Origin of the sequence: Bradyrhizobium viridifuturi (assembly GCF_001238275.1) — a bacterium.
Taxonomy (GTDB): Bacteria; Pseudomonadota; Alphaproteobacteria; order Rhizobiales; family Xanthobacteraceae; genus Bradyrhizobium; species Bradyrhizobium viridifuturi.
The window spans coordinates 113873-171296 of the sequence record NZ_LGTB01000009.1 but is presented as its reverse complement, the minus strand read 5'-3'; the positions used below and the strand labels follow the sequence as shown (position 1 = coordinate 171296).

Here is a 57424-nt window from a genome sequence, read left to right as displayed (position 1 = left end):
GACAATTTCATCCGGATTTCACAGGTCGTCCGCACCATGCAGATCGCGCTGTTCCAGCCCGACATCCCCCAGAATACAGGGACGATTCTGCGCCTCTGCGCCTGCCTGGACGTGGCAGCCCATATCATCGAACCGGCGGGATTCGACAGCTCGGACCGGAATTTCCGCCGGGCGGGTATGGACTATCTCGACCATGTGCGGTTGAAGCGTCACGACTCATGGTCGAAATTCGAGGAATGGCGGGCCGAGGCAGGATGCCGGCTGGTGCTGTTCACGACCAAGGCGGCGAAATCCTACCTTGATTTCGCGTATGCGGCCTCCGATGTGCTGCTGTTCGGGCGCGAAACGGCAGGGGTGACCGATGCGGTGGTCGCGGCCGCGGATGCGCGGCTGGTGATTCCGATCAGGCCGACCATGCGTTCGCTCAATGTGGCGGTCACGGCGGCCATGGCCGTCGGTGAGGCGCTGCGGCAGACGGGTTCAGGATTTGCCGGCTCAGAAATTGCCGGTCCGGCAACTTAAGGGATTTTTGGTGAGCTACGCGGTCAAGGAGATCTTTCTCACCCTGCAGGGCGAAGGCGCCCATGCGGGCCGCGCCTCCGTGTTCTGCCGCTTCGCCGGCTGCAACCTCTGGAGCGGCCGCGAGCAGGACCGCGCCGGGGCGGTCTGCCGGTTCTGTGACACCGATTTCGTCGGCACCGACGGCACGCTCGGCGGCCGCTATGCCGACGCGGCCGAGCTCGCCGGCACCATTGCCGCGCAATGGACCGGGGGCGAGGCCGACCGCTACGTGGTGCTGACCGGCGGCGAGCCGCTGCTGCAGGTCGACACCGCCCTGATCGAGGCCCTGCACGGCCACGGCTTTGCGATCGCGATCGAGACCAACGGCACCATCGCCCCGCCCGACGGGCTCGACTGGATCTGCGTGAGCCCCAAGGCCGCATCCGAACTCGTGGTGCGCAGCGGACACGAGCTCAAGCTGGTCTATCCGCAGCCGGAGAATGCGCCGGAGGACTTTGCGGGGCTTGCCTTCGAGCGCTTCTCGCTGCAGCCGATGGACGGCCCCGACGTGATCGAGAACACCGAGCGGGCGATCGCCTATTGCCTGAAGCACCCGCAATGGCGCCTCAGCGTGCAGACGCACAAGACGCTCGGGATTAGATGAACCAACCGGAGCGTTTTCAAGCGAAGTGGGTACCGGTTCGCATTAAGAAAACGCGACCAAACTAGAGACAGAACTGGATTGTTGAGCGAGATGTGGGAATTGACGAAAGCGTTTCGGTTCGAGGCTGCGCATGCGCTGTCCGGAACGACCTTTGGTGCCGCCAGCGAGGAGATCCACGGCCACTCGTTTCGAGCCGAGGTGACCGTGCGCGGCACGCCGGACCCGAAAACCGGAATGGTGGTCGATCTCGGCCTGCTCGAACGCGCCATGGCCGAGGTGCAGAAGACGCTCGACCACAAGTTCCTCAACAAGATCGAGGCGATCGGTGTCCCGACGCTGGAAAATCTCTCGCGCTTCATCTGGGAGCGGTTGCAGCACGCGGGCAAGCTGACCCGCGTCAGCGTCCATCGCGACAGCTGCAACGAGAGCTGCACCTATTTCGGCCCGCAAGGTTAGTCATGCTGCCAACAGACCCCGCCATCATCGAAGACCGCAAGGCGCGTGCGCGCGGCTGGTTCGAGACCCTGCGCAACGACATCTGCGCGGCCTTCGAGAAGCTCGAGGACGACGCCTCCCCAACGCTCTATCCCGGCGATGCGGGCCGGTTCGTGCGCACCCCCTGGGATCGCACCGACCATACTGGCAAGCCGGGCGGCGGCGGCGTGATGTCGATCATGAAGGGCCGGCTGTTCGAGAAGGTCGGCGTGCACTGCTCGACCGTGCATGGCGAGTTCGCCCCCGAATTCCGCGCACAGATTCCCGGCGCCGCGGATGATCCGAGGTTCTGGGCCTCGGGTATTTCGCTGATCGCCCATCTGCGCAATCCGAACGTGCCCGCCGTGCACATGAACACCCGCTTCGTCGTCACCACCAAGGCCTGGTTCGGCGGCGGCGCCGATCTGACGCCGGTGCTGAACCGGCGGCGCACCCAGGAGGACCCCGACACGGTCGCCTTCCATGCCGCGATGAAGGCGGCCTGCACCGGACCGAACGGCGTGGCCGACTACGACAAGTACAAGAAATGGTGCGACGACTATTTCTATCTGCCGCACCGCAAGGAAGCCCGTGGCGTCGGCGGCATCTTCTACGACTGGCATGACAGCGGCGACTGGGAGGCCGATCTCGCCTTCACCCAGGACGTCGGGCGCAGCTTCCTGAAGATCTATCCCGAGCTGGTGCGGCGCAATTTCGCGGCCGACTGGAGCGCGGAGGATCGCGATGAGCAGCTGATCCGCCGCGGCCGCTATGTCGAGTTCAACCTGCTCTATGACCGCGGCACCATCTTCGGCCTGAAGACCGGCGGCAATGTGGATTCGATCCTGTCATCGCTGCCGCCGGAGGTGAAATGGCCGTGACCAAGCTGCCGCGCGCGATGCTGATCGACATGGACGACACCATCCTGTCGGCCTATGGACGTCCCGAGATCGCGTGGAATGCGATCACCACTGAATTCGCCGCGGAGCTGGCGCCCCTGCCCCCGGACATGGTCGCAACCGCGTTGTTGGCCTCTGCACGGCAATTCTGGTCGACTGCCGAGCCGATCTGGCGGATCAAGCTCGGCGAGGCGCGCCGGCTCACCGTGAAGGGCGGCTTCGCTCAGCTGGCCGCGGCGGGCCACCGCGCGCTGCCCGACGACCTCGCCGACCGCATCGCCGATCGCTTCACCGCCTATCGCGAGGAGGAGATGTTCATCTTCCCCGGCGCGCATGAAGCGATCGATGCGTTCAAGGCGCTCGGCATCAAGCTCGCGCTGGTAACCAACGGCGCCGCCGACATGCAGCGCGCCAAGGTCGAACGCTTCGCGCTTGGCCATCGCTTCGATCACATCCAGATCGAGGGCGAGCACGGTTTCGGCAAGCCGGAGGAGCGCGCCTACCTGCACGCAATGCAGGCACTCGGCGTCACCGCAGCCGACACCTGGATGATCGGCGACAATCTCGAGTGGGAAGTCGTGGCGCCGCAGCGGCTCGGCATCTATGCGATCTGGATGGACGTGCACGGAGTCGGATTGCCGCCGGAGTCGACGATCAAGCCGGACCGCATCATCCGCTCGCTGACCGAACTGGTTCCGGCCACACGCAAATAGCTGTTTTCCACGTCTATTCCATCGAGGCCGCCGCGATCCGTGATTTGACTGTCATCACCGGTCGCTAGCTTGCCGTCCGCGTCATCCAGCGCGGAGGGAAGATCATGGAACTGAAACCAGGCGATGTCGTCATGCTGAAATCCGGCGGCCATCCGATCACGGTCGTCGAAGTCGAGGAAGACAAGGTCGAGTGTCTGTGGATGGGCACGGACGGCGATCTGTTTCGCGAAACCCTGCCGCTCGTCGCCCTCGAATCCACCGAGCTCGATCCTGAGGACGATGAAGAGGAAGACGACGAAGACGAGGACGACGACGAGGAAGAAGAAGACGACGAGGACAACGACGGCGACCGCAAGAAGAAGCGCAAGGCCGCGTGAGTCTTTCAGGCGATGCTGCCCGGCAGGTGCCGGCAGCATCGCTTCCGCTTCCCGTCAGAATGCTCGCAGCGCGCTCGTGATCATCACCACGCCGCCGGTGATCACGGCAGCATCGAGGATTGCGGCGTGGATGTGCACCGGCATCCGTTCCACGAAAGCCTTGGCGAGGAATGCGCCGGGAATGGCGACCAGGCCGATCAGGAGTGCAAGCGCAAGCACCTGTGCGGTGATAACCCCGGTCAGACCGAACACCGAGATCTTGACCGCGGCGCTCGTGAGCGAGATCACCGCATCGGTCGCGACCACGGCGGCACCCTCGAGGCCCGCCGCCATCAGCAGCGACAGCAGGATGACGCCGGAGCCCGCGGTGCCGCCGACCACGACGCCATAGCCGACCGCACCGGCCGCAAGGCCGCGCTCGCCGATCCTGACGCTGTGCTTGCGCAGCAGCCGCCGCAGCGGCACGCTCAGGATCAGCATGCTCCCGATCACCAGCGCAGCACCCGCACTGGTCAGCCGCGTGTAGCCGTAGGCGCCGAGCGCCGTGCTGAATAGCGCCGCCGCGATCACGATGATCGCCTTGCGGCGATCGGCGAATCTGACAAAGGCGATGAAGCGGCTGCTGTTGGTGAAGATCGACGAGATCGCGATGATCGGCACGACCGGCTCGGCACCGACCATCGGCACCAGCACCAGCGGCATCAAGGCGCCGGTGCCGTAGCCGGCGAGGCCTCCGATCACGGAAGCAAACAGGGCGACGGCTGCGACGAGCAGAATTTGAAGGAGCGAGATGTCTGCGAAGCCGGAGAGGAAATTCAAAGCCGATGGTCGCGGGTGAAACGGGAAACGGTCTGGTCGGCGATGCCAGACAGCACCTGCGGATCGAGCGGGAAATCCGCGGCTAGCCAAGCATCCTCGGCCAAGGTCAGTACATGCCCCAATGCCGGTCCCTCGGCAATCCCGCGCGCGATGAAATCCGACGCCCTCAAGGGAAAGTGAGGCGCGCGCCAGCGTTGCGGTAACGTGGCGAGTGCGCGCCACTGATCGACATCGCGGTCCGCGCCGGTGCGCGCCCAAGCCAATAGCAGGCGGTCACGATACGGCTCCTCGTCGAGCCGGTAGAGCCTGCGCTTGGCATGCGCCTCGTCCATGCCGGGCAGGCGCCACCAGCGATGGCCCATCGAATCCAGCGCCTTGGCCTCGGCGTTGGAGAGCCGCAGCCGGCTTGCGATACGCCGCGCGTCCTCGGTCACGGCGACTGTCAGCGCGGCGAGCCGGCGCATCGCGCTCGGCGTGAGCCCCATCAGCCTCTCGATCTCGATCATCGCCGCGAGCGGCCCGGTATAGGCAACGCCGCCGAACACCAACTGCAGCAACCCGGCATCTGCCATCGCGACCACCGCACCGGCGGCGCCGTTCGCGACCACGAGCTTGAGCGTCTCTATCCGGATGCGCTCGGCCGACAGGCCGGGCAATCCGCTGCAGCCGCCGATGCAGGCGAGATAGCCGGCACGATCGACCTCGCCTGCGCCATAGGCGGCGTGGAAGCGGAAGAAACGCAGGATGCGCAAATAGTCCTCGGCGATCCGCTGCGCGGGATCGCCGATGAAGCGCACCCGCCGCGCCTCGATGTCGGCGAGGCCGCCGACGTGATCATGCACGACGCCAGCGGTATCGACCGACAGGCCGTTGATGGTGAAGTCGCGCCGCTCGGCGTCGCGCACCCAGTCGCGCCCGAACGCCACCTTGGCCTTGCGGCCGAAGGTCTCGGTGTCCTCGCGCAGCGTCGTCACTTCGAAAGGGTGGCCGTCGATGACCAGCGTCACCGTGCCGTGCTCGATGCCGGTCGGCACGCTCTTGATGCCCGCCCGCTTGGCGCGGCGGATCACCTCCTCCGGCAGTGCGGTGGTGGCGATGTCGACGTCGGCGAGCGGGATCTGCATCAGCGCGTTGCGTACGGCGCCGCCGATCACCCGCGCCTCCTCGCCGTCGGCATTGAGCAGGCCGAGCACCCGCGCCGCCGGCCCCGAAGCGAGCCATGGCGCGTCGGACAGCAAGCGCACCTCGCTCATTTCTCAGCCCCCGGCACCAGCCTGCCATTCTCGATGTGAGCGGGAACATAGGTCGAGTTCGGCGGCGCGCCGGTCAATTCGGCGAGCAGCACGAAGCTCACGATGACCATCACCAGCGCCGCCAGCGTCAGCTTCATGATCATGTCGAGCGGCCAGGACGCCGGCAGCGTCACGCCGGACCGCGTCGTGATGAGGAAGATGGCATAAACCGCGAAAGGGATCAGGAAGATTCCGATCTCGGTCAACACCGTGCGGATCATGACAGATAGATCCGCTCATACAGCACGCGCAGGATACCCGCGGTCGCGCCCCAGATGTAACGCTCGGCGAACGGCATCGCATAATAGGAGCGGTCCATGCCGCGGAATTCCTTGGTGTGAATCTGATGATTCTCGGGGTTCATCAGGAAAGCGAGCGGCACTTCGAACGCATCGACGACTTCGGCCTCGTTGATCTCAAGGGCAAATCCCGGCTTCACCTTGGCGACCGTCGGCAGGATACGGAAGCCGAACGCGGTGCCATAGAGGTCGAGATAGCCGACAGGGTCGATGAATTCCCGCTTCAAGCCGACTTCTTCGCAGGCTTCGCGCAGCGCGGCATCGAGCGGCGAGGCATCGGTGGCGTCGATCTTGCCGCCGGGAAACGAGATCTGGCCGGCGTGGCTCGAGAGGTTGGGCGAACGCTGCGTCAGGAGCACGGTCGGCTCGGGATGATCGACCACCGGGATCAGCACCGCCGCCGGCCGCACCGGTTGCTCCTGCGCGACGATCTCGAGCATCCGGTCGTTGCCGGAATCTCCTGTGCGCGGAATGATATGCGGATCGACCAGGCCCGGCGGCACTTCGAAACTGAGCCGCGTGCGGGCCCGCGCGAAGAATTCCGTCGAGTTGATCGTCGCCGGCTTCACCTTCAGCAACGGCTCGTTCAAAGTGCGCCCCTCACCTGACTGGCATCGGCCATCGCGAAAAATTCGCCGCCGGACTCGATGCCGAACATCTCCTGACCATCGACCATCCGCTCCTCGCCCATGTCAACCAGATCGTAGTAGAGCGCGCGGGTGACCTTCGCCCACAGGTCGGCGCGGACATGCAGATAGGGCGTCAACCCGCCATCCTCGGCGGCCTCGAATCTGAGGCCGTGGCCCTTCTCGCAATCGACCCAATCATCGACGTTGGTCCGGAACCTGAGCAAACGGCCGCGCGCGTCTTCCTCGGTCTGCATTTCCACGGCGAGGAACGGCGCGTCGTCGACGCGGATGCCGACCTTCTCCACCGGTGTCACGAGAAAGTGCTTGCCGTCCTCGCGTTTCAGGATCGTGGAGAACAGCCGCACCAGCGCAGGCCGTCCGATCGGCGTTCCCATGTAGAACCAGGTGCCGTCAGGCGCGATTCGCATATCGAGATCGCCGCAGAACGGCGGATTCCACAGATGGACCGGCGGCAGGCCCTTGCGCCCGGCTGGACCCGACGTCGCAGCTCGGTTGGCAGCATTGGTGAGGCCTTCGAGGCCCTTGCCTCCGATGCCCGTAGTTTCACTGCCGGAATCGCTCTGCCCTTGCTTCGCCATTGTTTGCCTTAAAGTTTCCGACCTTCAATCTGGCACGTTTGGTGCACGTATTCTGAGATGTGGTCGGGATGTCATTCTCGCCACATCGTGATGCCGTTCATACCCTGAAATACCGATAAGGTGGGGATAGTTTAATTCAACGAATACATGGCCTTCGCATAGGTTTAGCATGCGGGCCATGCGATGACGACCAAGAGATGACGACAGATGCCGGCGCGGCAATGCGCGCATCGCCGAGAAGGAGCGGATCGGATGGCTGGTGCAGATAGCGTCGAAAAACTGGAGGATGTGATCGTCCGTTCGGCCGAGCAGGTCGCGGGCCAGATCAAGGCCGCCAAGGAAGCGGTGTCCACGGTCATCTTCGGCCAGGACCAGGTGATCGAAAACACGCTGGTGACGATCCTGTCCGGCGGCCACGCGCTCCTGATCGGCGTGCCCGGCCTCGCCAAGACCAAGCTGGTCGAGACGCTCGGCGTCACGCTTGGGCTCGATGCCAAGCGCATCCAGTTCACGCCCGACCTGATGCCGTCGGACATCCTCGGCGCCGAGGTGCTCGACGAGAGCTCCACCGGCAAGCGTTCATTCCGCTTCATCTCGGGCCCGGTGTTCGCGCAGCTCTTGATGGCCGACGAGATCAACCGCGCCAGCCCGCGCACACAGTCGGCATTGCTGCAAGCCATGCAGGAGCAGCACATCACCATTGCCGGTGCGCGGCATGATCTGCCGAAGCCGTTCCACGTGCTCGCGACGCAGAATCCGCTCGAGCAGGAAGGCACCTATCCGCTGCCCGAAGCGCAGCTCGACCGCTTCCTGATGGAAATCGACGTCGACTATCCCGATCGCGACGCCGAACGGCGCATCCTGTTCGAAACCACCGGCGCCGAAGAGGCAACCGCCAAACCGTCGATGGATGCGGAGACGCTGCTCACGGCACAACGACTGGTGCGGCGCCTGCCGGTCGGCGATTCCGTGGTCGAAGCGATCCTGACGCTGGTGCGCGCCGCGCGCCCCGGCACCGAGGGTGGCGAGGCCGGCAAGCTGATCGCGTGGGGACCCGGTCCCCGCGCCAGTCAGGCCTTGATGCTGGCGGTTCGCGCCCGCGCGCTGCTCGACGGCAGGCTCGCGCCGTCGATCGACGACGTGCTCGATCTCGCCGAGCCCGTGCTCAAGCACCGCATGGCGCTGACCTTCTCGGCGCGCGCCGAGGGCCGCACCATTCCGGATGTGATCAAGCAATTGAAGACGCGGATCGGTTGATGGCGGCTGACAACAGGCACCAGAACGAGGAGATCCTGGCGGTCCGACGTGCAGATGGCGAAAGCCGATCGCTCGCCGCGTCGCTGCCGCGCCTGGTGCTTGAGGCCCGCCGTGTTGCGGCCAACGTCATCCATGGCCTGCACGGCCGCCGCCGCGCCGGCTCGGGCGAGAATTTCTGGCAGTACCGCCGCTTCGTCTCCGGCGAGCCGTCGCAGCGCGTCGATTGGCGCCGCTCGGCACGCGACGACCATCTCTATGTACGCGAGCAGGAATGGGAAGCCGCGCACACCGTGTGGATCTGGGCCGACCGGTCGCCCTCGATGGCGTTTGCCTCTCGCGATGCGCGCGACAGCAAGCTGGAGCGCGGACTGATCGTCGCCTTCGCACTTGCCGAGTTGCTCGTGGCCGGCGGAGAACGCGTCGGCATTCCCGGCCTGATGACCCCGACCGCAAGCCTCAACGTGATCGACAAGATGGCGGAAGCGATCTTGCACGACGAGACGACGCGCGCGAGCCTGCCGCCGTCCTTCGTACCGTCGTCGCTGGCCGAAGTCGTCGTGCTGTCGGATTTCTGGTCGCCGATAGCTGAGATCACGACGATGCTTGCCGGGCTTTCCTCCTCCGGCGCGCACGGCACGATGCTCCAAATCGTCGATCCCGCCGAAGAGACCTTCCCCTATTCCGGCCGTATCGAATTCGTCGAGCCCGAGGCCGGCAGCGTCATCACCGCGGGCCGGGCCGAGAGCTGGGCGAGCGACTATGTCGCGCGCGTCGCGCTGCATCGCGAGCAGATCCGCGCCGAGACCGGCCGGCTCGACTGGCTGTTCTCGACCCACACCACCAGCCGCTCCGCGGCCGAGCTGCTGCTGTTCCTGCACGCCGGCATGATGGTGAATAAGGGCGGCGGCCGGTCAACCGTCAAGGCGGGACGCAGCGCATGATCGCAGGCCTCCCCCTCTCCTTCGCCGAACCGCTGCTGCTGCTGGGGCTGGTCAGCCTGCCGGTGCTGTGGTGGCTGCTGCGCGTGATGCCGCCGCGGCCGCGCCGGGTCGAATTCCCGCCGACGCGGCTATTGTTCGACATCGCGCCCAAGGAGGAGACGCCGTCGCGGACGCCATGGTGGCTGACGCTGCTCAGGCTCGCCGCCGCCGCGCTCGTCATCCTCGCCGCCGCCGGGCCGATCTGGAATCCGCAAACCGGCGTTGCCGCGGGCAAGCAGCCGCTGGTGATCCTGCTCGACGACGGCTGGAGCGCGGCTTCGAGCTGGGATGCGCGGATCAAGGCCGCCGACGAGCTGGTCACCAATGCCGACAGCGACCGCCGCGGCGTCGCGCTGGTGCCGCTGTCCGAGCCGACGCGCGACATCACGCTGATGCCGGCCGGCGCCGCGCGCGTCGCGCTGCGCCAGCTTGCGCCGAAGCCCTACTCGATCGATCGCGTTGAAACCCTTGCGACGCTGGAACGCTTCCTCAAGTCCACCGGCGACTGCGACATCGCCTGGCTGTCCGACGGCGTCGACACCGGCCGCGGCAGCGAATTCACCGAAGGCCTCGGCAAGGTGATCGAGAATCGCAATCTGACGATCTATGCCGGCGGCACGCAATCGGCGCAGGCGCTGGTCGCGGCCGAGAACGCCGCCGCCAAGATGACCGTGAAGGTGCTGCGCACCGAGAGCGGCATCGCGGCCGGCACGGTGCGCGCGGTCGACGCCAAGGGCTCGCCGATCGGCGAGGCCCGCTACAGTTTCGGCCCGCAGGACCGCGAGACCGAAGCCGCCTTCGACCTTCCGGTCGAATTGCGCAACGACATCGCGCGGCTCGAGATCGCCGGCGAACATTCGGCCGGCGCCGTGCAGCTGCTCGACCGGCGCTGGCGCCGCCGCGCCATCGGCGTGGTCTCTGGCGCGAGCAACGACACCGCCCAGCCGCTGCTGGCCTCGACCTTCTATCTCTCCCGCGCGCTGTCGCCCTTCGCGGATGTCAGGCTCGGCGATCGCGGTGCACCGCAGCAGGTGATCGGGCAATTCCTCGATCAGCGGCTGCCGATGATCGTGATGGCTGATGTCGGCACGCTGTCGCCGGAGATCCGCGACCGGCTCAACGCCTGGATCGAGCAAGGCGGCGTGCTGGTGCGCTTTGCCGGCCCGCGCCTGGCGCAGGCCGATGACGACCTCGTTCCCGTCAAGCTGCGCCGCGGCGGACGCACGCTCGGCGGCAGCCTGACCTGGGAGAAGCCGCAACACATGGCCTCATTCGCTGCCGATGGTCCGTTCGCGGGCCTCACCGTGCCGAAGGACATCACCGTGAACCGCCAGGTGCTGGCCGAGCCCGACGCCGTGCTCGCGACCAAGAGTTGGGCCTCGCTGGAGGACGGCACGCCGCTCGTCACCGGCGAGCATCGCGGAAAGGGCGTGGTCAGCCTGTTCCATGTCGCGCCGACATGCGCTGGTCGGACCTGCCGATGTCAGGCACCTTCGTCGAGATGCTGCGCCGGCTGATCGATATGTCCGGCTACACCTCGAAGCCCGGCCCTGGCGTCGCCAGCGATCCCAATGCCGAGACGGTTGCGCCGCTGCGCACGCTCGATGGCTTCGGCGCCTTCGGCCCGCCGCCCTCGACCGCCAAGCCGATGTCGGCGGACTATCGCGACCGCGGCACCGCGGACCATCCGCCCGGCTTCTACGGCACCGCCGAGAGCCCGATCGCAGTCAACACGCTGGCCTCTGCCGACCGCATCGCGCCGCTGGACATCTCCGGCCTGCGTGCCAAGCATGCGACCTACACCAACGCCGAGCCGCGGGACCTGCGCGGCATCATGCTGTCGACGGCGCTGGCACTATTCCTGCTCGACGCCATCGTGGTGGCGATGCTCGGCGGCGGCCTCGCCGCGCTGATCCGACGGCGCGCCGCGCCCGCGGTGCTTGCGCTGGCGTTCGCCCTTGCGACGACGATGGTGCCCTCGCCGAGCCGTGCGCAGAACAGCAGCAGCGACGACTTCGCCATCAAGGCGGTGTCGCAGACGCGGCTCGCTTATGTGGTGACCGGCAATGCCGACGTCGATTCCATCGTCAAGGCCGGGATGTCCGGACTGACGCTGTTCCTCGGCCAGCGCACGGCGCTGGAGGCCGGCGATCCCGTCGGCATCGATCCCGCGCGCGACGAGCTGGCGTTCTTTCCGCTGATCTATTGGCCGATCGTGCCGGGCGCGCCGAAGCCGCCGCAGGACGCCATCAACAAAATCGACGCCTACATGAAGCAGGGCGGCACCGTGCTGTTCGACACCCGCGACGCCATCGAGGCGCCGCCGGGCGACAATGGCGCGTCGCAGACACCGGGCATGCAGACGCTGCGCGAATTGCTGTCGACCCTCGACGTGCCTGAGCTCGAGCCGGTGCCGCGCGAACACGTGCTGACCAAGACGTTCTATCTGCTGCGCGACTTCCCCGGCCGCTTCAACTCGGGCCAGACCTGGGTCGAGGCGCTGCCGCGCGAGGACGATGAAGAAGCAGCGCAGCGCCCGGCGCGCGGCGGCGACGGCGTCTCGCCGATCATCATCACCTCGAACGATCTCGCCGGTGCCTGGGCGATCCGGCCCGACGGTCAGCCGATGTTGCCGCTGACGCCGGGCGAGCCGCGCCAGCGCGAATTCGCTTTCCGCGCCGGCGTCAACATCGTGATGTACACGCTGACGGGCAACTACAAGGCCGACCAGGTGCACGCACCTGCCCTGATCGAGCGGCTGGGACAATGATATGAACTACGGTATCGCGTTCACACCGCTGGTTCCTTCGCTCGTGCTGTGGATCGCGCTCGGCGCGATCGTCGTCATCGCGGCATTGCTGCTGCTGTCGCGCGCACGCGGCGCCGCGGTGCGTGTCGCCGCGCTGGCGCTGATCCTGCTCGCGCTTGCCAATCCCTCCTTTACCCGCGAGGACCGCGAGCCGTTGACTTCGGTCGCGGCCGTCGTGATCGACAAGAGCCCGAGCCAGAATTTCGGCACGCGCAACCAGGAGACCGACAAGGCGCGCCAGGCGCTGGTCGACAGCCTGAAGCAGATCAAGGGCCTCGAGGTCCGCGTCGTCGAGGCCGGCCAGGCCGACGGCGAAACCGACGGCACAAAACTGTTCGGCGCGCTGACGTCGGCGCTCTCGGACGTGCCGGTCGAGCGCGTCGCCGGCGCGTTCATGATCACCGACGGCCGGGTGCACGATATTCCCGCCAACACCCAGGCGCTCGGCTTCCAGGCGCCGGTGCACGCCTTGATCACCGGCCGCAAGGACGAGCGCGACCGCCGCATCGCAATCACGGCGGCGCCGCGCTTCGGCATCGTCGGCCAGACCCAGACCATCACCTACCGGCTCGACGATCAGGGCGTCACCGGCGAGCGCGCCAAGGTCACGGTCCGGCGCGACGGCGAGGTGATCAACGAGCGTACGCTGACCTCAGGTCAGACCTCCAGTGTCGATATCGACATCAAGCATGCCGGTCCGAACATCGTCGAGATCGAGGCCTCGCCGCTCGAGAACGAGCTGACACCGGTCAACAACCGCGCCGTGGTCGCGATCGACGGCGTGCGCGACAAGCTGCGCGTGCTGCTGGTGTCCGGCGAGCCGCATGCCGGCGAGCGCACCTGGCGCAACCTCCTGAAGTCCGACCCCAGCGTCGATCTCGTGCACTTCACGATTCTAAGGCCGCCGGAGAAGCAGGACGGCACGCCGATCAACGAGCTGTCGTTGATCGCGTTTCCGACCCGTGAGCTGTTCCAGCAGAAGATCAACGAATTCCAGCTGATCATCTTCGACCGCTACGCCCGCCAGGGCGTGCTGCCGATCGCCTATTTCGACAACATCGCGCGCTATGTCCGTTCCGGCGGCGCGGTGCTGGTGTCGGCCGGTCCCGACTACGCCTCGACCACCAGCATCTGGCGCACGCCGCTGGATTCGGTGCTGCCGGCCGAGCCGGTCGGCGTCACCGAGAAGCCGTTCTATGCGCATTTGAGCGATGCCGGAAAACGCCACCCGGTGACGCGCGGGCTGGAAGGTTCGAATGCCGAGCCGCCGCATTGGAGCCGATTCTTCCGCACCGTCGACACCCGCAACGCGATCAACTCGCCGGTCATGACCGGCGCCGACGGCAAACCGCTGCTGCTGCTGTCGCGGTTCGGCGAAGGCCGCGTCGCGCTGCTGCTGTCCGACCAGATCTGGCTGTGGGCGCGCGGCTATGAGGGCGGCGGCCCGCACCTCGATCTGCTGCGGCGGGTGTCGCACTGGCTGATGAAGCAGCCCGACCTCGACGAAGAGGCGCTGCGCATGCAGGTGCAGGGCAAGGACCTCATGGTGGTGCGACAGACCATGGCCGACACCGTCGCGCCGGTCACCGTGACGTCACCGAGCGGCGCCACGCATGAACTGACCTTAACCGCCGGCGATCCCGGCGAGTGGCGCGCGACCCTGCCCGCGAACGAGCTCGGCCTGTGGCAGGCCACCGACGGCACGCTGAAGGCACTGATCAATGTCGGCCCGACCAACCCGAGGGAATTCTCGGAAGTCACCTCGACCACCGACATGCTGAAGCCGCTGGCGCAGGCGACCGGCGGCGACGCACGGCGCATCGTCGACGGGTCGAGCCTCGACATGCCGCGCATCGTGCCGGTGCGCGCATCCTCGATCTTCCGCGGCGACAACTGGCTCGGCGTCAAGATGCGCGACGCCAGCGTGGTCAAGGGCGTCGGCGTGCTGCCGATGTTCGCGGGCTTGGTCGGCCTGCTGCTGCTGCTCGGCGGATTTGCCGCAACCTGGCTGCGCGAGGGACGTTGAGCCCGGCCGGGCTCGCGTCGGCGTTGCGTCAAACACACACACCGGCAACACACCGACACAGTGTGTCCGAAGGTTGGTTGACATCTCGGCTGCCCTCCGATGTTATAATGTAACATCGGACGGCCGGGGAATGAGCGCGGTGCCGATGGGTGGGACTCAATCGGCATGAACTGGTTCCGAAGACGCATCAAGACTGGCTCGCGGCTGGCGCTGTTCGCGCTCGCCGTCCAGTTCGTGCTGTCGTTCGGGCACTTCCATCCCATTGCGGCCGCGCAAGCCGCACCCGCCGTCCAGACCGGCCTGTCGCTGCTCGATCTTGCCTATATCGGGACCTCGGCAACGCCTGATCTCGCGGTCCAGGTGACCGGGACCGAGCCGCCGGCCCGGCACGACAACGACCGGCACCATCCCGCCGATAATTGCGCGATCTGCACTGTCATCTCGCTCGCGAGCAGCGTGCTGTTCACGGCGCCGCCGGTGCTGTTGCTGCCGGAAGCCGTCGAGCTTCTGTTCCGCACCACCAATGCCGAATTCGTCCATCTGAAGTCGCGCCTGCGGCCTTCCGCTCCCGCGCACCTCCTGTGTCCTGACATCGACTGATTGCTGCACGCCCCGAGCGGACGGCCGCGTCACAGTTGCGGCCTCCCGCCGGGCAAATCGGGATCGATCCGTCGTTTCGACGGGGCTGGATCAGCACTTCCAGCACTTGGACCAGGACAATGACACTTCAGAAGATACGAGCACTCCACATCGGAGGCGCGAGCTGGCTGCTGCTCGGCGCAATGCATGGCAGCGCGCTGGCCGACGACACGCCGACGCAACTCCCTGACATCACCGTGACGGCGCCAAGCCCGATCCAGCGGCACCGCACCGTGCCAACGCGCACGCCGACCCGCGCTGTCCGGGCTGCACCAGGCCGCAACAGCGAACGCGCCGCGGCGGTGCAACCGGCGCCCGCCGCGGCGGCGCCGGCGCCGCAGCAGGGCGTGCTCCCCGTCGTCACCGACCAGTTCGCGACCGTCACCGTGGTGCCGAACGAGGAACTGCGGCGCTCCGGCGGCGCGACGCTCGGTGATCTCCTGTTCTCGAAGCCCGGCATCACCGGTTCGAGCTTCGCGCCCGGCGCATCGAGCCGGCCGATCATCCGCGGCCTCGACGTCAACCGCGTCGCATCGTCGAGAACGGTCTCGGCGGCGGCGGCGTCTCCGATCTCGGCGAGGATCACTTCGTGCCGATCGATCCGTTCTCGACCAACCAGATCGAGGTGGTGCGGGGGCCTGCGGCGCTGCGCTACGGCTCGACCTCGATCGGCGGCGTGGTGAGCGCCTCCAACAACCGGATTCCCGACGCGATGCCGACCTGCGCGGCGGCGCCGTTCCAGAGCTATGGGCTACCGGTGAAGGCGCCGCTGGCCGACGCCGGCGGCCCGGGTTGCCTCAATGTCGAGACCCGCACGTCGGTGAGCTCGGTCAATCGTGGCGTCGAAGGCGGCATGCTGCTCGACGCCGGTGGCAACAATGTCGTCGTGCATGCCGACGTCTATGGCCGCACCACGAGCGACTACAGCATTCCGAGCTATCCGTATCTGTTCGACCAGACCCGGCCGGTGAACGGCCGCCAGCCGAACTCCGCAACGCAGTCGGACGGCGCCTCGGTCGGCGCGTCGTATTTTTTCCAGGGCGGCTATGTCGGCGCGTCGATCACCCAGAACGACTCGCTCTACCACATCCCAGGCATTGACGGCTCCGACCACAAGACCCGGATCGATGCGCACCAGACCAAGATCGCGGTCAAGGGCGAGTACCGGCCCGATGCTGCCGCGATCGACGCGGTGCGATTCTGGGTCGCGCGACCGACTATCGCCACAACGAGCTCGGCCTTGCCGACCCAACCGATCTGTTCAGCGACGGCGTGCGCCAGACCTTCACCAGCAAGGAGCAAGAGGCCCGCGTCGAGGTGCAGATGATGCCGTTCAACGCGCGCTTCGCCACCGTGACGACTGCGTTCGGCCTGCAGGGCGGGCACCAGGAGTTGACCGCGCCGAGCCCGGACGATCCGGGCGCGCTATTCAACGGCCTGTGGAGCCCGAACAACAACAACCGCGTCGCGGGTTACGTCTTCAACGAGTTCAAGTTCACGGACCAGACCAAGGCGCAAATCGCCGGCCGCATCGAGCATGTGGAGCTGCATGGATCGACGCCGGATTTCCCGGCGGACTTCCTGCCCGATGGCGCGCCGCAGAGCTCGGTGTCGCGCAATCCGTCCTACACGCCGGTCAGCGGCAGCGTCGGATTGATCCAGAACCTGCCCGGCGACCTCGTCGGCAGCATCACCGCGCAATATGTCGAGCGCGCGCCGAAGCCCGCCGAGCTGTTCTCGCGCGGCGCGCATGACGCCACCGCGACCTTCGATATCGGCAATCCGAACCTGACCATCGAGACCGCGAAATCGGTCGAGATCGGCCTGCGCAAGGCGACCGGACCGTTCCGTTTCGAGGCCACCGCCTACTACACCCGTTTCAGCAATTTCATCTATCGCCGCCTGACCGGGGTGATGTGCGGTGAGGATTTCGATTCCTGCGGCAATGGCGATCCTACCAACGAAGGCCGCCAGGCGGTTTATTCGCAGCGCGATGCGATCTTCCGCGGCGCCGAATTCCAGAGCCAGCTCGATATCGGCGCGCTCAATGGCGGCATCTGGGGCATCGAGAACCAGTTCGATGTGGTGCGCGCCACCTTCACCGACGGCAGCAACGTGCCGCGGATTCCGCCGGTGCGACTCGGTGGCGGCGTCTACTGGCGCGACAGCAACTGGTTCACCCGCGTCAACCTGGTGCACGCATTCGCACAGAACGACATCGCCGTGATCGGCGAGACCCCGACCGCAGGCTATAATCTGCTGAACGCGGAGATCACCTACAACACCAAGCTCAATCAATCGTGGATCGGCGCGCGCGAGATGACGCTCGGTCTGGTCGGCAACAATCTGCTCAACCAGAACATCCGCAACTCCGTCTCCTACACCAAGGACGAGGTGCTGATGCCGGGCCTCGGCGTGCGGGCTTTTGCCAATCTGAAGTTCTGAGACAAGCGTATCCCTCTGCCGTCACCGGCAGAGGGATCGTGCTCTTATGCCAGCGCCGTTCAATGCCCGACGACGACTTCGCTGATCTGAATCACCGGCTGCAGGTCGGTGTAGTTCGGAATGTCGCCCAAGATCTCCGGGGCGTGCTTGCCCATGGCGGCGCCAAAGGCTTCGACCGAGTCGCAGAAAATGTGGCACATCCCGACATAGGTGGCGGGCGTTCCCGGTGCGCCACCGGCGAGACCCTTGTCGACCGTGTAATATTTGCAGGCGTCGCCGAGCCTCGCCTTCACCAGCGGCATGTGCTTGTCGCGATAATAATCGTGATCAAAGCGTGCGCCTGGATTGTTCGGATACATCACACTGACCTTGATCATGGCGCGCACTCTCCCTGTTGATATGACATGCGCCGGTCTTGTCCCGGCGCTTGCCTCAACTGTGCGTCAGATTGCCGGAGGGCGCAACCATTCCGGCAATGGCTCGCGCGGATGTCAGATCGCCTTGCTCCAGTCCGGCTGGATCGGCCCCGACACGCCCTCGAACGCGCCGTCGACCAGTTCCATGACAAGCAGGCGACTGTAGTCGACCGGGCCGGGCATCGTCATCCGCCCTTTCGGGACCGGCTTGAAGCGACCCGTGCGTAGTACGGTTCGTCACCGACCAGCACGATCAGCCGATGGCCCTTGGCGCGGGCGTCATTGATCGCACGCTCGAGCAGCGCGCGGCCGACGCCGCGGCTGCGGAACGGCGGCTCGACCGTCAACGGCCCGAGCATCAGCGCCGGCGTATCGCCAATGCAGATCGGCAGCTGGCGCACCGAGCCGACCAGCAAGGTGCCGATCCGCGCGGTGAAGGAGACATCGAGCAGATGATCGACATGCTCGCGCAGCCGGTAGGCGCTGAGCACGAAGCGGCCAGGCCCGAAGGTACGCTCATGCAGGCGCTCGATCGCCTGGGCGTCTTTCGGGGTCTCGGGCAGGATGGTCAGGGACAGTTCGGTCATTGTGGGGCGCGGGATAGCATCTGGCGCGGGCGCGGTCCATCACCGCCATGTCGCCGGCGGCGGCCGGCCCTCGAGCACCTCCGCAATCCGCAGCCGCGTGCCGGGGGTGGTGTCCTCCGGCAGTGCGGTCGGATCGAAGAAGCCGCAGGCCACGATCTCGCGATTCGGCTCCGGCAGCCGGTCCTGCCGGTAGTTCCGGACGACATAGACCGCGACATGATCGCGCGGCGAGACGTGGCTGTTGTGAAAGACGCCGTGCAGCACCGGCTCTCCGGTGAGCTCGATCCGCCCTTCCTCCTCCAGCTCCCGCCGCAGCGACTCGATAAAACTTTCGCCAACCTCGACCCCTCCGCCGGGCAGATACCAGCCATGGACGTAGCTGTGCTTGACCAGGAACACCTTGTTGTCGGCGTCGAGCACGACGGCGCGGACCCCGAGCGTCATGCTGCGGACCAGCCGCCAGTAGAAATGAAACACCCACCTGATCTGCGGCTCGTAGCGCTTGCGTAAATCGAGCAGGACCGTCACTGAACCCTCGACATCATGCTGTTTGATCCGTGCATTGATCCTTGCTTTGATCCTTGCGCGCCTGCACAGCTCTTGCCAATACAGGGCAGGACGTTCGGGATAGCACGACATGACCGGCTGCCGGCCACTTTTCACCGACAATCCGAAGGGAATCGCGTGATGGCGGCGTTCCGCCTCGCACATCTGTCGGATCCGCATCTGCCGCCGCTGCCGGCCGCGCGGCTGCGCGATCTCGCCGGCAAGCGCGCCTTTGGCTACCTGAACTGGACGCGCAACCGTCACAAATATCACCGCCGCGACGTGCTCGATGCGCTGGTGTCGGACATGCAGGCGCAGCAACCGGACCATGTCGCTGTCACCGGCGACCTCGTCAACCTAGCGCTGGATGCCGAATTCAATCCGGCCCGGCAATGGCTGGAGGGCGTCGGCGGCGCTGCCGACGTCACCGTGGTCCCCGGCAATCACGACGCCTATGTGCGTGCGACCCGGCATCGCTTCGTCAGCCACTTCGGCGACTATCTGCGCGGCGACGCCGATGGCGCCGCGACGCATTTTCCGTTCGTGCGCCGCCGCGGCCCGGTGGCGCTGATCGGCGTCTCCTCGGCGGTGCCGACGCCGCCGCTGATGGCGACCGGCTGGCTCGGCCATGCCCAGCTCGACGCGCTGGAGACGATCCTCGCGCAGCTATCGCAGGAGGATGCCTTCCGCGTCCTCCTGGTGCATCACCCGCTACACTCCGACGGGCGCGCCAAGCGGCTGACCGATTCGCATCATCTCTTGGCGCTGCTCAAGCGGCACGGCGTCGAGCTGGTGCTGCACGGCCACGACCACATCCATTCGACGATGTGGTTCGACGGCCCCGAGCGCAAGATTCCGGCAATCGGCGTGCCGTCGGCATCGGCGCTCGCGCGCAAGCACTATCCGGCGGCGGCCTACAATCTGTTCTCGATCGAGCGCGACGGCAACGCCTGGCGCTGCGAGCAGATCGTGCGCGGCCTCGGCAACCACGAGGGTATTCGCGAGCTCAAGCAAGTGCGGTTGTCCTGAAGCGCGAGTTGAATCGTTCTCTCTCTGGCGTCTTGTTTGAGCATGATCTTTTCGGAAAACCGCTCCGCACTTTTCCGGATCATGCTCTAATCCCCGCCTCCGCCGCCGCCACAACCACCGCCGCAGCCGCCTCCGCTGTCGCCGCCACCTCCACCGTCGCCACCACCTCCGTCACCGCCGCCATGGCTGCCCCCGTCGCCGCCATGGCTTCCGTCGCTGCCGGCATCGCCAAAACCCGCCGACGATCCGTCGATCGAGGAGTCGGCGAAATCGCCGCCGCAATAGGGACTGCTGCCGGCAATGCCGCTGCGCCGCAGCGCCTCGCAGTCGGTGTGATAGATGAAGCCGTTCGCGATGTTCAGCTTGGCGTCGAGCGCAAACAGCAAAGGCAGCCGCGTCGGCCTGACCGGATCGATGTTCTCGTATTTGCAGCAGTACCACCAGACCCGCCGCAGCCCCTCATTGCTCCGGCGCTGCTCCTTCACCAGCACGACGGCGGGCCTGTGATGCAGGAAGCCGCCGAAGGCGCGGCGGCAGAACGCATCATATTCGCGGGTGTAGAGAATGAATTCGTGCCAGAGGTCGTCGGCCGCCTGCGACGGCATCGAGACGAAGCGCTTGCCGCTCATCAGATAGGCGAGGAAGAACTGCCGCAGGCGCGCGAGACCAGCGCGCTGTCCTTGCGGGTGAATCCGGGGTGATGCTTCTCGAGCCGGGCCAATAGCCCCGCCGGCCATTTGAAGGTGCGGATATATTCGGCGCGCCGCAGCGTCTGCCATTTGCCGAACAGCACGGCGCTGCCGATCACGGCGCCTGCCGCCAGCACGCCGAAGAATGCCGAGGCGGGTGTTATGACCAAATTGCCCCCCGCTGGTCGGCGACTAGAAGTTTTGCACGCTCGCCAGCATCGCGAGGCCGAACAGCGCGAGCGCTCCCAGGATGAAGCCAAGCACGAACATGCCGAACCCGCCGCGGCGTTTCGGCGGCGCCACCGGTGCGGGCGGCGGCGCCGGCGGCTCGGCAACCGGAAGCGGCGTTGCCACCATCGCATGCTCGCGCTCGATCATGCGGCGTGCGACGTAATCGGTGACGGCATCGACGATCACGGCCACGTCGTGTGATTCGGCGAGCACGATGCGGCCGAACCGCGTGTCCTGCACGAAACGGTAGATCCGCTTGTCACGGCCCATCAGCACATGCGCGACCACGTCGATCCAGAGCCGCGGCGTCTCGCCCTGGCTGATGCCGCGGTCGAACAGATCGACCTTCTCCGGCACCTGCGCGAACAGCGGATCGAGCGCGTCGTTGAGGATCTCAAGCCGCGCCACTTCGGCATCGCGCAGTTCGACGACGACGCCGGTGCGATCGGCCGCCTCGATCCGCGCCCGCCGCAGCGCCTCTCGCAGTGTCGGCCGCATCTCGCGCGCCTCGCTGCCGGTGTTCTGCGGATCGGACATGCCTTGCGGTCTCGTGGTGACGGGTTTGCTTACCGATTAACCTATCAGCAACCATGACGTCCGCAAAGGACGTTGGTTCCCAAGCACTTAGGCTGCCACTTATCCCCAGATCAAAAACCCCATGCGGTGTCCCAAAAGCGGTCGCCCCACCCGGATGAACCGGATGGGGCCGCCGTCCTTGGACGTTTCTTAGCTCTGATAACTCTGGCGCTCAGGCCGAAACCCGCGACGGCTCCTCGACGATCGAGAAGCGCACGCCGGCCTTGTGGCGGCTCTCTTCCGAGACTTCCTTCCAGCACTCTTCGCTTCCTTGCGGGTCTTGAATGGACCGCGGACCTGGGCGGAGCCTTCGACGAGCTTGTGGAAGTTCATCGACCCGAACTCGCCGCCGATCACCCAGAAATTGCTGCCTTTGCTCATCGTCAGTCTCCTCTAAAAATCGGGCCGCCTTTGCCCGGCCGCCTGAAACCTGATCCTCGCGACCTGCCCGCCGGAGCGACATTCTTGACAGGGCATCGCGAAGTGCGTGTCAGGAGCTAAACGCGAAAAGGCGAAGTTCGTATAGATGCCTTGTTTTTTATTGGTGATGTCATGTAACATCTGAACTTGTAATAAATGTCGATTTGTAAATTTTGTCACAAAATAGGTCAGGAAAGCTGCCATGCCCGGCGAGTCAGGAAAGAAGCTGTTCGTCGGGCCGCGGTTCCGGCGGATCCGTCAGCAATTGGGGCTATCGCAGACCCAGATCGCCGAAGGGCTCGGCATCTCGCCCTCCTACATCAACCTGATCGAGCGCAACCAGCGGCCAGTGACGGCGCAGATCCTGCTTCGTCTCGCCGAAACCTACGATCTCGATCTGCGCGACCTCGCCACCGCCGACGAGGACCGCTTCTTCGCGGAACTCAACGAGATCTTCTCCGATCCGCTGTTCCGCCAGATCGACCTGCCGAAGCAGGAGCTGCGCGACCTCGCCGAGCTCTGCCCCGGCGTGACCCATGCGTTGCAGCGACTCTACGCCGCCTACACCGAGGCGCGCCGCGGCGAGACGCTGGTGGCGGCGCAGATGGCCGACCGCGAGGGCTCGCAGTTCGACGCCAATCCGATCGAGCGGGTGCGCGACCTGATCGAGGCTAACCGCAATTATTTTCCGGAGCTCGAGACCGCCGCCGAAAATCTGCGCGACGAGCTCAACGTACCGACCGAAGGGCTGTTCACCGCTCTCGCCGCCCGCTTGCGCGAAAAACATTCCATCGTCGCCCGCGTGATGCCGGTCGACGTGATGCGCGAGACGCTGCGCCGTTTCGACCGCCATCGCCGGCAGATCCTGATCTCCGAACTGGTCGACAGCTCTGGCCGCAGCTTCCAGCTCGCGCTGCAGATCGGCTTTGTCGAATGCGGCGCTGCGATCGACGCGATCGTCAGCCGCGCCGGCCCGCTCGACGACACCGCACGCAGACTCTATCGCATCACGCTCGCCAATTATTTCGCCGCGGCGGCGATGATGCCCTACCAAGCGTTTCATTCCGCGGCCGAAGCCCTGAGCTACGACGTTCACGTGCTGGCGCAGCGCTTCAACGCCGGCTTCGAGCAGGTCTGCCACCGCCTCACCACGCTGCAACGACCGAACGCGCGCGGCGTGCCGTTCTTCCTGCTGCGGGTCGATAATGCCGGCAATGTGTCGAAGCGGTTTTCCTCCGGCACCTTCCCGTTCTCCAAGTTCGGCGGCACCTGCCCGCTCTGGAACGTGCATTCGACCTTCGACATGCCCGATCGCCTGCTCAGCCAGGTGATCGAGCTACCCGACGGCACGCGCTATTTCTCGATCGCGCAGACGGTGCGCCGGCCGGTTGCGCCCTACCCGCAGCCGCAGCCGCGCTTCGCGATCGGGCTCGGCTGCGAGATCCGTCACGCGGCCAAGCTGGTCTATGCGACCGGCATGGATCTGGAAAAGGCCGAGGGCACCCCGATCGGCGTCAACTGCCGGCTTTGCGAACGCGAGAATTGCAGCCAGCGCGCCGAGCCGCCGATCACGCGCACCTTGATCCTGGATGAGACGACGCGGCGGGTGTCGTCGTTCGCATTCTCGAATGCGCGGGAGCTGTAACTTCACCCTCTCCTGGAGGGGAGGGTTGTGAGTCAATCCACTGCGGCAAAGGCCTTGCACCAGCCGTCCTTGCTGATGACGCCCTCGACCACCTTGCAGCCGTCGGGCGCGACGAACAGCGTGCACAGTCCGCAGGAGAGACCGAGCGATACCGATGCATGGATTCTGGACGGGTCTCACCACCCGAATATCAACCCGTTGACGGTATCCGGGCCGCCGGTTTAGGCCAGACTCGGGTGACGCGGCCACGCCAAAGGCATGTCAGCGAGGGAGCGGACGTCAAGCGACGGCACAACCGGCCGGGGCTAATGCGAGCCAGTATGCGCGCGCGACATCCGCCCGGGCTAACGCCCATCCGTGACGCGCCCCGGATCAGCGGCGCGCAACGGCCCCCGCCTCCGCGCGGGGCGCTGCGAAGCGCCGCCGCGCGAGAGTGACATCGGCCATCAGGTCGATCTGCGCCGCGTTTTGTCGTTTGTCGCCGTCAGCTACCCGGAGGCGAGTAGGCTGCCTTGAGCTTGGTTGCGTGCTGACGCACCACCCTGATCTCATCCTGCGTGAACAACCGGACCAGCTTCACATTCTGCATGGCGCCGGCCGCCACCACTACGCCGCTGATGGCAGGTGCGAAGCTCGGATCCGGTACGTCGAAGATCACCATCACACCGGGGCCGTCGGTCGCCGTGCTGTACATCGAAATCAACTTGCCGCCGGCTGACTCGATCAGCTTTTTCGCGGCCTCATATCGATTGGTCGCCGGGTTCTCCATGATGTTGTTGATCGAACGCGGCGTGTATTCACCCGAGAAGCAGAAATGCATGGCAATCGCTCCATTTGGCTGGGAATGAAAACAGCATTCACCCGGGCGTCGCCCGGGCAGGAGAAGATTTCGTACTGAAATGAATAAGAAAAGGCCTGCCGATGGCCATCAGCGCTGCCGCTCATTCTCCGGAATTCGGCGTAACCGGTGGCAGCTCGCCGCGCAATCTACATCAAACGTCGCGCAAATGAAATCGCATTCCTGCGCGACGCACACGACGCATGATCGACGCGGCACGGAGGGGCAGCGTGCCTGACGCACAAGCCAACGTCTTGCAAACAGAGGCAATCTGTCTCAGTGTCCCCGCGCCTGCCATCAAGAACAACCGAAAGAACACGCATGAAGCTTCGTCCGCTCGGCCGCTCCGGTCTCACCGTCCCTCCCCTCTGCTTCGGCTGCAACGTGTTCGGCTGGACGGTGGACGAGGCGTCGTCGTTTCGCCTGCTCGACACCGTGCTGGATCATGGACTGACGTTCCTGGACACGGCGGACGTCTATTCGCGCTGGGTGCCGGGCCATCACGGCGGCGAGTCGGAGACGATCATCGGCAAGTGGATGAAGACGCGCGGCACCCGCGACCGCATCATCCTCGCCACCAAGGTCGGCATGGACATGGGTAACGGCAATGTCGGGCTGAAGCCGGATTACATCGCGCGCGCGGTCGAGGACTCGCTGCGGCGGCTGCAGACCGAGACCATCGATCTCTACCAGTCGCACAAGGACGACGAGACCACGCCGCAGGAAGAGACGCTCGCGGCCTATGACAAATTGATCAAGGCCGGCAAGATCAGGACAATCGGCGCCTCGAATTTTTCGGCCGAGCGGCTCAAGAGCGCGCTCGATATTTCCAAGGCGAACGGACTGCCCCGCTACGAGAGCATGCAGCCCGAATACAGCCTCGCGGAGCGTTCCAGCTATGAAGGTGCGCTGCAGCGTGTCTGCGAGGAGAACGACGTCGGCGTGATCACGTTCTTCTCCCTCGCCGCGGGCTTCCTGACCGGCAAATATCGTTCGGAGAGCGACTTCGCCAAGAGCCCGCGCGGGTCGCGCAGCATTCCCAAATACATGAACCCGCGCGGCATGCGCATCCTCGCCTGTCTCGACGAGGTCGCCGCGGAGCAGCGCGCCGAGCCGGCCGCTATCGCGCTCGCCTGGCTGATGGCAAAGCCCTCCATCACCGCGCCGATTGCTAGCGCCACCAAGCCGGAGCAGGTCGCCACGCTCGTCGCGGCGACGAAGCTCGAGCTGAGCAAGGACCAGGTCGCGCGGCTGGATGCCGCGAGCGCGTAGCGGGGCGGCCTGCCCTTCACCTCGCCCCGCTTGCCGTTCAATCTGCTCTTATGTTGCTCTAACCCCACGGCCCGCGCTGGCCCGACGATCCGCCCCACGGGCTGCGCGGCGGATAGGTCGCGCCGGTGTTACGCGGCGCGGCCTGGGTGCCGAGCTCGGCGGCGAGCTGCTGGAGCGCTGCGATCCGGTTGGCGGTCGAGGGGTGGGTGGCGAACAGATTGTCGACGCCGTGGCCCGACAGCGGATTGATGATGAACATATGCGCGGTGGCGGGATTGCGCTCGGCCTCCATGTTCGGCACCTGATGCGCCGAATTCTCGATCTTGGCGAGCGCGGACGCCAGCCACATCGGCTGGCCGACGATGCGCGCACCATAATTGTCGGCGGCGTATTCGCGGGTGCGGCTGATCGCCATCTGCACCAGCATGGCGCCGAGCGGCGCCAAGATCATCATCGCGATCGAGCCGATGATGCCGGGGCCATTGTTGTTGCGGTTGCCGCCGAAGAACATGCCGAATTGCGCCAACATCGAGATCGCACCGGCGATCGTCGCCGTGATCGTCATGGTCAGCGTGTCGTGATGCTTGATATGCGCGAGCTCGTGCGCGATCACGCCGGCGAGCTCCTCGCGGCTGAGCTGCTGCATCAGGCCTGTGGTGACGGCGACCGCCGCGTTCTCCGGATTGCGGCCGGTCGCGAACGCATTGGGCTGCGCCTCGTCCATCACGAACACACGCGGCATCGGCAAGCTCGCGCGCTGCGCGAGCTCGGCAACGAGATTGTAAAGGTCCGGCGCCGAACGCGCATCGACCTGGTGGGCGCCGTACATCGACAGCACCATGCGATCGGAGTTCCAGTAGGTGAACAGGTTTGTCGCAGCCGCGACGAGCAGCGCGATCACGGCGCCGGTGCCGCCGCCGATCAGATAGCCGACGCCCATGAACAGCGCAGTGAGGCCGGCAAGCAGGAGCGCGGTGCGAAAATAGTTCATCGTGGTTCCCTGGCGGCAGGCAGAAATGCTGCCACAATCAACGCCGTTGAGGTAGGGATTTTGCGGTGCGCGTCGCAAGAGAAACCGGTGCGTCCCAGCGACGCGGCGCGGATTAACGATTGGTCATGTGCGCCGATCCGTTGGCTCCGCCGGGGCTACGCGACCGGCATCGCGCCTACTCCGCCGGCTCCTGCGCGAGCCGCACCTCCTTCTCGCGCAGCGCAACGCGCAGCATGCGGGCGAGCTGGGCCCGGCTGTAGGGCTTTCCGAGGAACAGGATGCCCTGCTCGAGCTTGCCGTCCTGGTCGATGGCATCATCGGTGTAGCCCGATGTGAACAGCACGCGCAGGCCGGGGCGTCTCCGCTTCGCCTCGGTGGCGAGGTCGCGCCCGTTCATCGCGCCGGGCATGATGACGTCGGTGAACAGGAGATCGACCGGCGCGCCGCTGTCGAGCACCGCGAGCGCTTCGTCGCCATTGTTGGCCGACAGCGTGGTGTAGCCCAGGCTCTCGATCTGGGTCAGCACGTAGGAGCGCACAAGCTTGTCGTCCTCGACGACCAGCACGATCTCCTGCGCACCGCGCGCCTCCGGCTGCCGCCGCTCGGGCGGCGCCGCAGCCGGCGAGACTGTCGCCGCACGCGGCAGGAACAGCATGACCCTGGTGCCGCGGCCGAGCTCGCTGTCGAGCACGATGTGGCCGTTGGACTGCTTGACGAAGCCGTAGACCATGCTGAGCCCGAGGCCTGTGCCCTTGCCGACGTCCTTGGTGGTGAAGAACGGCTCGAACACTTTTGCCAGATCGGCTTCGGCGATGCCCTGGCCGTTGTCGGTCAACGCGACCGCGACATAGTCACCGGCGGCGAGCCCGTCATGGCCGTGCACGTCAGACGGCTTGAACTCGGCGGTGCGGGTCTCGATCCGCAGCCGGCCGCCCTTCGGCATCGCGTCGCGTGCGTTCAGCGCGAGATTAATGATCGCGGTGACGAGCTGGTTGGCATCGACCAGCGCGCGCGGCAGGTCGGGCATCGGGCGAAAATCGATGTCGACATGGTCGCCGATAGTCGGCCGCAGCAGCTCGATGGTATCGACCATCAGCGCGTTGACGTCGACGTCGCTCGGCTGCAGCGGTTGCTTGCGCGCGAACGCCAGCAGATGCCGCGTCAGCGAGGCGCCGCGATCGGCGGCGTCGCGGATCAGGCCGGTGATCTCGGTGAGCTGGCGATTGTGGGTCACCGCCTCGGCGAGAATGTCGATGGTGCCGGTAATGACGGTGAGAATGTTGTTGAAGTCGTGCGCGATGCCGCCGGTGAGCTGGCCGACCGCTTCCATCTTCTGCGCCTGGCGGATCTTGCTCTCATTCGCCTCGGCTTCGCGGAACCGCTCGAGCAGGAATTCCGAGCGCTGGCGCTGTCGTCCCTCCTCGGCGAGCGCGACATGCGCCTCGCGCAGCTGTTGCTCGCTCGGGATCGCCAATATCTTCGGGATCAGCGGCCACAGCAGCACCGCGGTGATGATCGAGGCGATCGCGGTGAGTGCCTTGAGCAGGCCCTCGAGGCCGTAGATCGGCACCCACAGCGTGTAGATCGAGAACACATGGGTGAGGCCGCAGGCGAGGATGAAGGCGGCGAACGGCCAGGCCATCCAGCCGAACTGGAAGTCGCGCCGCTTGGAGACGAGGATTGCGAGCGCAAACGGAATCGAGAAATACGAAGCGGCAATGATGGCGTCTGAAATCACGTGGAGCCAGATCAGCTCCGGTTCCCACAACAGGCAAATGCCGTGTGGCGAAAACGTCGACGAATCCAACAGACGCTCGAGAAAACTCCACATGGGTCCCTCCGGGCGTGATCGATCCGCCGACTCCCCTGCCCGCGAATCACTTGGCCCGATCATAGCGGCGGCGACTCAGCCTGCCGAAGCTCAATTGGTCTAAGGCCAGCACCCCCGTTGTTGCCCGGTGTCGCCCTGGTGTATGCAGTTTGGGCCATTTTCTCCTTTCTCAGCCGGTGACATCGATGCCAGCATCTCCCCTCCGCGCCCCGATCATGATCGCAGCGATCGCGGGAGCGCTGGCGCTCACCTCGCCTGGTCAGGCGCAGCAGCTGCTGCCGAGCCCTGCGGGACCGGCCCCGGCGAGGGCTCGCCCGGCCGCAGTGGCCTCGCCGCGGGCTGCGTCCTGCCACAACGGGCAGAACTTCGATCGCTTCCTCGCCGAGCTGAAGCAGAAGGCAGTCGCCGCCGGCGTCTCGCAGCGCACGATCGCGGAGGCCGCACCCTATCTGGTCTACGACCAGGGCATCGTGAACCGCGACCGCGGCCAGCGCGTGTTCGGCCAGATCTTCACCCAGTTCGCCGGCCGCATGGCCGCCAACTACCGCATGCAGCAGGGCCAGCAGTACATCCGGACCTATGCGGCCGCGTTCGCCCGCGCCGAGAAGGAGTACGGCGTGCCGCCGGCTGTGATCGCCGCGTTCTGGGGGCTGGAGAGCGACTTCGGCGCCCAGATGGGCAATCTGCCGACGCTGAAATCGCTGGTGTCGCTGGCCTATGACTGCCGCCGCTCGGAGATGTTCCAGGGCGAGACCATCGCGGCGCTGAAGATCATCGAGCGCGGCGATCTTTCGCCCGAAGAGATGATCGGCTCGTGGGCCGGCGAGCTCGGCCAGACGCAATTTTTGCCGACGCACTATTTCAACTATGCCGTCGACTATGACGGCGATGGCCATCGCAACCTGCTCGCGAGCGGTCCCGACGTGATCGGCTCGACCGCGAACTACATCGCCAACGGATTGAAGTGGCGCCGCGGCGAGCCGTGGCTGCAGGAGGTGCGCGTGCCGCAGGCCACGAATTTTCCGTGGGACCAGGCCGACCTCACCATCAAGCTGCCGCGTTCGAAATGGGCGGCGCTCGGCGTCGCCCTGACCGACGGCAAGGCGCTGCCGAATGACGAGATGCCGGCCTCGCTGCTGTTGCCGATGGGCCGGATGGGTCCGGCGTTTCTCGCCTATCCGAATTTCGCCGCCTATACCGAGTGGAACAATTCGCTGATCTATTCCACCACCGCCGGCTATCTCGCCGGCCGCATTGCGGGCGCGCCGCCGATGCAGCGACCGCACGCGCCGGTCGCGCAACTGCCGTTTGGCGAGATCAAGGAGCTGCAGGGGCTGTTGGCGCGCGCCGGCTATGATGTCGGCAAGATCGACGGCGTGCTCGGCCAGGCGAGCCGCAGCGCGGTGAAGGCGATGCAGATGAAGTACGGCCTGCCCGCGGATTCCTGGCCGACCGCGGAGCTGCTGGCGCGGATGCGCGGCGGCGGCCGGACCCAGCCGGCCGCGGATGCCGCGGTGCCGGGGACACGGTAAGACAACATCGCAACTGCCTTTGCTGCCCCTCGCGCGCAGGTCAGACGTTCAACTGAGCCGATAGGCGAGGCCTCATGGCATCGGCGGTGGCCGGTCCTGGTCCAATGCAAGCAGCAACGACGCGACGCGATTGGCTGAAGCTGCCCACTCCGCGAGCTTGGCATAGTTGTCCGTAAACCAGTTGAAGGCCGTCTGCACCACGACGAACGCCGCCGACGCCTGGACCACCTCGCCGAGCGTCATCGTGTCGGCAAGGTACTTTGGAAGACACAGCAAGAGACCGATGACCGGCGTTATCAGGAGGCCGGTGTAGGTCACCAGCGTCATTCGCATCAGCTGCCAGCAATAGATGCGCCAGACTCCGATAACAGCCTTCAAGGCTGCGCCAATGACATGCCGCCCATCCTTGTTGGCAGCAAGCGATACCTTGCCTTCTCCGCTCTCGCGCAGATGCGTCCCGGTCGCTCTTAGTTCGGCCTCCGTTCGCTTGTTTTCCTCGATGATGCGCGTCAATCGACCGGCCGTCAGCCAAATGGCCGTCGCAAGCAATGCAGAATACGCGATCACCGCAATGACGAGGTAGCCGGGGAGCAGCAGCGCGAACTCGCCGGCATGAACTGTCAGGCTCCCGCCCACAGACCAGAGCACACCAACGAAAGTTGCGATCGTCAGCAGCGACTGCAGCAGGCCGACCACGAGGTCGATCGGCAGATCGGTTGCAACCTTGGCATCTTCTGCGATGCGATACTCGGGGGCCTCGCTATCACCGGGCATGAAACGCAGCCTCTTGTAGCGGTCATCCCCGAGCCAGTAGTCGTAGAGCCGGCCGCTCAACCAGGCGCGCCACGAGCGCTGCAGGGTCATGCGCGCCCACACCGAGCAGACGTCCAGCCCGATGCTGGCCCCGGCAAGCGGCACGAACCGCAACGCCTGATAGATCAGCTCCGATTGATTCTTCTGCTCCACCGCATTGAAGAAGTCGCGATTCCAGAAATTCAATCCGTATTGGGTCAGAAGTTGCAGGACGACGTTCGCGATGAGCAGGATGACCAGAAACCAGGCGAACCAGGCTGATGGCCCTCGCCAATATCCGGAGGCGCTCTGCCAAAAGCGAGGCAGGAGCTGCCTTTCTTCCGTAGCGAAACGGCTCCTTGTCAGCATCGGGGTCTAAGATCGTCAACCGGTGTTGGCGTTGATCAAGCTGGTGTCCCGCGCGCTCCGAACGCCGCGCGAGTATTATCGGTCGGCATTCGGACCATTATCGCGGACCGGTGATTCCTGACGTGTTAGCCAACCGTGCGTCATGCCTCACGGACATGGATTCAATCTGCCGCCTTCGGCTCGATATCCTATTGATCCGCATCAATAGTGTGCACCGCGGTCCCGCTTTGCGGTGCCGTCGACCGCACGGTGATCTCCCACGAGGTTCAGGAGATACCGGACGGGCCTCCCGAGGGGATCTCGGGACGACGCCTTCGAAGAAGGCAAGCAGAACATTTGTCTGCTGTTGCGGCGCTTCTCAGTTGTATTTTCCACGAGCCACCCCATCTGCAGCAGCGCCGTTCGGTAACATCCGGATTTTCATCATCACAGGGAGCATCCCCATGTCCTTTCACGACGCCGTCGTCCCCGCGTATTTGCAGATCCTCAACAGCCTCACCGGCGAGCTGACCAAGGCCGAGGCGCATTGCGAAGCGAAGAAGATCGCGCCCGAGGTGCTGCTGGGATCGCGGCTCTATCCCGACATGCTGCCGCTGACGAAGCAGATACAGCTGGTCTGCGACCATGCTGCACGCGGCTGCGCGCGGCTGACCCACAGCGATGTGCCGTCGACGCCCGACACCGAGAAGAGCTTCGGCGAACTGAAGCAGCGGCTGGCCAAGACGATCGACTATGTGAAGTCGTTCAAACCGGAGCAGTTCGATGGTGCGGACGCCAGGGACGTCACCTTCCCGATCGGCGCCGAGCGCACCATGACCCTGAAGGGCCAGCAATTCCTCAGCGCGTTCTCGTTCCCGAACTTCTATTTCCACGCCGTCACCGCGCACGGCATCCTGCGCCACAACGGCGTCGAGGTCGGCAAGCGCGATTTCCTCGGCGTCAGCTGACGCGATATTCCCCGCTGCGGGATTTTAGCCTCACGCTCCCAGCCGTGCTACTGCTCCCTGACAACAACAAGACGTCAGGGAGCACGCCAATGTCGACCACAACCCACGCACCGAAAGCCATCGATCCCTCGGCCTCGCTACATGCGGAAGCGCTGGGGCTGGCAAAAACCACGGCCGCCTCGCCGGCCGACGCATTATCGTGGTCGGTGCCGGACAGCGCACAACGGTCGATGAAGCGCCGCCGATCGGCAACGGCCGCGCCATGAGTGTGCTGTTCGCGCGCGAGGGCGCTTCCGTAGCCTGCCTCGACGTCAACAAGGAAGCGGCCGACGACACAGTCGCGCAGATCACAAGAGAAGGCGGCAAGGCGTTCACCGATGTGGTCGACGTCTCCGACGTCGCAGCGATCGCGCCCGCGGTCGAACGCTGTACGCAAAAGCTCGGCGGGCTCGACGGGCTGGCGCTGAATGTCGGCATCTCCTCCGGCCTGTCGCTGCCCAAGATGACGGCGGAAGCCTGGGACCGCGACTACGCCGTCAATGTGCGCAGCCACATGCTGTTCGCGCAGAAAGCGCTGGAGCTGATGGCGCCGGGCGGCGCGATCATCCTGATCTCGTCGATGGCGAGCCAGCGCGCCGGCGGCCGCAATCCCGCCTATGAATCCTCCAAGGCGGCGCAGATCGCGCTGGGCCGGGCGATCGCGCGGGCCGGCGAGGACAAGGGCATTCGCTGCAACGTGATCGCGCCCGGCTTCATGGATACGCCGATGGGCCGCGACGCCAGCCGAAGGCGATCGGACCGCGCCGTGACAGTGCCATTCGGCCGCCAGGGCACCGGCTGGGAGGTCGCCTATTCTGCGCTGTTCCTGATTTCGAATGAATCCTCCTATGTGAACGCGCATACTCTGTTCCTCGATGCGGGTCACATGGGCGGAATCGTGCGCGGCTGATCTGCGGACGGGCCATTGCGCTCGTCGCCGCAATGCACAACTCTCCCCCATCGATCATTGTCTGGAACATTTCACATGAGCCAATCGACCAAACTCCTCGAGCCCTACAAGCTGGGCGCGCTGACATTGCCGAACCGCCTCGTCATGGCGCCGCTGACGCGCAACCGCGCGGTGCCGCCCGGCATGGTGCCGAGCCCGCTCGCAGTGGACTATTACGGCCAGCGCGCTTCGGCCGGTCTTCTGATCACCGAGGCGAGCCAGGTCTCGCAGCAGGGCCAGGGCTATCAGGACACGCCCGGCATCTATTCGAAAGAGCAGGTCGAAGCCTGGCGCAAGGTCACCGATCGCGTGCATGAGCGCGGTGGCCGGATCTTCATCCAGATCTGGCATGTCGGCCGCATCTCGCACACCTCGCTGCAGCCGAACGGCGGCGCGCCGGTGGCGCCGAGCGCGATCCGCGCCAAGACCAAGACCTTCGTCAACGGCACCTTCGCCGACGTGTCCGAACCGCGCGCACTCGAGCTGTCGGAGATCCCCGGCATCATCGAGGACTTCAAGCGCGGCACCGCCAATGCGCTGGCGGCCGGCTTCGACGGTGTCGAGATCCACGGCGCCAACGGCTATCTGCTCGACCAGTTCGCGCGGGACAGCACCAACAAGCGCACCGACGCCTATGGCGGCTCGATCGAGAAACGCGCCCAGCTGATGCTGGAGGTCTCCAAGGCGGTCGCCAAGGAGGCCGGCGCCGACCGCACCGGCATCCGCATCTCGCCGGTGACGCCGGCCAACGACGTCTCGGACTCCAATCCGCAGCGGCTGTTCGACCACATCGTCGATCAGCTCAACGCGCTGAAGCTGACCTATATCCATGTCATCGAGGGCGCGACCGGCGGCCCGCGCGACAATTTGCCGTTCGACTACGCCTCGCTGCGCAAGCGCTTCAAGCAGGCCTATATCGCCAACAACGGCTACGACTTTGCGCTGGCGGAGAAGGTGCTGGAGGCCGGTGCGGCCGACCTGATCGCGTTCGGCAAGCCCTTCATCTCCAACCCCGATCTGGTCGAGCGGCTGAAGGCCGGCGCCCCGCTCAACGCGTGGGACAAGGCGACCTTCTACGGCGGCGGCGCCAGGGGTTACACGGATTACCCGACGCTGAAGGCGACCGAAGCGGCGGAGTAACTACACCAAAACGAGTCATGCCCCGCGAAGGCGGGGCATCCAGTATTCCAGAGATGCCGGCGGTTGATTGAGACGCCGCGGCATACTGGATCGCCCGGTCAGGCCGGGCGATGACAACGGAGAAAACAGAAAGGCCGGGATCGCCCCGGCCTTTTTCATTGCGCGCTATCTGATTTCCATGCATCGACGGCCTCGCGGCACGACAAGCGCTGGCCTCGACCTCCTGCACCGCATAGCATGGTGCGTATCGAGAGCATAACGTGGTCATATGCGGGAATGAGCAAGGACAACGCCGAGGATATCGTCCGACGCGCGACCGCAGCGTTCAACAGCGGCCGGCACGACGAGGCGATCGCGCTTTGCGAGCGCGGCCTTGCACGCCAAGCCGGCGAGCCGATGCTGAGCCATCTGCTGGCCGCCGTGCTGTTTGCCAAGGGTGAGATCGCGCCGGCTCGCAGCCATGTCGAGACCAGCCTGGCGCAGCGCCCGGACAATGCCGCGGCGCGGCTGCTCGCCGCCCGCCTCGCCCGCGCCGATGGAGAATTCGACGTCGCGCTGACGCATCTCGACCGCGCCATCGCGCTGAAGCCACAGCGCGATGTCTTCGTCGAGAAGGCCCGCACGCTGGATCTGGCCGGCCGCAAGGCGCAGGCGCGCGAGGCCTGGGAAGCGATCCTCAAAGCCATTCCCGAGCATCAGGAAGCCAATGCGCGGCTCGGGCGGCTGGCCTGGGAGGATGGCGAGCTCGCCAGAGCCGCAGGCCTGCTTGCACGCGCCACCGCGGGCGCAGCACCGGCCTCGGTGTGGTTCGATCTCGGCGTCACAAAGCAGGATCTGCGCGACCACGACGGCGCGGCACAGGCCTATCGCAAGGCGCTCGAGATCAAGCCGGACTACGCCGAAGCCGCCCTCAATCTCGGGATCGCGCTGCAGGAGAGTGGAGACACCGACGGCGCAATGCAGGCCTTCGCGCGCGCCTATGCCTTGCGTTCGCAACTGTTCGGATCGATCGCGATGGCGCTGACCTCGGCTCCGCACGGCCGGCTGTGGCTCGATGAGAAGGCGCTGCGTAAGGCGTTAAGTAACTAGCCGCCCGCGCTTGGCGCGGAAATGCTTGCGGTAGACGTTGGGCGCGGCCAGCACCTCGCCGACCACTTTCGCATAGGCTTCGCGGTGTGCATCGTCGAAGGCTTCGAACACCAGTTCGGGGGCCTCTCGCGGCACGGCGAAGCATTGCGCGACCGGCGTCCCCTTCGGCAACACGCCGGCAAAATCGGGCGCGGTCCAGACCGCCGGGAAATTGATCCCGCCGTCGTGAAACCGGTCGGCGTCAACGAGGCCCGAGATCAGCCGGAACGGCAGGTCGTCGCGATTGATCGGATGCGTCGCGAACAGCGACCAGCCCGGTTCGAGCTCGATGGTCCAGAAGCTGTTGAATTTCAGCGCGGCCTGCCCGTTGGCGAACGGCGCGCCGGCGAATTGCGCAGGTGGATGGAAGCTGAGCGGCGCGCGCGGGTGACCCTGCGTTGCCGGCTCCGGAATGTCCCAGTCCCATGCGAACGTGCCGTGCTCGACCCTGACATCGCAAGGCAGCGGGATCATCACCCCGTAGGCCATCGCATCGACGAAGGGCGGGCATTGCTTGACCGTGCGGATGTCGCGGTCGTGGATGTCGGAATGCGCCTTCGCCGGCATCGCGCGCAGCCAATTGGGCAACGCAATGCGGGCCGGGAACGGCCGCGGCAGATGTTCGGCAAGCCGCGGATCGCAGCGAAAAATCATGCGCATGATGACCTCATCGCGTCATTTGAGCACAATCCCGAAAGGGGCTCCACTCTTCCGGATATAAGCGTCGATCAAGTAAAAAAGGCCGGGATTGCTCCCGGCCTTTCGCAGTCTGCGGATGGCGTGGGCTGGTACGCCTTGCCGCCTTACTTCGCTTCGGCGCGCTTGGGCGGGCTCGCCGGCCACGACTTGATCAGGGTGTCGTAGTCGATCGTCTCGCCCTTCGGCTTCTCGTTCGCGAGCTTGCGCTGCGGAGCGATGGTGCCGTCCTTCTCGGCCTTCTTGTACCAGTACTCGGCGGTTTCCTTCTTGTTCAGCTTCGGTCCGCAGGCACCCTGCACACCGGACTTCTCAAGACGCTCCATCACCGAATCCTGGGCCGCGGCCAGCGCGTCCATCGCAGCTTGCGGCGTCTTCGCACCGGACGACGCATCGCCGATGTTCTGCCACCACAGCTGAGCGAGCTTCGGATAGTCGGGCACGTTGTTGCCGGTCGGGGTCCACTGCACGCGGGCGGGCGAGCGGTAGAACTCGATCAGGCCGCCGAGCTTCGGCGCGCGCTCGGTGAACGACTTGTCCCAGATGTCGGATTCACGGATGAAGGTGAGACCGACTTGGCTCTTCTTCAGGCTCGTCGTCTTGGAGACGATGAACTGCAGATAGAGCCAGGCCGCCTTGCGGCGATCGACCGGGGTCGACTTCAAGAGCGTGGCCGAACCCACGTCCTGGTAGCCGAGCTTCATGCCGTCCTTCCAGTACGAGCCGTGCGGCGACGGAGCCATACGCCACTTCGGCGTACCGTCCGCGTTCATCACGGCGATGCCCGGCTTCACCATGTCGGCGGTGAAGGCGGTGTACCAGAAGATCTGCTGGGCGATGTTGCCCTGCGAAGGCACCGGGCCCGACTCGGAGAAGGTCATGCCCTGGGCCTGCGGCGGAGCATACTTCTTCATCCAATCGAGGTACTTGACGATCGAGTAGACCGCCGCCGGGCCGTTGACGTCGCCGCCGCGCTCGACCGACGAGCCGACCGGACGGCAGCCTTCCATGCGGATGCCCCATTCGTCGACCGGCAGGCCGTTCGGGAGACCCTTGTCGCCGTTGCCGGCCATCGACAGCCAGGCGTCGGTGAAACGCCAGCCGAGCGACGGATCCTTCTTGCCATAGTCCATATGGCCGTAGACCTTGACGCCGTTGATCTCCTTGACGTCGTTGGTGAAGAAGTCGGCGATATCTTCATAGGCCGACCAGTTCACGGGCACGCCGAGATCGTAGCCATACTTGGCCTTGAACTTGGCCTTGTACTCCGGGTTGGTGAACCAGTCGTAGCGGAACCAATAGAGGTTCGCGAACTGCTGGTCGGGCAGCTGATAGAGGTGGCCGTTCGGCGCCGTGGTGAACGACTTGCCGATGAAGTCGTCGACGTCGAGCATCGGGTCGGTGACGTCCTTGCTTCGCCCTTCATCCATTCCGTCAGATCGACCGCCTGGCCGTAACGGAAGTGGGTGCCGATGAAGTCGGAGTCGTTGATCCAGCCGTCATAGACGTTCTTGCCGGACTGCATCTGGGTCTGGATCTTCTCGACGACGTCACCTTCCTGGATGATGTCGTGCTTGACCTTGATGCCGGTGATTTCCTCGAACGCCTTGGCGAGCGTGCGGGATTCGTATTCGTGCACCGTCAGGGTTTCGGAGACGACGTTGATCTCCATGCCCTTGAAGGGGGCAGCGGCCTTGATGAACCACTGCATTTCCTTCATCTGGTCGTCCTTGGAGAGGGTCGACGGCTGGAACTCGCTGTCGATCCACTTCTTCGCGGCCGCCTCGTCGGCGCGAGCCGGCGCGGCGATAGCTACTGATGCCACAGCCAGCGCGACGACGCTGGTCATGGTCAGAAGACTATCCTTGGTCCTTCTCAAGTGTCGCATGTTGATTCCTCCGGTTGCAGCGACAAACTAAGTACCCCAGGTCCGGGTAGACCCCGGATCTGCTCTTTTTCGCCTCTCAGACGGTGCGAAAGATCACCGCAGCTGAGGCAAGCGAAATCAGTGTTGCGAGCCACAGGCTCGAAATATCAATGCCCTCCCCGATCGGCAGGGTAAAAATCGGATCGGTACCGACGAGGCCGATCCACAGCAAATGGATCACCGCCGCCAGCACCAGCGAGACGAACAACCGATCGCCGCGCGTGGTCGGAATCCGCAGCACGCCGAGTCGCTCCGCTTCGGGATAGGCGATCGCGAGCCAGGTCATCATGCCGAGCGTAGAGGCAAGCAGCACGAAGAAGACCGCGGTCGGCCAGGTCCATGCCATCCATGCGATGCTGTCCATGGGCGCCTCCTAAACCCGGCCGAGCGCGAAGCCGCGCGCGATGTAGTTGCGGACGAACCAGATCACGAGCGCGCCGGGGATGATGGTAAGCACGCCGGCGGCGGCAAGCAGACCCCAGTCCATGCCGGCAGCCGACACCGTGCGCGTCATGATCGCCGCGATCGGCTTGGCCTGCACCGAAGTCAGCGTGCGCGCCAGCAGCAGCTCGACCCAGGAGAACATGAAGCAGAAGAACGCGGCGACGCCGATACCGCTCGCGATCAACGGCACCAGGATCTTGATGAAGAAGCGCGGGAACGAATAGCCGTCGAGGAACGCGGTCTCGTCGATCTCGCGCGGCACGCCGGAGACGAAGCCTTCGAGGATCCACACCGCCAGCGGCACGTTGAAGATGCAGTGCGCGAGCGCGACCGCCCACGGCGTATCGAACAGGCCGATCGCCGAATAGAGGTTGAAGAACGGCAGCGCATAGACCGCCGCCGGTGCCATGCGGTTCGACAGCAGCCAGAAGAACAGATGCTTGTCGCCGAGGAAGCGGTAGCGCGAGAACGCGTAGGCCGCCGGCAGCGCCACCGCGATCGAGATCACGGTGTTGATGACGACATATTCCAGCGAATTGATGTAGCCCGAATACCAGCTCTCGTCGGTGAAGATGCGTCGGTAGTGCTGCAGCGTCGGCGTGTGCGGCCACAAGGTCATCGTCGAGACGATCTCGGCGTTGGTCTTGAAGCTCATGTTGACGAGCCAGTAGATCGGCAACAACAGGAAGATCAGGAACAGCGCCATGATCAGGCGGCGGCCGGGGATCGAGTGCATCACGCCGCTCCTTCCTTGACCGGACGCTCGGAGCCGGCATTGGTCATCACGGTGTAGAACACCCAGCACACGATCAGGATGATCAGATTGTAGACCAGCGAGAGCGCGGCGGCCTTGCCGAGGTCGAACTGGCCGAGCGCGATCTTGACGAGCTCGATCGAGACGAAGGTCGTCGAGTTGCCGGGACCGCCGCCGGTGACCACGAACGGCTCGGTATAGATCATGAAGCTGTCCATGAAGCGCAGCAGCACCGCGATCAGCAGCACGCGGTTCATCTTCGGCAGCTGGATCGCCTTGAACACCGCCCAGCGCGAGGCGCCGTCGATCTGCGCCGCCTGGTAATAGGCGTCGGGGATCGACTTCAGGCCGGCGTAGCACAGCAGCGCGACGAGGCTGGTCCAGTGCCAGACGTCCATCACGATGACGGTGACCCAGGCGTCGACTTCATTGGAGACGTAATTGTAGTTGAAGCCGAGATGGTTCAGCACATAGCCGAGCAGGCCGATGTCGGGGCGGCCGAAGATCTGCCAGATGGTGCCGACCACGTTCCACGGGATCAGCAGCGGCAGCGCGAGGATGACGAGGCAGGCCGCGACGCTCCAGCCCTCGCGCGGCATCGACAGCGCGACGACGATGCCGAGCGGCACCTCGATCGCAAGGATCACGGCGGAGAAGAACAGATTACGGCCGAGCGAGGCCAGGAAGCGGCCGCCGAGATCGGTCGAGGGATCGAGCAGCTCCTTGAACCAGCCGACGCCGTTCCAGAAGAACTGGTTGTTGCCGAAGGTGTCCTGCATCGAATAGTTCACGACCGTCATCAGCGGCAGCACTGCCGAGAACGCGACCACCAGGAACACCGGCAGCACCAGGAACCAGGCTTTTTGGTTGATCGTCTTGTCCATCAGGCGACCCCTTCCACCAAATGGCTGTCGGCATAGACGTGGACATAGGCGGGATTGAAAACGAGACCGGCGGTATCGCCGGAGACCGAGAAGCCCGGCGGCACGCGCGCCGCGAGCTTGGTGTTGCCGACGCGCACGCGGGCGAACTGGATGCGGCCGAGATCGTCGATCCGTTCGATGGTGGCCGAGAGCAGTCCCGACGCGGGCGCCGCGACATCGACGAACTCCGGCCGTACGCCGATCTCGATCTTCTTGCCGGCCGGCAGGACACCATAGTTGCGATGCAGGCCGATGACATGGCCGTCGATCCGCGCCTCGTGGCCTGAGACCTCGGCGGGGACGATGTTCATGCCGGGCGAACCGATGAAATAGCCGACGAAGGTGTGCGCCGGCTTGTCGAACAGCTCGGCCGGCGTTCCGCTCTGCACCACGCGGCCGTCATGCATGACGACCACGGTGTCGGCGAAGGTCAGCGCCTCGGTCTGATCATGGGTGACGTAGATCATCGTGAGGTCAAGCTCCCGATGCAGCGCCTTCAGCTTGGAGCGCAATTGCCACTTCAGCTCGGGATCGATCACCGTCAGCGGCTCGTCGAACAACACGGCGGCGACGTCGGAACGCACCAGGCCGCGGCCGAGCGAGATCTTCTGCTTGGCGTCGGCGGTCAGCCGCGTCGCCTTGCGGTTCAAATAGGGCGTGAGGTCGAGCAGACCGGCGATCTGCCTGACCCGTGCATCGACCTCGGCCTTGGCGATGCCGCGGTTCTTCAGCGGGAACGCCAGATTCTCGCCCACCGTCATGGTGTCGTAGATCACAGGGAACTGGAACACCTGCGCGATGTTGCGCTTCTGCGTCGACAGCGGCGTGATGTCACGGCCGTCGAACAGGATCTGTCCGCGCGACGGCGTCACGATGCCGGAAATCAAATTGAGTAGCGTGGTCTTGCCGCAGCCGGACGGCCCGAGCAACGCATAGGCGCCGCCCTGCCGCCAGGTCATGGTGACCGGCTTCAGCGCGAACGATTCCAGCGGCGCATCATTGCCGTTGTAGGACTGCGCGAGATCGACGAGGTCAATGCGGGCCATGAAGCATCTCCCTCACTTCGAGAAATTTGTTGCGGGTGAAGCGACGAGGCGGTCGGCCGCGTCGAACACGAAGATGTTGTCGGGATCGAGCGCGGCGTCGAGCACCTGCCCGGGTTCATATTCGTGCACGCCGTGCAGCACCGCGACCCAGTTGGAGTCATGGACATGGACGTGCACGAAGCTCTCCGAGCCAGTGATCTCGGTCACGGTCACGGTGGCAGCGAATTTGTGGCGGCCGGCCGCGACGTTGCCGACATCGAGCTGGTGGGCGCGGAAGCCGATCCGGTAGGCGCCGTCAGGCAGGCTGGCATAGAGGCCGGCCGCGGGCGCCTGCTCGCCGCCGGCATAGATCACCCGGTCACCCTTCTTTTCGATGCCGATGATGTTGAGCGGCGGATCGGAGAACACCTGCGCGACGCGCAACGTGTCGGGATGACGGTAGACCTTCGGCGTCGCGCCGGTCTGCAGCGCCTGGCCTTCCCACATGCACACCGTATCGCCGCCGAGCAGCAGCGCCTCCGACGGCTCGGTGGTGGCGTAGACGAAGATCGCGCCGGAGGCCTCGAAGATGCGCGGCAGTTCGGCACGCAGCTCCTCGCGCAGCTTGTAGTCGAGGTTGGCGAGCGGCTCGTCGAGCAGCACGAGGTCGGCGCCCTTGACCAGCGCGCGGGCGATCGCGGTGCGCTGCTGCTGGCCGCCGGAGAGCTGCAGCGGCGTGCGCTTCAGATAAGGCTCGAGCCGCAACAGAGCGGCCGCTTCGGCGACCCGCTTCTCGATCTCGGCCTTCGGCTTGCCCTGCACCCGCAGCGGCGAGGCGATGTTCTCGTAGACCGTCAGCGAGGGATAGTTGATGAACTGCTGGTAGACCATCGCGACCGAGCGCTGCCGCACGTCGGCGCCGGTGACGTCCTTGCCGTCGACCAGCACGCGGCCGGTGGCCGGCTTGTCGAGGCCGGCGAGCAGCCGCATGATCGACGTCTTGCCCGACAGCGTCGGCCCGAGCAGCACGCTGAGCGTGCCACGCTCCAGTGTCAGCGACACGTCGCGGATGGTCGGAACGCCATCCACGGTTCGCGTGACGTTCTGCAGTGCAACGCTCATGCCCGTCCTCCCGCTTCGCGGAGGGGACGTTCACCGGAGACGCGGTTGGCGGCCATCCACTCATCGAGCGCGGCGATTTCACCCGCCGTCATCCGCAAGCCCAGCTTGGATCGTCGCCAGACGACATCTTCCGCAGTCCGAGCCCATTCATTCGCCATCAGGTACCGGACTTCACTCTCCGTCAAGGTCGCGCCGAACGAGCGACCGAGATCTTCAGCCGATGCTGCATTGCCGAGGACCTTTGCGGCACGCGTGCCGTAGGCGTGCGCGAGACGGTTGGCGTGGGGCTGCGCGAGGAACGGATGGTTGCGAACCAGTTCGGCGGCGAGCGCCGCGACCGCGGAGACATCCATGTCGCCGCCGGGCAGCGGCGCCTTGCCGGTCCAGCCCTCCTGCGCTTTCGCGCCCTTTAGATAAGGCGCGAGCCGCTCCAGCGCCTCTTCGGACAGCCGGCGATAGGTCGTGATCTTGCCGCCATAGATCGACAGCAGCGGCGCACCGCCGGGCGTATCGAGCTCGAACACATAGTCGCGGGTCGCGGCCTTGGCCTCGCTCGCGCCGTCGTCATAGAGCGGACGCACGCCGGAGTAATCCCAAACCACGTCCTGCGGCTTCACCGGCTTGGCGAGGTATTCGCTTGCGGAGGCGCAGAGATATTCGATCTCCTCCTGCGTCGCCTTCACCTTGGCCGGATCGCCGTCATAGTCGCGGTCGGTGGTGCCGATCAGCGAAAATTCGTTCTGATAGGGAATCACGAAGATGATGCGGCCGTCGGCATTCTGGAAGATGTAGGCGCGGTCGTGGTCGTAGAGCTTGGGCACCACGATGTGCGAGCCCTGCACCAGGCGCACCTTGGCCCGCGCGTTGACACCGGCGCCTGACGCCAGCACCTGCTCGACCCAGGGACCGCCGGCATTGACCAGCACGCGCGCCTTGATCGTCTCACGCGAGCCGCTCGTCGTATCCTCGACCGTGACGTGCCAGATGCCGTCGACCTGCCGGGTCTCGACCGCACGGGTGCGGGTGCGGATCTCGGCGCCGCGATCGGCGGCGTCGCGCGCGGTCAGCGCAACCAGCCGCGCGTCGTCGACGAAGCAGTCGGAATATTCAAAGCCCTTGGTGTAGCGGCCGGGGATCAGCGGCTTGCCGACCACGTCGCGGGTCAGATCGACCGAGCGCGTCGCCGGCAACAGATGCCGGCCGCCGATATGATCGTAGAGGAAGAGGCCGAGCCGCAGCAGCCAGGCCGGGCGCAGGCCCGCGTGGTGCGGCAAAACGAAACGCAGCGGTCGAATGATGTGGGGCGCGATCTGCCAGAGGATCTCGCGCTCGATCAGCGCCTCGCGCACCAAACGAAACTCGTAATATTCGAGATAGCGCAAGCCGCCATGCACGAGCTTGGTCGACCAGGACGACGTCCCGCTGGCCAAGTCATTCATTTCACACAGGAAAACAGAATTACCCCGGCCCGCCGCATCGCGCCCGATGCCGCAGCCATTAACGCCGCCTCCGATGATGGCGAGGTCGTAAATCTGATCCAAAGAACGCTTCCCCCGGCAACCGCCTTCGCTTTGGCGGTTTTACTTTCGGATTGGAGTAGATCACAACAAAAAACGAAAGCAAAGCGAAAATGGGGAACTTGAGCTGGGGATTTTTTGGGCGGGATGATCGCGGCGGGGGCAGAGCCATGCACGAATCTCGGACCATCGCCCCTAGCGCAGCGGCGGCGCCGTTATCGCTGAGGTGCAAGCGCAATCGAGCCGCTTCATCCTCCCCTGGAGGGGGTGAACGGCCGCGTATCTAATTTGGATGTCGTCGACGAGTCAGCGAAGGCACAGACGATTCAGAGCACCGACAATTCAGCGCTAAGCGCTGCGCAGCGTCGCCTGCGCCGCATCGGCGTTGTCGTCGATATCGACTTGCGGCTTGTCCATCGCGACGACGACCTCGATCCCTCTGCTGTGGCAGATGTTGGCGAGGCCCGCAGGCAAGGGCGAGTCGGTCACGAAGGTCTGGATCTGGCTCATATGGGCGATGCGCACCGGCGCGCTGCGGCGGAGTTTTGTCGCATCCGACACCAGCATCACGTTGCGCGCGTTGGCGATGATCGCCTGCGCCACCTGCACCTCGCGATAGTCGAAGTCGAGCAGCGCACCCTCCTCGTCGATCGCGGAGGCGCCGATGATGGCGTAATCGACCTTGAACTGGCCGATCAGCTGCGTCGCGGTGGAGCCGACCACCGCACCGTCGGCGCGGCGCACCGTGCCGCCGGCCACCACCACCTCGATGCGCGGATGACGATAGAGCAGCATCGCGACATTGAGGTTGTTGGTGATGACGAGCAGGTCCTCGTGCGAGGTCAGCGCGCTCGCGACCTCCTCCGTGGTGGTGCCGATATTGATGAACAGCGAGCAGCCGTTCGGAATCCGCGCGGCCGCCGCGGCGCCGATCGCCTTCTTCTCCTCGGCGGCAACGAAGCGCCGCGCTTCATAGGCGAGGTTCTCGACGCCCGAGGCGATGATCGCACCGCCATGGATGCGGGTCAGCGACCGCTCGTCGCAGAGATCGTTGAGGTCCTTGCGGATGGTCTGCGCCGACACCTCGAACCGCTTGGCAAGGTCCTCGACCATGACCCGGCCGAATGCGCGTGCAATGTTGAGGATTTCAGTCTGGCGATGGGAGAGTCCGGCCACGGCGGCACCCTTGAAACGGCAATTGGTTGGAGCATGGTCATTTCGGAAAACCGGTTTCCACTTTTCCGGATCATGCTCTCGCTCATGGTGCGACCGTTCGGCACCGAGGTCAACGAGCAAGCATCGCCGGGGTTAAGAACTGCGTTGCAGCAATGCCGATTCACCAAGCCATGGCCGACGCGACCAGGCGGATCAATTCGGGATCGTCGACGCCCGGGCGCTGGTGACCGCGCCGGCCGCAAGCAGGTCGGCATGGCTGAGCCCGGTTCTCATCCCGATCGTGGCGATGCCTGCCGCCGTCGCGGACTGAATGCCGGAGCGCGAGTCCTCGAACGCCAGCGACGCGGATGCCACGGCGCCGGCGAGGCGCAGCCCCTCGAGATACGGCAATGGGTGGGGCTTGCCGTGCGCCAGCTCGTCGCCGATCACGAGCGCCTTGAAACGGTGCACGACGCCCAGTCCGGAAAGCAGCAATTCGGCGTTCGCGCGCGGCGCATTGGTCACCGCCACCATCGGCACGCCGGCGCGATCGGCCCGGTCGAGCAGCGCCATCAATCCCGGCACCGGCACGATCTGGCCACTGACCAGTTCGCGGAAGATCCGCTCCTTCTCACCGAGGATGCCAGCGCGGCGTTCAGGCGGCTCGTGGGCGAGGAAGCGCTCGCCGATCGAGTACATTGGAGAAGCCTTGCAGCTCCCTTCCGAAGCGCGCGTGATCGAAGGAGTGTCCATGAGGGCCGAGCACCCGGTTGAACGCTGCCAGATGCAGCGGATCGGTGTCGGCGAGCGTGCCGTCGATATCGAACAGCAGTGCACCCTGTGTCTGCGACGCTTGGCCTTGTGTCTGCGACATCCGGGGAGATATTCCGTGAATCCGGACGCATCAATACAGACTCTCGCGGCGCACGCAAATGACGCGCCGCCGTGGCCGCATGTCAGGAGGCCAGCTGCAGATCTTGCCCAGTGACAAGCCGTCGCGCGGCGCGCTCGGCCTCACGTGCATTGCGAAAAATCTGGCCTTCGAGGGCGTGGAAGCGGTGCGAGGCGGCAAAAAACGCGTAACCGCCGGTGTCGCGCACCACGATACCCGCGGTCTGTGAACTCACTTCGATGACATAGCACTCGGACATTGTCGGCCTCGGTTTGATTCCGGCCCGACAACGGTGTCATCGTCTGTTTGTTCCTCGGTTTATTTGCGAAGCGAAGCGCCGTTTTTGCAATCGAGCCGCGCTCCGGTCTCAGTTTCGACGCGTTTCACTCGCGCCGAATCAACGGCGTTTTCGTGTGAAAAACATCAGGTCGAAATCGTCGCGCCGTCGCGCTGGATCGGTTGCGGATGGCCCTGCTCGTCGATCGAGACATAGGTGAAATTGCCGTCGGTGACGAGGATCGACTGCTGCTCGCGGCGACGCAGCACCCAGGCTTCGAGATGCACCGTGATCGAGGTGCGCCCGACGCGCACCAGATTGGCGTGCACCGAGACGAGATCGCCGACATAGACAGCCTTGCGGAAGTTCATCGCCTCGATCGCGACCGTCACGGTGCGGGACCTCGCAACCTTGCCCGCGAACACGCCACCGCCCAGATCCATCTGGCTGAGCAGCCAGCCGCCGAAGATGTCGCCATTGGCATTGGTGTCGGCCGGCATCGCCAGCGTGCGGATGCAGAGATCGCCCTGCGGCTCGTTGCCGCTGATCGGCGGCGCGTGAACATGGGTTTCGGGCGCTTGGGTGTCGGTCACTTGAAGCTCTCCCAGCCGGTATCCGGCGCAAATCGTCCGCCGAACTTGCGCATCAGCGATTGCATGGCCGACACAACGTTATCAACGCCGCGCGTGCGCGCATAGTTGAGCGGGCCGCCACGGAACGGGGCATAGCCGGTGCCGAAGATCATCGCGCCGTCGACCATGTCGGGATCGTCGACAATGCCTTCGCGCAAGGCGGCGACGCAGACATTCGAGATCGGCAGCACCAGCCGATCGATCATTTCGTCGCTTACCTTGGGGCCGGTCTCCGGCAGCGGCGTCTTCTCCGCCTTGCCATCCTTCCAGGTATAGAAGCCCTTGCCGGTCTTGCGGCCGAGCTCGCCCTTGGCGACCTTTTCGCGCAGCCACGCCGGCGTCGGCGGCAAGCTGTCGCCGAACTTGGAGCGCAGCATGTCGCCGACATCGAGGCAGATATCGAGGCCGACCTGGTCGGCAAGCTCGATCGGCCCCATCGGCATGCCGAACTCGACGGCGGCCGCGTCGATCAGGCGCTGGTCGGTCTTCTCATCCAGCATCATCATGGCTTCCAGCATGTACGGCGTCAGCGCGCGGTTGACGAGGAAGCCCGGCGAGCTCTTCACCGGCAGCGGCAGGCGGTCGATGGCGCCGACGAAGGCCATCGCCTGCCTGAGCAGGCTGGCATCGGCGCTGTCATGGCTGACGACCTCGACGAGTTGCAGCCGCGACACCGGGTTGAAGAAATGCAAGCCGAGCAGACGCTCCGGCGTTGCGAGCGTGGTGCGCAGATCCTGCAGCGGGATGCTCGAGGTGTTGGTGGCGAGGATCGCGCCCTGCTTCATCTTCGGCTCGAGGCCGGCATAGATCTTCTGCTTCAGCTCGAGCTTTTCCGGCACCGCTCGATGATCAGATCGGCGTTGCGCACGCCGTCGCCGTCCATGTCGGGGATCAGCCGGTCGAGCGCGTCGCGCTGGTCGGTCTTCTTGCGCATGATCTTGCCGAACAGGTCTGAGGCGCGCTTCATCGCGCCCGCGATTGGCTCGGCCTTCATGTCGGCCAAGGTCACCCGCATGTCCTGGTTGGCGCACCAGGCCGCGATGTCGCCGCCCATCGCGCCGGCGCCGATGACATGGACGTGCGCAACCTTGTTGCCGCTGCCTGCGACCTTCTTCATCTGCTCACGCAGGAAGAAGACGCGGATCAGATTCTGCGCGGTCGGCGTCACCATCAGATTGGCGAACGAGGCCTTCTCGGCGTTCAGCATCGCCGAGCGATTGCCGGCGTGCTTTTCCCAGAGATCGATCAGCGCGTAAGGCGCCGGATAATGCTTGCGCGGCGCCGCCTTCTCGGCCTCGCTGCGCATCCGCGAGGCCAGGAAGCCCCTGACCGGACCGAGATTGAGCAGCGAGTTGAGCGCACCCGGCTTGGCGCGCTTCAGCCGGCCGAACACCGCGTCCCTGACCGCATTGCGGACATGGCGTTCCTGCGTCACGGCGTCGACCAGGCCGAGCGATTTGGCGCGGCGCGCGTCGATCGTCTTGCCGGTCAGCATCAAGGTCATCGCCTGCATCGGGTTGACCAGCTCAGTGAAGCGCACGGTGCCGCCGAGGCCGGGGTGCAGGCCGAGCATGACCTCGGGAAAACCGAACCGTGCATCGTCGATCGCGATCCGCATCTGGCAGGCAAGCGCGACCTCGAGGCCGCCGCCGAGACAGAAGCCGTGGATCACAGCGACCGACGGCACGCGCAACGCCTCCAGCCGGTCGATCACCGCATGGGCACGGCCGATCGCGGTCTCGACCGCGCCGGGTTCGCTGGCGCCACGAAACTCGTTGACGTCGGCGCCGGCGATGAAGCCGCTCTTTTTCGCCGAGCGCACCACGAGCCCGGTCGGCCGCTCGCTCTCCAGCGCCGTGACGATGGCATCGAGCTCTTCGAGCAGATCGGCGGACAGCGTATTGGCGCTGACACCGGCGCGATCGAACAGCAGCCAGGCAATGCCGTCCTCATCACGCGTCAGCTTGAAATTCCTGTACGAGCTGTCGGCGGCGGGCTTCGGCCCGAGCTCGAGCACGCGGTCGGCGAGAAGGTCCATGATCCGTGAATCCATGATCACACCGTCTCTATCAACATCGCGCCGCCCTGCCCGCCACCGATGCATTCGGTGGCGACGCCGCGCCTGGTGCCGAGCCGCTTCATCGCATTGACCAGATGCAGCACGATGCGGTTGCCGCTGGTGCCGACCGGATGGCCGAGGCTGATCGCACCACCATCGACGTTCAACTTCGCGCGGTCGATCTCGCCCGCCGCGCCGTCAAGTCCCAAAATCTCGCGACAGAATTTGTCGTCGTTCCAGGCCGCGAGACAGCCGAGCACCTGAGTCGCGAAGGCCTCGTTGAGCTCCCAGGTCTCGACCTCCTGCAAGGTCAGCCCGTTGCGCTTCAACAGCGCGCTCGCCGACAGCACCGGACCGAGGCCCATGATCGAGGGATCGAGCGCCGACCACTGGCTGTCGAGGATGACGGCCTTCGGCGTCAGCCCGTGCTTGGCCACCGCCGTTTCGGAGGCCAGGATCACCCAGGAGGCGCCGTCGGTGATCTGCGAGGAATTGCCGGCGGTGACCTGGCCCCATGGGCGCTCGAACACCGGCCGCAGCTTCGCCAGCGTCTCGGCGGTCGAGTCCGGGCGAACGCCGTCGTCATGATCGTAGAACTTGCCGTCGCGCGAGAACGCGGTCTCGACCTCGCCCTTGAGGAAGCCTTCCTTCTGCGCCTTCGCCAGCCGCTGATGGCTTTCGGCGGCGTACGCATCGGATTGCGCGCGGGTGATGCCGAAGAGATGGCCGACCTTCTCCGCGGTCTGCCCCATGTTGAGCTCGGTGATCGGATCGGTCAGCCCACGCTCGAGGCCGATGATCGGCTTGAAGTAGCTCGGCTTCACTTTCAGCGCGGCGGCGATCTTGGCCCCTAAGCCCTTGGCTCCGGCAAAGCCGGCGAACCAGCGCACGCCGGAATTGGGCCAGACCAGCGGCGCGTGGCTCAACGCCTCGGCGCCGCCAGCGAGGATCAGGTCGGAGATGCCCTCGCGGATATAGCGATAGCCGGTGTCGATCGACTGCATGCCGGAGCCGCAATTGATCTGCACCGTGAAGGCGACCATCTGCTCGCCCATGCCGAGCCGGAGCGCCGCGACCCGCGCCGGGTTCATCTCGTCGGCGATGACGTTGACGCAGCCGAGAATGACCTGGTCGAAGGCATCAGGCGCGAATGGCTGCCGAGCCAGCAGCGGCCGGCCGCATTGCACGGCGAGATCGACCGGGGTGAACGGGCCGGGACCGGAGCGTGCCTTCAGGAACGGCGTCCGGCTGCCGTCGACGATAAAGACTGGTCGCGCCATCAGCTCGCCGCCCTCTGCTCACCCAGCTCCTGGAAGAACTGATGCACGTCGGCGGATTTCTTGTAAATCGGGGACAGCGCCTCGGGCGCAAAATCATCGACCTCGATGACCTTCGCGACGGCCTCGTGGGCGGCGGCGAGCTTCTCGCCGTCATCCTGGGTGATGACGCCCTTCTTGACGCCCTCCTTCCAGTCATGCAGCCGCGCTGCACGCAACTGCTTGGCGGCATCTTCGGCCGCGGTGACGAGGCGGAAGGCCTTCTCCAGCCGTGCGATGCCGCCGTCGTCCTCGACAAAAGCAAGGTCTGGCGTCAGGCGGTCGCGCGCCGCTGACGGCGACAGCACGAGCTGCGCGCACAGATGAACGACACGGTCCGACGGACCGGTAACGCGGGCGCCGAACGGCTGAACCAGGAATTTCAGCAGCCATGCCACCGGGCGGTTCGGCAGATTGGCGAGAATCTCGGCAAGGCGGTTCTCGATGGTCTTGAAGCCGGATGCCATGCACCATTCGAGCGCGGGAAGATCCTCCTTCTGCCGGCCCTCATCCTGCCAGCGCTTCAGCGCGGCGGACAGCAGGTAAAGTTCAGACAGGATGTCGCCGAAGCGCGCGGAGAGCATTTCCTTGCGCTTCAATGCACCACCGAGGGTAAGCAGCGCCATATCGGCGCACAGCGCGAACGCCGACGAATAGCGCGAGAGCTGGCGATAGAACTCCGTCGCATCGCCGGCGTCCGGCGCCGGCGCGAACAGGCCGAAGCTCCAGCTGCGGCCCCAGGCGCGGAACATGGTCGCGAAGCTGTGGCCGACATGCTTCCAGAACGCGGTGTCGAAGGCCGTGAGGCCTTTGTCGCGATCGGTCTCGCTGAGCGCGTTCATCTCCTGCAACAGATAGGGATGCGCGCGAATCGCGCCCTGTCCGAACACGATCAGATTGCGGGTCAGGATGTTGGCGCCCTCGACCGTGATGCCGACCGGCACCGAGCGATACAGCCCGCCGAGATAGTTCTGCGGCCCGTCGATCACAGCCTTGCCGCCATGGATGTCCATCGCGTCGTCGATCGCGATCCGCATCCGTTCGGTGGCGTGCAGCTTCATGATTCCCGAGATGACGGCGGGATGATGCCCCTCGTTCAACGCGGCACAGGTCAGCCGCCGCGCGGCGTCGAGCAGATACGCGGTGCCGGCGATCCGCGCCAGCGGCTCCTCGATACCCTCGAACTTGGAAATCGAAATGCCGAACTGCTCGCGGATGCGGGCATAGGCGCCGGTGGTACGCGCGGCATAGGCGGCGCCCGCGGCCGACAGCGACGGCAGCGAGATGCCGCGACCGGCGGCGAGCGCCGTCATCAGCATCTTCCAGCCCTGGCCGAGTCTCTCCTGGCCGCCGATGATGTAGTCGAGCGGGATGAAGACGTCCTTGCCCCAGTTCGGACCGTTCTGGAACACCTGCATCGCCGGCAGATGGCGGTGGCCGATCGAGACCCCGGGCAGATGGGTCGGGATCAGCGCGACCGTGATGCCAAGCTCTTCCTCTTGGCCGACGAGGTGATCCGGATCATAGGCCTTGAAGGCAAGGCCGAGCAGCGTCGCGACCGGACCGAGCGTGATGTAGCGCTTGTGCCAGTTCAGCCTCAAACCGAGCACCTCGCGGCCTTCGAAATTGCCCTTGCAGATGATGCCGGTGTCGATCATCGAGGCGGCGTCGGAGCCGGCCTCCGGGCTGGTCAGACCGAAGCAGGGAATGTCCTGGCCGGCGGCGAGCCGCGGCAGCCATTTATCCTGCTGCTCTTTCGTGCCGAAGCGCATCAGGAGTTCGCCCGGCCCGAGCGAGTTCGGCACCATCACGGTGACGGCCGCGGTCAGCGAGCGCGACGAGATCTTGCGCACCACTTCGGAATGCGCATAGGGCGAGAAGCCGAGGCCGCCGAATTCCTTCGGAATGATCATGCCGAAGAACTTCTTGGCCTTGATGAAGGCCCAGACCTCGGGCGGCAGATCGCGCCATTCCCAATTGATCTTCCACTCGTCGAGCATCGTGCAGAGTTCGTCGACCGGACCGTGCAGGAAGGCGGTCTCTTCGTCGGTTAGTTTGGCCGGCGCGAATGCCAGCAATTTCGACCAGTCGGGATTGCCGGTGAACAGATCGGCGTCCCACCAGACGTCGCCGGCTTCCAGCGCCTCGCGCTCGGTGTCCGACATGGTCGGCAGCACGCCACGCGCCCAGGAGAAGATCGGCTTGGAAAGGTAATCGCGGCGGAAGCTCATGGTGGGGTCCTCATGGATCGGCGGCGCGGATGCATAATCCTATCGGAAAGTGCCGGTCCCCGGTGAACACTTCGCTGTTCAAATAAAGCGAAATTGACGCGGCCAAGCCGCCGTTTGTTAACGGCAGGCTGCGCGTTCAGTTCCGAAAGCTGAGGTGCGACAATCAGGTAGCGGGGGATGGCGCAGACGCCACCCCCGCGCGGGACGAGCTAGGCCGGTCCGGCGCCCTGGGTCGCGGTATAGACCGCGTAGAGCGACTGGCTTGCGGCCATGAACAGGCGGTTGCGCTTGGGGCCGCCGAAGGTGATGTTGCCGCAGACCTCGGGCAGGCGGATGCGGCCGAGCAGCTTGCCTTCCGGCGACCAGCACGTCGCGCCGTTGTAGCCGACCGCGCGGCCGGCATTGCTCGAGCACCAGACATTGCCGTTGACGTCGCAGCGGATGCCGTCCGGTCCGCACTTCACGCCGTCGATGGTGAAGTCGCTGAACCGCTTGCCGTTGGAGAGCTTGTTGTCGGCGCCGACATCGAACACGAAGACGTCGCCCTTGCCGCCCGGGCCGGTGTCGCCGGGCCCCTTGCCGGTCGAAACCACGTAGAGCTTCTTGTAATCGGGCGAGAAGCAAAGGCCGTTCGGGTCCGGCACCTGATCCTCGCTGACCACGAGATCGACGCGGCCGGAGGGATCGATGCGATAGCAATTGGTCGGCAGTTCGCGCTTGAACGGCACGAAGCCGGCCGGCTGACCGATCCGCGGATTGAGCTTGCCGGCCGGATTGACCGGACCTCCTGCGGCATCTGGCTCGCCCTCATAGAGCTGGCTGCCATAGGGCGGATCGGTGAACCAGTAGCTGCCGTCGGGATGCGCGACGACGTCGTTCGGCGAGTTCAGCCGCTTGCCGTTGTATGAATCGGCAAGCACGGTCGCGGTGCCGTCATTCTCGTAGCGCGTCACGCGGCGGGTGAGATGCTCGCAGGAGAGCTGGCGGCCCTGGAAGTCGAACGAATTGCCGTTCGAGTAGTTCGACGGCATGCGGAAGACGCTGACATGGCCGTCATCCTCCGACCAGCGCATCTGCCGGTTGTTCGGGATGTCGCTCCACAGCAGATAGCGGCCCTGCGAGCTCCAGGCCGGGCCTTCCGACCACAGCGCGCCGGTATAGAGGCGCTTGATCGAGGTGTTGGGCTGGGCCAGGTCGTTGAAGGACGGATCGACCGCAATGACGTCGGGATCCCAGAAATAGGTGGTCGGCGCACCACGCGGACTGAAGTCGCGTGGCGGACTGGTGATTGTCGTCGGCGGCCCGACCGGCGCTGGCGCGTTCTGGGCCAGAGCGCTGCCGATACCCGTCACACCAGCGGCCGCGGAAACCGCAAGGCCCTGGACAAGGGTTCGGCGTGAAACGTTCGGATCGCGCCGCTCTTCTGTTGGATTGCTCCGCGGTTGGCGTGTCATCGCATCCTCCCACTCTGTTGGCCGGCCGTTGATCCGGCCTGGCGCGCGGGAGGTTAGACTGCTCGCCCCGAGGTTGCGAGTGACGGTTTTTCATCACAGCGCGCGGAAATTTCACATTGTTGTGGTTTCCGCTTGCGTCAGTGCGAGGAGCGAAGCGACGAAGCCGTGGAGAGATGGATTGCTTCGCTCGCAATGACGGTTACATAGACAGCCTCAATCCGGCCGGACCATCTCGAACATGTTTTCCGGCTTGATCTCGAAATAGTCCCCTCTCCGGCCGGCGCGGACGATCGGGTGCGCGAGACCGGTCTGGTAGACGCCGTCCTTGATGAAAGTTTTATCGATGTGGACGGCGACGACCTCGCCGAGCGTCAGCCAGGCCTCGGCCTTCTTGCCGTCGGCGCCCTGGAGCTGGATGATCTGGCTCACCTTGCATTCGAACGAGACCGGGCTTTCGGCAACGCGCGGGACGTTGACGAGCTTGCCGGCGACCGGCGTCAGCCCTGCGAGCTTGAACTCGTCGACATCGCGCGCGACATGCGCCGCGGTCGCGTTCATGTGCTTGGCGAGATCCATCGTCGCCAGGTTCCAGACGAACTCGCCGGTGTCCTGGATGTTGGCGACGCTGTCCTTCCAGTTGGTGGAGGAGAAGCCGATGATCGGCGGCACGTAGCAGAAGGCGTTGAAGAAGCTGTAGGGCGCGAGGTTGACGTTGCCGCCCTTGTCGCGCGAGGAGATCCAGCCGATCGGCCGCGGCGCCACGATGGCGTTGAACGGATCGTGCTTCAGGCCGTGGCCGTTCTTCGGCTCGTAGAAGTGCAGGTCTTTCGCGGTCACGGTGGGGCCCTCGTCATTCCGGGATGGTGCGTAGCACCAGACCCGGAATCTCGAGATTCCGGGTTCGATGCTACGCATCGCCCCGGAATGACAACGAAGTCAACTGACGAAAACGTCAGCCCTGGCGCTCAACTGGCGCGGATGCGCGGCGACAGGCCGGCGATCACGAAATCGATCATCTCGTCGATGGTCGGGCCCGGTTTGGTGGCGCATTGGGCGATCATCTGCGGATGGAAGAACCGGATCATCGCCGTGCAGGCGCACAGCGCGGCGAGTTGCAGGTCCTTGACCTCGAATTCGCCGGAGGCAGCGCCTTGCGCGATCACCTCGCCGATGATGTTGCCGATACAATCCATATGGGCGACACAGACGTCCCAGTCCTCCTGCATCGCGATCTCGACCATCTCGTGCAGCTTGGAGTCGCCGACATAGCGCTCGGTGTTCATGCGATTGATGGTCTTCATCATCTGGCGCAGGCGCGTCGCCGCCGGTCCCTCCGACCGCGCGATGCGCTGGGCCTCGATCTCGACCCCGCCCATCAGGCCGCGCGCCACGCCCTCGTGGATCGACTTCTTCGAATCGAAGAAGCGGTACACGTTGGCGGGGCTCATCCGCAGCTCTTTGGCGATGTCGGCGACCGTGGTCTTCTGGTAGCCGATCTGCCGGAACAAGCGCTCCGCCACCACGAGAATCCGTTCGCGGGTGTCGGTTTCGCTATGTTCCTGGATCAGCGTCATGTTGGCCTGCTCAATCTTCAATTATTCAGCCGCTTCAGCAAGTGGAAATGCGTGTTGCGCATCGCCGGCATGCTGCGGCGCAGTATTGATCTGCTCAGGGCCGCTCTCCTCGAGGGTCTTGCGGAACCAGAGGGCGTAAAGGCCCGGCAGATACAGCAAGGTCAGGAAAGTCGCAACAAACAAACCGCCCATGATGGTGATCGCCATCGGGCCCCAGAACGCCGAGCGCGACAGCGGGATCATGGCGAGGATCGCCGCGAGCGCGGTCAGCACCACCGGCCGGGCGCGCCGGACCGTGGCCTCGACGATGGCCTCGCGCCGGGTCAGCCCGGACGCCACGTCGCTCTCGATCTGATCGACCAGAATGACGGTGTTGCGCATGATCATGCCGGCGAGCGCGATCAGGCCGAGCAGCGCCACGAAGCCGAACGGCTGGTTGGCGACGTTGAGCCCGAGCGAGGCGCCGACGATGCCGAGCGGCGCGGTCAGGAACACCAGGGTCAGGCGCGAGAAGCTCTGCAGCTGGATCATCAGCAGCGTCAGCATCACCATCACCATCACCGGGAAGAGAATGAAGATCGACGCATTGCCCTTGGCGGATTCCTCAAACGCGCCGCCTGGCTCGATCCGGTAGGCCGGCTCGAGATGGGCCTGGATATCCTTCAGCCTGGGCGCGATCTGGTTGGTGACGTCGGGCGCCTGCACGCCGTCGACGACATCCGAGCGCACCGTGATCGCCATGTCGCGGTTGCGCCGCCACAGGATCGGCTCCTCATGCGCATATTCGATCTTTGCAATCTGCTGCAGCGGGACCGCCACGCCATTGCGCGACGTGATGGTGAGATCGCCGACCCGGCCGAGATCGAGCCGTTCGGACGGTACCGCACGGGCGACCACGCCGACCTTCTCGATGCCGTCGCGGATCGTGGTGACCGGCGCGCCGGAGATCAGCATCGCCAGCGCCTGCGAGACGTCCTGCGGGGTCAGGCCGAGCGCGCGCGCCCGATCCTGGTCGACCGCGAGCTTCAGATAGGGCGACTGCTCGTTCCAGTCGAGCTGGACGTCCTTCACGTTCTTGTTCTGGCGCATGACCTCGCGGACCTGGTAGGCGATGTCGCGCACCTTGTTCGCGTCCGGCCCGATCACGCGGAACTGGACCGGAAAGCCGACCGGCGGACCGAAGTTGAAGCGATCGACCCGGACCCGCGCCTCGTTCAGCGCGCCGTCGGCCGCAGCCTGCTCGATCTTGGCCTTGACGCGCTCGCGCGCCTCGACGTTCTTGGCGAGGATGACGATCTCGGCGAACGCCTCGTTCGGCAACTGCGGGTTGAGGCCGAGCCAGAACCGCGGCGAACCCTGGCCGACATAGGCGGTGTAGGTCTGGATGTCGTCATCGCCCTTCAACAGCCCTTCGGCCTTCTTCACCGCCTTCTCGGTCACCTTGAAGGCCGTGCCCTCGGGCAGGCGGAGCTGCAGGAACAGCTCGGGCCGCTCCGACAGCGGGAAGAACTGCTGCTGGACGTGGCCGAAGCCGACGATCGCGGCGACGAACACGCCGACGGTCGCCGCCACCACCTTGATGCGGTGATCGACACACCACTGCACGACGCTGCGCAGGCCACGATACATCCTTGTCTCGTAGATCGCATGCGGATCGTGGTTCTGGTGCACCTTGATGTTGGGCAGCAGCTTGACGCCGATATACGGCGTGAAGATCACCGCGACGAACCAGGAGGCGACCAGCGCGATCGCCACGATCCAGAAGATGCCGCCGGCATATTCGCCGACCGCCGAATTGGCAAAGCCGATGGGGAGGAAGCCAGCGGCTGTGACCAGCGTTCCCGTGAGCATCGGAAACGCGGTGGATTCCCAGGCAAAGGACGCCGCCTTCATGCGGTCCCAGCCCTGTTCCATTTTCACCACCATCATCTCGACCGCGATGATGGCGTCGTCGACCAGAAGGCCGAGCGCGATGATCAGCGCGCCGAGCGTGATGCGGTGCAGGTCGAGCGACATCGCGTTCATCACGATGAAGAC

46 protein-coding genes and 9 pseudogenes (1 of these 55 only partly in view) are annotated in these 57424 nt (G+C 65.3%); 20 read left to right on the top strand and 35 right to left on the bottom strand.

The genetic code is table 11. From position 1 onward, the window contains the following. The first annotated feature begins 36 nt into the window (after positions 1–36). The 6 genes from ALC15_RS10675 (at position 37) to ALC15_RS10650 (ending at position 3628) form a co-directional block, all read left to right on the top strand. Entirely contained in the window at positions 37–522 is a 486-nt protein-coding gene (locus ALC15_RS10675; RefSeq protein ID WP_050627211.1) for a tRNA (cytidine(34)-2'-O)-methyltransferase, read from the top strand. A 10-nt stretch (positions 523–532) separates the two neighbouring features. Next, positions 533–1165, top strand: a complete 633-nt coding sequence (queE, locus tag ALC15_RS10670) for a 7-carboxy-7-deazaguanine synthase (RefSeq protein ID WP_050627246.1) — start codon at positions 533–535, stop codon at positions 1163–1165. Between the two features lie 90 nt (positions 1166–1255). Next, the gene (locus tag ALC15_RS10665; protein WP_050627210.1) at positions 1256–1621 is read left to right on the top strand and encodes a 6-pyruvoyl trahydropterin synthase family protein; all 366 of its coding nucleotides are present in this window, start codon (positions 1256–1258) and stop codon (positions 1619–1621) included. Positions 1622–1623: 2 nt separating this feature from the next. Continuing rightward, a complete protein-coding gene (hemF, locus tag ALC15_RS10660; protein WP_200914659.1) occupies positions 1624–2520 on the top strand; it encodes an oxygen-dependent coproporphyrinogen oxidase in 897 nt (298 codons plus the stop codon). Beyond that, positions 2511–3251 carry an HAD family hydrolase gene (locus tag ALC15_RS10655; RefSeq protein ID WP_050627209.1) on the top strand — a complete coding sequence of 247 codons (741 nt, stop codon included), beginning with the start codon at positions 2511–2513 and terminating at the stop codon, positions 3249–3251. The genes hemF and ALC15_RS10655 overlap by 10 nt, the downstream gene beginning before the upstream one ends. Positions 3252–3382: 131 nt before the next feature. Beyond that, on the top strand, positions 3383–3628 hold the full coding sequence (locus tag ALC15_RS10650; protein ID WP_094193812.1) for a DUF2158 domain-containing protein: 246 nt from the start codon (positions 3383–3385) through the stop codon (positions 3626–3628). Positions 3629–3682: 54 nt separating this feature from the next. Here ALC15_RS10650 and ALC15_RS10645 read toward each other — a convergent pair whose 3' ends face one another. Genes ALC15_RS10645 through ALC15_RS10625 form a run of 5 tightly spaced genes read right to left on the bottom strand, consistent with a single transcriptional unit; the run spans position 3683 to position 7266 of the window. Then, positions 3683–4447, bottom strand: coding sequence for a TSUP family transporter (locus ALC15_RS10645; RefSeq protein ID WP_050627207.1), 765 nt, complete (start codon positions 4445–4447; stop codon positions 3683–3685). Next, entirely contained in the window at positions 4444–5700 is a 1257-nt protein-coding gene (locus ALC15_RS10640) for a CCA tRNA nucleotidyltransferase (RefSeq protein ID WP_050627206.1), read from the bottom strand. The genes ALC15_RS10645 and ALC15_RS10640 overlap by 4 nt, the downstream gene beginning before the upstream one ends. After that, the gene (locus ALC15_RS10635) at positions 5697–5960 is read right to left on the bottom strand and encodes a DUF6111 family protein (protein ID WP_050627205.1); all 264 of its coding nucleotides are present in this window, start codon (positions 5958–5960) and stop codon (positions 5697–5699) included. The genes ALC15_RS10640 and ALC15_RS10635 overlap by 4 nt, the downstream gene beginning before the upstream one ends. Then, positions 5957–6592 (bottom strand): CoA pyrophosphatase, encoded by a 636-nt coding sequence (locus tag ALC15_RS10630; RefSeq protein WP_430649154.1) that lies wholly within the window; start codon positions 6590–6592, stop codon positions 5957–5959. The genes ALC15_RS10635 and ALC15_RS10630 overlap by 4 nt, the downstream gene beginning before the upstream one ends. 32 nt (positions 6593–6624) lie before the next feature. Beyond that, positions 6625–7266, bottom strand: a complete 642-nt coding sequence (locus ALC15_RS10625) for a DUF1285 domain-containing protein (RefSeq protein WP_050627203.1) — start codon at positions 7264–7266, stop codon at positions 6625–6627. 252 nt (positions 7267–7518) lie between these two features. On the opposite strand from ALC15_RS10625, the gene ALC15_RS10620 reads away from it, so the two are divergent. From ALC15_RS10620 to ALC15_RS10595, 6 genes and pseudogenes are all read left to right on the top strand, one after another. Then, positions 7519–8523 carry an AAA family ATPase gene (locus ALC15_RS10620; RefSeq protein ID WP_050627202.1) on the top strand — a complete coding sequence of 335 codons (1005 nt, stop codon included), beginning with the start codon at positions 7519–7521 and terminating at the stop codon, positions 8521–8523. Then, positions 8523–9464 carry a DUF58 domain-containing protein gene (locus ALC15_RS10615; RefSeq protein ID WP_050627201.1) on the top strand — a complete coding sequence of 314 codons (942 nt, stop codon included), beginning with the start codon at positions 8523–8525 and terminating at the stop codon, positions 9462–9464. The genes ALC15_RS10620 and ALC15_RS10615 overlap by 1 nt, the downstream gene beginning before the upstream one ends. Next, positions 9464–12273, top strand: a pseudogene (locus tag ALC15_RS10610) (DUF4159 domain-containing protein). The gene ALC15_RS10615 and the pseudogene ALC15_RS10610 overlap by 1 nt, the downstream one beginning before the upstream one ends. Before the next feature lies 1 nt (position 12274). After that, positions 12275–14338, top strand: coding sequence for a hypothetical protein (locus ALC15_RS10605; protein ID WP_050627200.1), 2064 nt, complete (start codon positions 12275–12277; stop codon positions 14336–14338). Positions 14339–14503: 165 nt separating this feature from the next. Beyond that, positions 14504–14928: pseudogene (locus ALC15_RS10600) on the top strand (DUF2946 family protein). 192 nt (positions 14929–15120) lie between these two features. Further along, a pseudogene (locus ALC15_RS10595) lies at positions 15121–17422 on the top strand (TonB-dependent receptor). Between the two features lie 59 nt (positions 17423–17481). On the opposite strand, the gene ALC15_RS10590 reads toward ALC15_RS10595, so the two are convergent. From ALC15_RS10590 to ALC15_RS10580, 3 genes and pseudogenes are all read right to left on the bottom strand, one after another. Then, positions 17482–17799, bottom strand: coding sequence for an EthD family reductase (locus ALC15_RS10590; RefSeq protein WP_050627199.1), 318 nt, complete (start codon positions 17797–17799; stop codon positions 17482–17484). A 114-nt stretch (positions 17800–17913) separates the two neighbouring features. Beyond that, positions 17914–18425 (bottom strand): annotated as a pseudogene (locus tag ALC15_RS10585) (GNAT family N-acetyltransferase). Between the two features lie 39 nt (positions 18426–18464). Then, the gene (locus ALC15_RS10580; RefSeq protein WP_430649153.1) at positions 18465–18869 is read right to left on the bottom strand and encodes an NUDIX domain-containing protein; all 405 of its coding nucleotides are present in this window, start codon (positions 18867–18869) and stop codon (positions 18465–18467) included. Positions 18870–19112: 243 nt separating this feature from the next. Between ALC15_RS10580 and ALC15_RS10575 the strand changes: the two genes are divergently transcribed. Further along, complete coding sequence (locus tag ALC15_RS10575; protein ID WP_050627198.1) at positions 19113–20000, top strand: metallophosphoesterase family protein; 888 nt, start codon at positions 19113–19115, stop codon at positions 19998–20000. A gap of 86 nt (positions 20001–20086) precedes the next feature. Here ALC15_RS10575 and ALC15_RS44555 read toward each other — a convergent pair whose 3' ends face one another. The 4 genes and pseudogenes from ALC15_RS44555 to ALC15_RS41745 all read right to left on the bottom strand — a co-directional run bounded on the left by ALC15_RS44555 (position 20087) and on the right by ALC15_RS41745 (position 21877). After that, complete coding sequence (locus tag ALC15_RS44555) at positions 20087–20737, bottom strand: glycine-rich domain-containing protein (protein ID WP_488240840.1); 651 nt, start codon at positions 20735–20737, stop codon at positions 20087–20089. Then, on the bottom strand, positions 20629–20859 hold the full coding sequence (locus tag ALC15_RS44780; RefSeq protein ID WP_094193801.1) for a hypothetical protein: 231 nt from the start codon (positions 20857–20859) through the stop codon (positions 20629–20631). The genes ALC15_RS44555 and ALC15_RS44780 overlap by 109 nt, the downstream gene beginning before the upstream one ends. A 22-nt stretch (positions 20860–20881) precedes the next feature. Next, positions 20882–21457, bottom strand: coding sequence for a hypothetical protein (locus tag ALC15_RS10565; RefSeq protein ID WP_050627197.1), 576 nt, complete (start codon positions 21455–21457; stop codon positions 20882–20884). A gap of 211 nt (positions 21458–21668) precedes the next feature. Continuing rightward, a pseudogene (locus ALC15_RS41745) lies at positions 21669–21877 on the bottom strand (DUF4170 domain-containing protein). Between the two features lie 241 nt (positions 21878–22118). Here ALC15_RS41745 and ALC15_RS10560 point away from each other — a divergent pair. Continuing rightward, on the top strand, positions 22119–23561 hold the full coding sequence (locus ALC15_RS10560; RefSeq protein WP_050627196.1) for a helix-turn-helix domain-containing protein: 1443 nt from the start codon (positions 22119–22121) through the stop codon (positions 23559–23561). A gap of 484 nt (positions 23562–24045) precedes the next feature. On the opposite strand, the gene ALC15_RS10555 is transcribed toward ALC15_RS10560, so the two are convergent. Next, a complete protein-coding gene (locus ALC15_RS10555) occupies positions 24046–24381 on the bottom strand; it encodes a GYD domain-containing protein (protein WP_050627195.1) in 336 nt (111 codons plus the stop codon). Positions 24382–24720: 339 nt separating this feature from the next. Here ALC15_RS10555 and ALC15_RS10550 point away from each other — a divergent pair, with 339 nt between their 5' ends. Continuing rightward, positions 24721–25671 carry an aldo/keto reductase gene (locus tag ALC15_RS10550; RefSeq protein WP_050627194.1) on the top strand — a complete coding sequence of 317 codons (951 nt, stop codon included), beginning with the start codon at positions 24721–24723 and terminating at the stop codon, positions 25669–25671. Between the two features lie 58 nt (positions 25672–25729). Here the strand turns inward: ALC15_RS10550 and htpX are convergent, their stop codons facing one another. Together htpX and ALC15_RS10540 are read right to left on the bottom strand one after the other, a co-directional pair. Further along, complete coding sequence (gene htpX / locus ALC15_RS10545; protein ID WP_050627193.1) at positions 25730–26662, bottom strand: zinc metalloprotease HtpX; 933 nt, start codon at positions 26660–26662, stop codon at positions 25730–25732. A gap of 175 nt (positions 26663–26837) precedes the next feature. Further along, on the bottom strand, positions 26838–28493 hold the full coding sequence (locus tag ALC15_RS10540) for an ATP-binding protein (protein ID WP_050627192.1): 1656 nt from the start codon (positions 28491–28493) through the stop codon (positions 26838–26840). A gap of 185 nt (positions 28494–28678) precedes the next feature. On the opposite strand from ALC15_RS10540, the gene ALC15_RS10535 reads away from it, so the two are divergent. Further along, positions 28679–30025 (top strand): lytic murein transglycosylase, encoded by a 1347-nt coding sequence (locus ALC15_RS10535; RefSeq protein WP_244486016.1) that lies wholly within the window; start codon positions 28679–28681, stop codon positions 30023–30025. A gap of 72 nt (positions 30026–30097) precedes the next feature. Here the strand turns inward: ALC15_RS10535 and ALC15_RS10530 are convergent, their stop codons facing one another. Further along, positions 30098–31186 (bottom strand): SbmA/BacA-like family transporter, encoded by a 1089-nt coding sequence (locus tag ALC15_RS10530; protein WP_050627190.1) that lies wholly within the window; start codon positions 31184–31186, stop codon positions 30098–30100. A 443-nt stretch (positions 31187–31629) separates the two neighbouring features. Here ALC15_RS10530 and ALC15_RS10525 point away from each other — a divergent pair, with 443 nt between their 5' ends. From ALC15_RS10525 to ALC15_RS10510, 4 genes are all read left to right on the top strand, one after another. Further along, positions 31630–32133, top strand: coding sequence for a DUF1993 domain-containing protein (locus ALC15_RS10525; protein ID WP_050627189.1), 504 nt, complete (start codon positions 31630–31632; stop codon positions 32131–32133). Positions 32134–32332: 199 nt separating this feature from the next. After that, positions 32333–33082, top strand: a complete 750-nt coding sequence (locus tag ALC15_RS10520) for an SDR family NAD(P)-dependent oxidoreductase (RefSeq protein ID WP_200914658.1) — start codon at positions 32333–32335, stop codon at positions 33080–33082. Positions 33083–33157: 75 nt separating this feature from the next. After that, entirely contained in the window at positions 33158–34261 is a 1104-nt protein-coding gene (locus ALC15_RS10515; RefSeq protein ID WP_050627188.1) for an alkene reductase, read from the top strand. A gap of 276 nt (positions 34262–34537) precedes the next feature. Continuing rightward, positions 34538–35350, top strand: a complete 813-nt coding sequence (locus tag ALC15_RS10510) for a tetratricopeptide repeat protein (protein ID WP_050627187.1) — start codon at positions 34538–34540, stop codon at positions 35348–35350. Here ALC15_RS10510 and ALC15_RS10505 read toward each other — a convergent pair. The 19 genes and pseudogenes from ALC15_RS10505 to ALC15_RS10415 all read right to left on the bottom strand — a co-directional run. After that, positions 35339–36049 carry a hypothetical protein gene (locus ALC15_RS10505; RefSeq protein WP_050627186.1) on the bottom strand — a complete coding sequence of 237 codons (711 nt, stop codon included), beginning with the start codon at positions 36047–36049 and terminating at the stop codon, positions 35339–35341. The two genes, ALC15_RS10510 and ALC15_RS10505, sit on opposite strands and share 12 nt — an antisense overlap. A 143-nt stretch (positions 36050–36192) precedes the next feature. Continuing rightward, a pseudogene (locus tag ALC15_RS10500) lies at positions 36193–37934 on the bottom strand (ABC transporter substrate-binding protein). Positions 37935–38049: 115 nt separating this feature from the next. Next, positions 38050–38376, bottom strand: a complete 327-nt coding sequence (locus tag ALC15_RS10495) for a DUF2160 domain-containing protein (protein WP_050627185.1) — start codon at positions 38374–38376, stop codon at positions 38050–38052. Between the two features lie 9 nt (positions 38377–38385). Continuing rightward, positions 38386–39192, bottom strand: coding sequence for a carbohydrate ABC transporter permease (locus ALC15_RS10490; protein WP_021075985.1), 807 nt, complete (start codon positions 39190–39192; stop codon positions 38386–38388). After that, positions 39192–40094, bottom strand: coding sequence for a carbohydrate ABC transporter permease (locus ALC15_RS10485; RefSeq protein WP_050627184.1), 903 nt, complete (start codon positions 40092–40094; stop codon positions 39192–39194). Before ALC15_RS10485 ends, ALC15_RS10490 begins: the two co-directional genes overlap by 1 nt. Next, positions 40094–41179: an ABC transporter ATP-binding protein gene (locus tag ALC15_RS10480; RefSeq protein ID WP_050627183.1), complete on the bottom strand. Its 1086-nt coding sequence runs from the start codon at positions 41177–41179 to the stop codon at positions 40094–40096. Before ALC15_RS10480 ends, ALC15_RS10485 begins: the two co-directional genes overlap by 1 nt. Before the next feature lie 12 nt (positions 41180–41191). Further along, on the bottom strand, positions 41192–42280 hold the full coding sequence (locus ALC15_RS10475) for an ABC transporter ATP-binding protein (protein WP_050627182.1): 1089 nt from the start codon (positions 42278–42280) through the stop codon (positions 41192–41194). Beyond that, positions 42277–43821: a glycerol-3-phosphate dehydrogenase gene (gene glpD, locus ALC15_RS10470; RefSeq protein ID WP_050627181.1), complete on the bottom strand. Its 1545-nt coding sequence runs from the start codon at positions 43819–43821 to the stop codon at positions 42277–42279. Before glpD ends, ALC15_RS10475 begins: the two co-directional genes overlap by 4 nt. Before the next feature lie 324 nt (positions 43822–44145). Next, complete coding sequence (locus ALC15_RS10465) at positions 44146–44973, bottom strand: DeoR/GlpR family DNA-binding transcription regulator (protein ID WP_050627180.1); 828 nt, start codon at positions 44971–44973, stop codon at positions 44146–44148. 160 nt (positions 44974–45133) lie between these two features. Next, positions 45134–45826: pseudogene (locus tag ALC15_RS10460) on the bottom strand (HAD family hydrolase). Between the two features lie 82 nt (positions 45827–45908). After that, on the bottom strand, positions 45909–46103 hold the full coding sequence (locus ALC15_RS10455; RefSeq protein WP_050627179.1) for a hypothetical protein: 195 nt from the start codon (positions 46101–46103) through the stop codon (positions 45909–45911). A 164-nt stretch (positions 46104–46267) separates the two neighbouring features. After that, positions 46268–46729: an acyl-CoA thioesterase gene (locus tag ALC15_RS10450; protein WP_050627178.1), complete on the bottom strand. Its 462-nt coding sequence runs from the start codon at positions 46727–46729 to the stop codon at positions 46268–46270. Further along, positions 46711–48806: pseudogene (locus ALC15_RS10445) on the bottom strand (3-hydroxyacyl-CoA dehydrogenase NAD-binding domain-containing protein). The gene ALC15_RS10450 and the pseudogene ALC15_RS10445 overlap by 19 nt, the downstream one beginning before the upstream one ends. 2 nt (positions 48807–48808) lie before the next feature. Then, the gene (locus ALC15_RS10440) at positions 48809–50092 is read right to left on the bottom strand and encodes an acetyl-CoA C-acetyltransferase (RefSeq protein WP_050627177.1); all 1284 of its coding nucleotides are present in this window, start codon (positions 50090–50092) and stop codon (positions 48809–48811) included. Further along, complete coding sequence (locus tag ALC15_RS10435) at positions 50092–52359, bottom strand: acyl-CoA dehydrogenase (protein ID WP_050627176.1); 2268 nt, start codon at positions 52357–52359, stop codon at positions 50092–50094. The genes ALC15_RS10440 and ALC15_RS10435 overlap by 1 nt, the downstream gene beginning before the upstream one ends. A 209-nt stretch (positions 52360–52568) precedes the next feature. Beyond that, positions 52569–53813 (bottom strand): SMP-30/gluconolactonase/LRE family protein, encoded by a 1245-nt coding sequence (locus ALC15_RS10430; protein WP_050627175.1) that lies wholly within the window; start codon positions 53811–53813, stop codon positions 52569–52571. Between the two features lie 213 nt (positions 53814–54026). Then, positions 54027–54650 carry a flavin reductase family protein gene (locus ALC15_RS10425; RefSeq protein WP_050627174.1) on the bottom strand — a complete coding sequence of 208 codons (624 nt, stop codon included), beginning with the start codon at positions 54648–54650 and terminating at the stop codon, positions 54027–54029. A gap of 128 nt (positions 54651–54778) precedes the next feature. After that, positions 54779–55387 (bottom strand): TetR/AcrR family transcriptional regulator, encoded by a 609-nt coding sequence (locus ALC15_RS10420; RefSeq protein WP_050627243.1) that lies wholly within the window; start codon positions 55385–55387, stop codon positions 54779–54781. A gap of 21 nt (positions 55388–55408) precedes the next feature. Continuing rightward, positions 55409–57424: pseudogene (locus ALC15_RS10415) on the bottom strand (efflux RND transporter permease subunit); it runs 1120 nt beyond the window's last position.

What these genes read in the sequence shown, in the direction of transcription:
- ALC15_RS10675 (WP_050627211.1), top strand. Translation starts at nt 37, where the DNA reads ATGCAGATCGCGCTGTTCCAGCCCGACATCCCCCAGAATACAGGGACG.
- ALC15_RS10665 (WP_050627210.1), top strand. Translation starts at nt 1,256, where the DNA reads ATGTGGGAATTGACGAAAGCGTTTCGGTTCGAGGCTGCGCATGCGCTG.
- hemF (WP_200914659.1), top strand. Translation starts at nt 1,624, where the DNA reads ATGCTGCCAACAGACCCCGCCATCATCGAAGACCGCAAGGCGCGTGCG.
- ALC15_RS10655 (WP_050627209.1), top strand. Translation starts at nt 2,511, where the DNA reads ATGGCCGTGACCAAGCTGCCGCGCGCGATGCTGATCGACATGGACGAC.
- ALC15_RS10650 (WP_094193812.1), top strand. Translation starts at nt 3,383, where the DNA reads ATGCTGAAATCCGGCGGCCATCCGATCACGGTCGTCGAAGTCGAGGAA.
- ALC15_RS10640 (WP_050627206.1), bottom strand. Translation starts at nt 5,700, where the DNA reads ATGAGCGAGGTGCGCTTGCTGTCCGACGCGCCATGGCTCGCTTCGGGG.
- ALC15_RS10635 (WP_050627205.1), bottom strand. Translation starts at nt 5,960, where the DNA reads ATGATCCGCACGGTGTTGACCGAGATCGGAATCTTCCTGATCCCTTTC.
- ALC15_RS10625 (WP_050627203.1), bottom strand. Translation starts at nt 7,266, where the DNA reads ATGGCGAAGCAAGGGCAGAGCGATTCCGGCAGTGAAACTACGGGCATC.
- ALC15_RS10620 (WP_050627202.1), top strand. Translation starts at nt 7,519, where the DNA reads ATGGCTGGTGCAGATAGCGTCGAAAAACTGGAGGATGTGATCGTCCGT.
- ALC15_RS10615 (WP_050627201.1), top strand. Translation starts at nt 8,523, where the DNA reads ATGGCGGCTGACAACAGGCACCAGAACGAGGAGATCCTGGCGGTCCGA.
- ALC15_RS10605 (WP_050627200.1), top strand. Translation starts at nt 12,275, where the DNA reads ATGAACTACGGTATCGCGTTCACACCGCTGGTTCCTTCGCTCGTGCTG.
- ALC15_RS10590 (WP_050627199.1), bottom strand. Translation starts at nt 17,799, where the DNA reads ATGATCAAGGTCAGTGTGATGTATCCGAACAATCCAGGCGCACGCTTT.
- ALC15_RS10580 (WP_430649153.1), bottom strand. Translation starts at nt 18,869, where the DNA reads ATGACGCTCGGGGTCCGCGCCGTCGTGCTCGACGCCGACAACAAGGTG.
- ALC15_RS10575 (WP_050627198.1), top strand. Translation starts at nt 19,113, where the DNA reads ATGGCGGCGTTCCGCCTCGCACATCTGTCGGATCCGCATCTGCCGCCG.
- ALC15_RS44555 (WP_488240840.1), bottom strand. Translation starts at nt 20,737, where the DNA reads ATGGCCGGCGGGGCTATTGGCCCGGCTCGAGAAGCATCACCCCGGATT.
- ALC15_RS10565 (WP_050627197.1), bottom strand. Translation starts at nt 21,457, where the DNA reads ATGTCCGATCCGCAGAACACCGGCAGCGAGGCGCGCGAGATGCGGCCG.
- ALC15_RS10560 (WP_050627196.1), top strand. Translation starts at nt 22,119, where the DNA reads ATGCCCGGCGAGTCAGGAAAGAAGCTGTTCGTCGGGCCGCGGTTCCGG.
- ALC15_RS10555 (WP_050627195.1), bottom strand. Translation starts at nt 24,381, where the DNA reads ATGCATTTCTGCTTCTCGGGTGAATACACGCCGCGTTCGATCAACAAC.
- ALC15_RS10550 (WP_050627194.1), top strand. Translation starts at nt 24,721, where the DNA reads ATGAAGCTTCGTCCGCTCGGCCGCTCCGGTCTCACCGTCCCTCCCCTC.
- htpX (WP_050627193.1), bottom strand. Translation starts at nt 26,662, where the DNA reads ATGAACTATTTTCGCACCGCGCTCCTGCTTGCCGGCCTCACTGCGCTG.
- ALC15_RS10540 (WP_050627192.1), bottom strand. Translation starts at nt 28,493, where the DNA reads ATGTGGAGTTTTCTCGAGCGTCTGTTGGATTCGTCGACGTTTTCGCCA.
- ALC15_RS10535 (WP_244486016.1), top strand. Translation starts at nt 28,679, where the DNA reads ATGCCAGCATCTCCCCTCCGCGCCCCGATCATGATCGCAGCGATCGCG.
- ALC15_RS10530 (WP_050627190.1), bottom strand. Translation starts at nt 31,186, where the DNA reads ATGCTGACAAGGAGCCGTTTCGCTACGGAAGAAAGGCAGCTCCTGCCT.
- ALC15_RS10525 (WP_050627189.1), top strand. Translation starts at nt 31,630, where the DNA reads ATGTCCTTTCACGACGCCGTCGTCCCCGCGTATTTGCAGATCCTCAAC.
- ALC15_RS10515 (WP_050627188.1), top strand. Translation starts at nt 33,158, where the DNA reads ATGAGCCAATCGACCAAACTCCTCGAGCCCTACAAGCTGGGCGCGCTG.
- ALC15_RS10510 (WP_050627187.1), top strand. Translation starts at nt 34,538, where the DNA reads ATGAGCAAGGACAACGCCGAGGATATCGTCCGACGCGCGACCGCAGCG.
- ALC15_RS10505 (WP_050627186.1), bottom strand. Translation starts at nt 36,049, where the DNA reads ATGCGCATGATTTTTCGCTGCGATCCGCGGCTTGCCGAACATCTGCCG.
- ALC15_RS10495 (WP_050627185.1), bottom strand. Translation starts at nt 38,376, where the DNA reads ATGGACAGCATCGCATGGATGGCATGGACCTGGCCGACCGCGGTCTTC.
- ALC15_RS10490 (WP_021075985.1), bottom strand. Translation starts at nt 39,192, where the DNA reads ATGCACTCGATCCCCGGCCGCCGCCTGATCATGGCGCTGTTCCTGATC.
- ALC15_RS10485 (WP_050627184.1), bottom strand. Translation starts at nt 40,094, where the DNA reads ATGGACAAGACGATCAACCAAAAAGCCTGGTTCCTGGTGCTGCCGGTG.
- ALC15_RS10480 (WP_050627183.1), bottom strand. Translation starts at nt 41,179, where the DNA reads ATGGCCCGCATTGACCTCGTCGATCTCGCGCAGTCCTACAACGGCAAT.
- ALC15_RS10475 (WP_050627182.1), bottom strand. Translation starts at nt 42,280, where the DNA reads ATGAGCGTTGCACTGCAGAACGTCACGCGAACCGTGGATGGCGTTCCG.
- ALC15_RS10455 (WP_050627179.1), bottom strand. Translation starts at nt 46,103, where the DNA reads ATGTCCGAGTGCTATGTCATCGAAGTGAGTTCACAGACCGCGGGTATC.
- ALC15_RS10440 (WP_050627177.1), bottom strand. Translation starts at nt 50,092, where the DNA reads ATGGCGCGACCAGTCTTTATCGTCGACGGCAGCCGGACGCCGTTCCTG.
- ALC15_RS10435 (WP_050627176.1), bottom strand. Translation starts at nt 52,359, where the DNA reads ATGAGCTTCCGCCGCGATTACCTTTCCAAGCCGATCTTCTCCTGGGCG.
- ALC15_RS10430 (WP_050627175.1), bottom strand. Translation starts at nt 53,813, where the DNA reads ATGACACGCCAACCGCGGAGCAATCCAACAGAAGAGCGGCGCGATCCG.
- ALC15_RS10420 (WP_050627243.1), bottom strand. Translation starts at nt 55,387, where the DNA reads ATGACGCTGATCCAGGAACATAGCGAAACCGACACCCGCGAACGGATT.